Here is a 56,071-nt window from a genome sequence, read left to right on the forward strand (position 1 = left end):
TGTTTCGAAAAAGTCTAATGATTGTCATTAGGCTTTTTTGTAGGTATTTTTTCATTAAGTTAAAAGAAAAAAGAGCTTGCGCTCTTTCCAACTTTATTTATTTCGCAGTTCAACATAACGGTTATACCAAATTTTGATATATTCCTCAGAAAAAGGACCTTTGTTTTGGTTTATCCAATCTACTAGAACCTTAACATTTTCCTTTAAAATAAAGTCGATGTCATCTGAATAGTGCATTTTTTCTTTATGCTGCTCGTATTCTTCAACATCTAACAATTTTTTTTCACCATTGGTAAAGACTTTGACATCGAGATCATAGTCGATATATTTTAAGGCTTCTTGGTCAATGTGAAAAGGACTTGCTAGGTTACAGTAGTAAGACACACCATTGTCACGGATCATGGCGATGATGTTAAACCAATATTTTTTATGGAAATATACGATCGCTGGTTCACGTGTAATCCAACGTCTACCATCACTTTCAGTAACAAGTGTATGATCATTTACTCCAATAATTGCATTTTCGGTTATCTTTAATACCATGGTGTCACGCCATGTACGGTGTAAACTGCCATCATGTTTATAACTTTGAATTGTAATAAAGTCGCCTTCTTTAGGTAGTTTCATAACTTACCAACTTTCTACAATCTAAGTATATCCTCTATATTGTATCATATTTTTTCAAATTTTTTCTTATTTTTCTATTTAATTTTCAATTTGGTTTATGAATCTAAGTATTCTCTAATGGTTGACGTTATATCACTATAATCGTAGCCTTTTCTGGCTAGTGCCTGAGTCAAGCGTTGTTTGAGGTCATAGCCTTCATATTTTTTACTGTATTTACGGTATTGTTTTTCTAACTCTTTTAGAATGAGCTCATTGGTTGTTTCTTCATCTGTTTCGAGCTCGAGATTTTGGAATGCTATCTTTGCTTGGTTGTAAGCAAAGCCTTTTGAAATGAGGGCTTGGATGATTTTCGTTTCAATGGCTTTTAACGGGTATTTTCCTTGGTATTTTTTTAGGAGTTTTATTGCGGTACGGTCGATCACTTCTGAAAAATCATAGTCTGCAAGAATTTCTTGAAGGATAGATTTTGGGATCCCTTTTTGTTGAATTTTTTGTTGTAATAAGATAGGACCCTTATCGCCACTGAGAAGGTTGGCTTCTATCAGGTTTCTTGCATATTGACGATCATCTAACCACTTGTCTTCTTTTAGGTGTTGGACCACTTTATCAATAATGCCACTTTCAATCTCATACTTTGTCAGGTAGTCTCTGACTTCTTTTGTTGTCCGAGCTTTAAAAGAAAGATGGTAAAGGGCCAGGTTTTTACCATAGGAGTATTGAGCAAACTCTTGGATTTCTTTTAGTTCCTCTTCACTGATTTCTTTCTCTTTGGAAAGGAAATATTTGACGATGGTGTCTTCTGTAATATAAAGTTTTTGATCACTGTCTAATTCTAGGAGGTAGAGTCTTTTTTTCTTTTCTAGTTTTGTAATTTTCATGTTTTTATTATACCGAAAAATGTGTTAAGATAGGGATATGAACGTTAAAGTAAAACAAAAAATTCCTTTGAAAATTAAACGAATGGGAATTAATGGAGAAGGGATTGGCTTTTATAAAAAAACACTTGTCTTTGTACCAGGTGCTTTGAAGGGAGAAGATATCTTCTGCCAAATTACAAGTGTCAAGAAAAATTTTGCGGAAGCCAAACTCCTATCTGTGAATAAGGCGTCTAAGTTTCGTGTGACGCCCATGTGTGATATCTATGAGACCTGTGGTGGTTGCCAAATCATGCATTTGAAGTATGACAAGCAGCTGGAGTTTAAGACAGATTTATTGCAACAGGCCTTGAAGAAGTTCTCACCTGAAGGCTTTGAACAGTATGATATTCGGCCGACAATTGGAATGCAGGAGCCGCTTTACTATCGGGCAAAATTGCAATTTCAAACAAGGAAATTCAAAGGCCAGGTGAAGGCAGGACTCTATGCTCAAAATTCACATTATTTGGTGGAATTAAAAGATTGTTTGGTTCAAGATCCGGTTATTCAAGCTATCGCCAACGATCTAGCGGATTTATTGACCTATTATCAGATTCCAATTGCTGATGAGCGTAAAGAACTGGGTGTCAGAACCATGATGGTTCGACGGGCTCGGAAGTCTGGGCAGGTTCAGATCATTGTGGTCACCAGTCGTCAGATTAACGTAAAGAATTTGGTGGAAGACTTGGTCACGAAACACCCTGAGATTGTCACAGTTGCTGTTAATAAAAATACGTCTCGTTCCAGTGAGATCTATGGGGAACAAACGCAGATTATTTGGGGAGAAGAGGCCATTTTGGAAGGTGTTTTGGATTATGAATTCTCCCTATCTCCTCGAGCCTTTTACCAGTTGAATCCGGAACAAACTGAAGTATTGTATAGTGAGGCTGTCAAGGCTCTAGATGTTTCTCCAGAGGATCACCTGATTGATGCCTATTGTGGGGTTGGAACGATTGGGTTTGCTTTTGCGAATAGAGTAAAAAGTGTGCGGGGGATGGATATCATTCCTGAAGCGATTGAAGATGCTAAATACAATGCCAAACGGATGGGATTTGAGAATACCCACTATGAGGCTGGGACAGCAGAAGAGATCATTCCTCGCTGGTACCAGGAAGGCTATCGGGCTAATGCTGTGATCGTGGATCCACCTCGTACGGGCTTGGGGACAAAATTAATCGAGACCTTGTTGCACTATGCACCTGAAAAGATGGTCTATGTCTCTTGTAATGTCTCTACTTTGGCACGGGATCTAGTAGCTTTGACGAAGGTTTATCAGGTTGAATATATTCAATCAGTGGACATGTTTCCCCATACTGCAAGGACGGAAGCAGTTGTGAAGTTAGTGAAGAAGTGAAAGTAGAAGAATGGATATTTGGGAAAAACTTTATCTTGAGGCGAAAGCTCTCTATGCGCCTCAAGAGGTTTCAGATTTTGTCTATGCTCGACATGTGGTTGCTGCTGTTGAGGCTGCAGATGGTCAGATTTTTACGGGCTTTTGTATGGAAGGAACCTGCGGTGTCTTTCATTTATGTGCCGAACGAGCGGCCCTTTTCAACATGTATCAACAATCAGGACAGACCAAGGTCAAGCGCATTATTGCTTTTCGAGACAAGCCTCCTTATGGAGAAGGTTCTGGGATGCCTTGTGGGGCCTGTCGTGAATTTCTCCTTGAGCTAAATGCAGAGAATCGTCATCTAGAATTTATGGTGGATTATGAGAGTCGCAAGACCATTACTTTAGGTGAATTGATGCCTCTTTGGTGGGGCGAAGAACGGGCTCGTCAGAGAGAGAATAAAGGGAAGAAGTAGAGGAAATAAATAAATGGACAATGTTATTGATGTATCGATTCCAGTTGCTCAAGTTATTGATCAACATCCGGAGGTATTGGATTTGTTGGTGGAGTTGGGCTTTAAACCCTTAGCCAATCCGATCATGCGCAATACAGTTGGGCGCAAGGTTTCCTTAAAACAAGGATCAAAATTAGAAGGTACTCCTATGGAGAAGATTGTGAGAACACTAGAGGCTAATGGCTATGAAGTAGTGGGGCTAGACTAATGAGTGATGAACGAATTCACGTCTTAAGAGATATCTTATTAGAGCTTCATCATGGAGCTTCCCCTGAGTCGGTTCAGGAACGGTTTGATGCGACCTTTGCAGGGGTTTCTGCGATTGAGATCTCTCTTATGGAGCATGAACTGATGAACTCCGATGCAGGTGTTACTTTTGAAGATGTGATGGAGCTTTGTGATGTCCATGCCAATCTCTTTAAAAATGCGGTTCAAGGGGTCGAAGTTGCAGATACCGACCATCCAGGTCATCCGGTTCAAATCTTTAAACAGGAGAACTTAGCCCTTCGTGCGGCTATGATGCGGGTACGTCGCTTGCTAGACAATTATGAGACGACTGAGGATCCTGAGATGATTCAGGAGATTCAGAAGGGCTTGTTACGTCAGCTGGGCTTGGTGGGTCAATTTGATCGGCATTACCGTCGTAAGGAAGAGTTGATGTTTCCGATTATGGAAAAATATGGGCATGATTCCCCACCAAAAGTGATGTGGGGAGTGGATGACCAGATTCGGGAACTCTTTGCGCAAATTTTGGATGCGGCCAAGATATTACCGGATTCTAGTATTTCTGAAGTCAAGGAACGCTTTGAAGCCTTTGCGCAAGAGTTTGAGGGCATGATCTTCAAGGAAGAATCGATCCTCTTGATGATTTTGTTGGAGGCCTTTACCCAGGATGACTGGCTCTCCATTGCAGAAGAAAGTGATGCTTATGGTTATGCCATTATTCTCCCAAGTGAGAAATGGGTGCCGAAACGCGTGGACTTCAAGGAGGAAGCGTCGAAAGAGTCAGAAGGTTCAACTGAACCACTTCCTTCTTCAAAAGGCGATGAGCAACGCCAGGTCATTGAGACTCCTGAGGGGCAATTGACCATTACCTTCACGCCTAAGAAAAAAGAAGAGAGCTTCGACCGTCAGCAACCACAAGCTTTTGGCCATGGCTTTCTATCGGTGGAGCAAGCGAATTTAATCTTGAATCATTTGCCGATGGAGATCACCTTTGTCAATAAGGATGATATTTTCCAATATTACAATGATGCTGCGCCTTTTGAGGAAATGATTTTTAAGAGGACGCCATCGCAGGTAGGACGCAATGTTGAGCTGTGTCACCCACCGAAATATTTGGAGAAGGTCAAAGCGATCATGCAAGGGCTTCGTGAAGGGAAAAAAGACAAGTATGAAATGTGGTTCAAATCAGAATCGCGTGGGAAATTTGTCCATGTCACCTATGCAGCCGTGCGTGATGAAGCTGGAGATTTTCAAGGTGTCTTGGAATATGTTCAGGACATTCAACCTTATCGGGAGATCGATACGGATTTTTATAGAGGAATGGAGTAAAGATGAGTTACGAAACAGAGTTTATGAAGGAGTTTGAGGAGTGGATCAAGACTCAAGTCATGATCAATGAAATGGCTCTAGAAGAGAGTAAGAAGGTTTTTGATGAAGACCAGGATGAGCGAGCTAAAATCGCGATGATTCGCTATGAAAGCCGTTTGGACGCTTATCAGTTCTTGCAAGGGAAGTTTGAAAATTTCCATGCTGGAAAAGGATTTCATGATTTACCAGATGGCCTCTTTGGTGAAAGAAAATATTAAAATGGCCTTATTGAAGGCGTTTTACTAGCTAGATTTACCTGAAAATTGAGCAATGACTTGATTTTTTAGGGGATTGTGATACAATAAAAAAGTTGAAATGACATCAACGGATTTTTGAATGGAATAATGGTGATGAAACCTTGTTGCCTTAGGAATTGATCACTGAATTTAGGAGGAAAAATGGCAAAGAAGAACGTAAACCGTGCGAAACAATACAAACATCAAAATAGACATCTTTTGAAAAAAGCTGTCGCAACTGTAACTGCAGCTGTAAAAGAAGCACCTAAAAAGGTTGAGAAAGCTACAAAAGCAGTGGCGAAAGAAGTGAAACAAGCAGCTTCTTCAGTGGAAGAATTTGCTGCAAGTTTGGAAGGTGTGGCACTTGATCGTGCGCAAACATTCTATGATGAAGGTATTCGCTCTGTTGCGGACTTCGCAAACTGGACAGAAAAAGAGTTGTTGGCCCTTAAAGGAATCGGCCCAGCTACAATCAAGAAATTGAAAGAACTAGGCGTTAAATTTAAATAATCGCTTTTGTGATTTCTTGCTATTTCCAAGAAAACTTGCTAAAATGAACCTATTAGAGGTGTTTTGAATCCCACATTTTACAGAAAGTGGCGGTGCTGAGAAGTCCACAAATGTGACAAAACTGGTTGCTAATGGATGAAAATGAAATAAACAAAGTTGCGGGCATTGCCCGAAATTGGGTGGTACCGCGGATTAACACATTCGTCCCTGTCAGATTGATGACAGGGGCGATTTTTCTTTTTGCAACCCTAGCTGAAGGAGCTTGTCATGAAACAATCTTTTAACACTAGTAAACTCTACTATGGCTTTCCGATTTTCATCTTGGGGTATCAGGACAAGAACTTTGGGCACAATATCACGACCTGCAGTTCCTCTTATAGCCTGGGAGATTGGCTGGTCATCGGGGTTGGTAGTGAGGAAAATGCGGCTGACCAGATTAAGCATTATCAACAGTTCACTGTGAACATCCCTGATGAAAACTTTATGCTTGAGATGGAGCAGGCTGGGTTTATCAGCCATCGGGAGAAGTTGGAACACCTAGGGCTAGACTACGAGATTTCTGAACGGACTCAGGCTCCGATTTTAGAAGCTTGTCCAGTCGTTTTGGATTGCCAGGTAGATCGGATTATCGAGGAAGATGGCATCTGCCATATCTTTGCTAAGATTCTTGAGCGACTGGCTGATCCAGAGCTCCTAGATGACAAGGGGCATTTTAAAAATGACCGTTTTGCGCCGACTTACTTTATGGGGGACGGCCATCAGCGCGTTTACCGTTATCTAGATAACCGAGTCGACCCCATGGGAAGCTTTATTAAGAAAGCGAGGAAGAAGAATGACAAGAGCTGAACTGCCAGAACGAATCGAAACGGAGCGTCTGGTCTTACGAGTCCGAACAGTGGCTGATGCAGAGGACATCCATGCTTACGCTAGTCTTCCAGAAGTCTCTTACCCAGCAGGTTTTCCACCCGTCAAGACCTTGGAAGACGAGATCTATTACCTAGAGCATATCCTTCCCGATCGCAATCAAAAAGAAAATCTTCCAGCTGGTTACGGCATTGTGGTCAAAGGAACCGATAAAATCATCGGCTCTGTTGATTTCAACCATCGCCATGAAGACGATGTGCTGGAGATTGGCTATACCTTGCACCCAGACTATTGGGGGCGAAGCTATGTGCCTGAAGCGACGCGTGCTTTGATTGATCTAGCTTTTAAAGAATTGAACCTTCACAAGATAGAATTGTCTTGCTTTGGTTACAACCTTCAAAGTCAACGAGTCGCGGAAAAGCTTGGCTTTACCCTCGAAGCTCGCATAAGAGACCGTAAAGATGCCCAAGGCAATCGTTGTGATGATTTGAGATATGGCTTGCTGAAGAGTGAGTGGGAAACTCAAAATAAACATTAAAAAGAAATAACTAGAAAGGACGCACACATGTCTAAAGAACTTTCACCTAAATACAATCCAGCCGAGGTTGAGGCTGGTCGTTACCAAAAATGGCTTGACGAAGATGTTTTCAAGCCTTCTGGCGATAAAAAGGCGAAGCCTTACTCAATCGTTATTCCACCACCAAACGTAACTGGGAAACTTCACCTTGGTCACGCTTGGGATACAACTCTTCAAGATATCATCATCCGTCAAAAACGCATGCAAGGATTTGATACGCTTTGGCTCCCTGGTATGGACCATGCTGGGATTGCCACTCAAGCTAAAGTAGAAGCGCGTTTGGCTGAGGACGGTATCTCTCGTTATGACCTTGGTCGTGAAAAATTCCTTGAAAAAGTTTGGGAATGGAAAGACGAGTATGCGACGACTATCAAGGAACAATGGGGCAAGATGGGGCTCTCTGTAGACTACTCTCGCGAGCGTTTCACGCTTGACGAAGGCTTGTCAAAAGCTGTTCGTAAGGTCTTTGTAGAGCTTTACAAGAAGGGCTGGATCTACCGTGGTGAATTTATCATCAACTGGGATCCGAAAGCCCGTACAGCCCTTTCTGATATCGAGGTGATTCACAAGGATGTTGAAGGTGCTTTCTACCACATGAACTACATGTTGGAAGACGGCTCACGTGCCCTTGAAGTAGCAACAACTCGTCCTGAAACGATGTTTGGGGATACAGCCGTAGCGGTTAACCCAAATGATGACCGTTATAAAGACTTGATTGGTCAAAATGTTATCTTGCCAATCTTGAACAAGCCAATCCCAATCGTAGGGGACGAACACGCAGACCCTGAATTTGGTACTGGTGTGGTGAAGATCACTCCTGCCCACGACCCGAATGACTTCTTGGTTGGTCAACGTCATAATCTTCCGCAAGTGAACGTCATGAACGATGATGGCACCATGAATGAATTGGCTGGTGAATTCAATGGCATGGACCGCTTTGAAGCTCGTAAGGCTGTTATCAAGAAGTTAGAAGAAATTGGTGCCCTTGTTAAGATTGAGAAGATGACCCACTCAGTTGGTCACTCAGAGCGTACAGGGGTTATGGTTGAGCCACGCTTGTCTACGCAATGGTTCGTCAAGATGGATCAATTGGCTAAGAATGCCATTGCTAACCAAGATACAGACGATAAGGTAGAATTCTACCCACCTCGTTTCAACGATACCTTCCTTCAATGGATGGAAAATGTCCATGATTGGGTGATCTCTCGTCAGCTCTGGTGGGGTCACCAAATCCCTGCTTGGTACAATGCTGACGGTGAAATGTACGTCGGTGAAGAAGCGCCAGAAGGTGACGGATGGACTCAGGACGAAGACGTCTTGGATACGTGGTTCAGTTCTGCCCTTTGGCCATTCTCAACCATGGGCTGGCCGGATGTCGACTCTGAAGACTTCAAACGCTACTTCCCAACTTCAACCTTGGTAACTGGTTACGACATCATCTTCTTCTGGGTGTCTCGTATGATCTTCCAATCATTGGAATTCACAGGCCGTCAACCATTCCAAAACGTTCTGATTCACGGTCTCATCCGTGACGAGCAAGGACGCAAGATGTCTAAGTCACTCGGTAACGGGATTGATCCGATGGATGTCATCGAGAAATACGGTGCCGATGCCCTTCGTTGGTTCCTTTCAAACGGTTCTGCACCAGGGCAAGACGTGCGCTTCTCTTACGAGAAAATGGATGCTTCATGGAACTTCATTAACAAGATTTGGAACATCTCTCGCTACATCCTCATGAACAATGAAGGCTTGACCCTTGAGCAAGCAACTGCCAGTGTCGAAAAAGTTGTTAACAAGGAAGCTGGAAACGTTACTGACCGCTGGATTCTCCACAACCTCAATGAAACCATCGGAAAAGTCACTGAAAACTTTGATAAGTTTGAGTTTGGTGTGGCTGGACACATCCTCTACAACTTCATCTGGGACGAGTTTGCAGACTGGTATGTTGAGTTGACCAAGGAAGTCCTTTATAGCGATAACGAAGAAGAGAAAGTCATCACACGTTCTGTTCTCCTTTACACTTTGGACAAGATCCTTCGTCTCCTTCACCCAATCATGCCATTCGTGACAGAGGAAATCTTTGGACAAATCTCAGAAGGCTCTATCGTTACAGCAGAATACCCTACTGTTAACCCAGCCTTTGAAGACCTTGCTGCCCACACTGGTGTCGAAAGCCTCAAAGACTTGATCCGTGCTGTTCGTAATGCGCGTGCCGAAGTAAACGTTGCTCCAAGCAAGCCTATCACCATTCTTGTTAAGACTAGCGATAGCGACTTGGAAGCCTTCTTTAACAGCAATGTCAACTACATCAAACGCTTCACAAATCCAGAACACTTGGAAATCGCATCAACCATCCCTGCACCTGAACTCGCTATGTCAAGCGTCATCACAGGAGCAGAAATCTACTTGCCACTGGCAGACCTCCTCAATGTCGAAGAAGAACTGGCTCGTCTCGACAAGGAACTGGCTAAATGGCAAAAAGAACTGGATATGGTCGGTAAGAAGCTCTCGAACGAACGCTTCGTAGCCAATGCCAAACCAGAAGTCGTCCAAAAAGAACGCGACAAACAAGCCGACTACCAAGCTAAATACGACGCGACCGTCGCACGTATTGATGAGATGAAGAAGTTGGTGAAATAAACATAGAAACACGGCGGAATGCCGTGTTTTTTTGGTATAATGAAACTATTAAATAACGGTAGAAAAGAGACGATCTATGCCAGATGGCGTAACTTTATTTCAAGACACTCTTATTAAATCATTAAAATATGGATTTGTGGATAATGTCCAGTATCAAGAGGGTGGATATTCACCGCAGATTTTGATCAACGATCATGAAATGAAACGATATGTTTTGACGGATTTGCAAGAGGAGTTGAGCAAGTGCAAGGCATTCTATATATCAGTGGCATTTATTACACAGTCTGGGATTGCCTTAATTAAGTCGCAATTGTCTGATCTGATGGATAAAGGAATCCAAGGAAAAATTCTGATTTCTCCTTATCTTGATTTTAATGATCCAGTTGCGATGCAAGAATTACTTAAGTTAGAGAATGTAGAAGTCCGATTGACCCCAGAGAGTTTGCAGATGCATGCCAAGTTTTATCTCTTTGAGCATGAGGGAAGGCAGGTATTGATTTCGGGTAGTTCAAATCTGACCCACAATGCTCTCAAGATTAATTATGAGTGGAATATTAAATTGACCTCTACCCATAATGGCGAGCTTATTCGAGCTACTAAAGCTGAATTTGACAAGATTTGGGAGAAGTCTGATCTTTTGACAGATGAAAAGATTGCTTCTTATGCGCGAAGACGTCAGAATGTCATTCGAGTGGATCAGATTCGCGAAGAGAAAACGGCTCAATATCAGAGTGAAACGATTAGTCCTAACGAAATGCAAAAGGATGCCTTAAAAGGCTTGCAAGCGATTCGTGATTCTGGGAAAAAGAAGGCTTTGGTCATCAGTGCTACTGGGACAGGAAAGACCTTTCTATCAGCTTTTGATGTTCAACAGTTTAAGCCAGAAAGAATGCTTTTCATTGTTCACCGTGAGCAGATTCTACAGAAATCGTTAACGGATTTTCAAAAGGTCTTGCAGTTTTCTGATGCAGAAGCTCTTATTTATCACTCTGGGGATGATTTGACGGGCAAAAAATATGTGTTTGCTACTATCCAAACCCTTTCACGTGAGCAGAATTTAGGCCTATTTTCAAGAGATTATTTTGACTATATTCTGATAGATGAAGTTCATAAGGCTGGTGCTGATTCTTATAAAAAAGTGATGGCGCATTTTCAACCAGAATTTTTTTTAGGGATGACAGCTACTCCCGAACGAACTGATGGGCAAAATATTTATGAACTATTTGATTATAATATCGCCTATGAAATCCGTCTACAAGATGCTCTGGATAATGATATGCTTTGCCCATTTATTTATTTTGGGGTAAAGGATATCGAAGTCGAAGGACAGTTAATCAATGAGAATACTACGATCGCAAACTTAACATCCGAAGAGCGCGTGAAGCATATTATTAAAAAGATTGATTTTTATGGAGTTAGTGGAGAGAAAGTGAAGGGCTTGATGTTCTGTTCCTCTAAGAAAGAAGCTCATGACTTAGCATCCAAACTAAACCAAAAGGGGAAACGTTGTCGAGCCTTAACAGGTGAAGATAATATGGAGACCCGGAATGAAGTCGTTGCCCAACTAGAAAAAGGAGAACTAGACTACATTCTGACAGTAGATATTTTTAACGAAGGAATTGATATTCCATCGGTCAATCAGGTTGTGATGTTGAGGAATACTCAATCAAGCATTGTTTTCGTACAACAGTTAGGTCGAGGACTACGGAAGCATGAAAGCAAAGAATATGTGACCATTATCGATTTTATCGGAAATTACAAGAATAACTATCTAATTCCTATTGCTTTGTTTGGTGATAAATCGATGAATAAAGATAATTATCGTCGAGAGCTTCGAGAACCAAATATTCTAAAAGGATTGACGACCATCAATTTTGAAGAAGTAGCTAAGGAACAAATCTTTAAGTCCATCACTAATACTAATTTATCAAATAAAGTTTTGTTGAAAGAAGCTTATATGGAGACGAAGAACCGGCTAGGCCGTATTCCAAAATTAAGTGATTTTTGGAAATTAGATACTTTGGATCCATACATCTTTTTTGATAGCTTTAATCATTATGGAGAAGTTATCGATTCTTTTGACAAGGATGATTCATTTGTTAAAATTTCTGAGCTAAATGGATTTCTAACTTTTCTTTGTAAAGAGTTATCAAATGGAAAGAGGAAAGCAGATCTTTATCTTTTAAAATTCTTGCTGGAAAAAGAAAAGATTTCGCGTTCGGATTTTGAAAAATTCCTAAAAGAAGAGAATCTAGGAGCTTCTAATGAGTTGTTGAAGTCTATTGAGAATTTCTTGACCTATAGCTTTTTTGTTAAAAGAGATCAGGAAAAGTATGGTGTATCAGCTTTGGCTATCAAGAATAATATTTATCAACTTTCACCATATTTTGCTCAATTTCTGACAAAGGAGTATAAAGATTTTATATTAGATATCATTCAGACGGGTCTTTATCGTTCTGAAAAGTATCCACAGAATCCGTTGACGATCGGGGAAAAGTATTCTCGTAAAGACGCTGTGAGACTACTCAACTGGGATAAGGATGAGAGCTCTACTGTTTATGGTTATAAGGTTAAACATGGAACTTGTCCGATTTTTGTCACTTATCACAAAGAGGATGATATTACTGAAACAACTCAGTATCAAGATGGTTTTTTATCAAATAAAGTCTTTCACTGGTATTCTAGGAGCAACAGGAGTTTCAAGTCAAAAGAAGTAGCCGAGATTATGCAGTCTAATGATACTGGATTGACACTTCACCTGTTTATAAAAAAAGAGGATGGTGAAGGAAGTGATTTCTATTATCTTGGACCAGTCCGTTATATTGAGGATAGTGCTCTTGAAACTATAATGCCAGATGGCGAAACACCTGTAGTGACCATGAATTTTGAACTGATCAATGAAGTTCCTACAACACTTTATGATTATTTAACAAAAAAATAAGAGGTATACCTCTTATTTTTTTGTTAACAATTCTACAGCTGGACGATCGACAGGTGCCCAGTTAAGCGATTTTAATTCATGTGGTGCTAGCCAAGTAGAATTTTGGTGTTCTAACAACTCTAGGTTTCCTGAGAGTAACTTGGCGTGATAGGTTTTCATAACGACAGTCCCGAAATCATAATCATAGGAGGCCTCGTTCACAAACGAGATAATTTCAATTTCAGAATTTAATTCTTCCTGTATTTCACGAATGAGCGCTTGTTCAGGAGATTCTCCTGCCTCTAATTTTCCGCCTGGAAATTCCCAAAAGCCTCCCAAGCTTTTTCCTTCAGGTCTCTGAGCACAAAAGATTTTTCCATCTTTTTCAATAGCAGCTGCAACAACGTGAATAATTTTTTTTGACATGATTTTCCTCCTCTTTCATTGTATCAGAAATTGGTTGAAAGAAGCAATTAAAGAATTAATCTATATTCAAAAACGGTGAAATTGGTATGGACTTTATCTGGATTGATGTGGACAATCCTCCTGCAGATGCGATTGGTTGGGTTGTGAAATAGAGAGTAATAAACTATTCATAGGACTACAAAAACACCACCTCCTAGTCTTAGGGGTGGTGTTATGCTTTAGACCATTTTCCAGAAATAATCGATGATATAGGTCAGGCCGTAGGTGTAGATGACGAGGGTGATGGGTTTGCAGAGGATGATGATGGTCATGTAGCGTTTGAAGGTCATATTGGTCAGACCTGCCAGCATACAGATGAAGTCAGCGGGACTAACCGGCCAGATCATCATGAAGATAAAGAAGCGATCGAACCGCTTGCCTTCATTGAGCCAGCCAATGTACTTGTCGTAGGTCTTCTGACTGACCATAGATTGGACGAACTTAGGCCCGTACATTCTGGCTAGGTGGAAAATAATGGCACAGCCAATCACGATGCCGATGTAATTGTAGATGGTCCCAATGATGTGGCCATAGATAAAGACACCAGCGACAGATGTCAGGGCGCCAGGAATAATAGGGACCACTGTTTGAAGGATCTGAAGAAAGATAAAGAGAGGTGGTCCAAAGATTCCGGCTTGCAAAATAAAAGCTGACAAGGTTTCTTTGGATTGAAGGATACCAGAAAAGTAGGCCCAGATACAAAAGGCCAAGGTCCCAAGAGCACCAATGATGGACGACCAATTAATGATGCGCTGGAGAAGAGGAGAGACCTCTTTTAAGCTTGTTTGTTTCATAAAAAATTCCGAGTTCTTTTTCTTCTACTATACCATGTTTTTGGAACTTTGTAAGGATTTTGTCTATTTTTTGAGTAGTGAAAGCGACCTGATTGGAGTCTGTCGCTGTTTTAGTCGTGAAGCGGGTGCAAAATGGGCCTTTTTATGCTACAATGAAAGGAGTATAAAAAATGGAGAAAAACGTGTCAATCGAAAATTACAAACCAGATTTTGCGGTGGAAGCAGCCTATGATCTCACCGTTACAGACTTGAAAAAAAAGGGTATTAAGGCAGTCCTTGTGGATTTGGATAATACCTTGATTGCTTGGAATAATCCGGATGGAACTCCTGAGATGCGCCAGTGGTTGCACGACCTTCGTGATGGAGGGATTCGGGTTATCGTGGTGTCTAATAATAGTCCCAAACGGGTTAAGCGCGCTGTTGAGAAATTTGATATTGACTATGAAGCCTGGTCGCTCAAGCCCTTTACCTTTGGGATTGATCGTGCCCTCAGACGTTTTCACTATGAGAAAAATGAAGTGGTCATGGTCGGGGATCAACTGATGACGGATATCCGGGCTGCCCATCGTGCAGGCATTCGTTCGATCTTGGTCAAGCCTTTGGTCGAGCATGACTCGATCAAGACGCAGATCAACCGGGCACGTGAACGCCGTGTTATGAAGCAAATGGCCGAAAAATATGGTCCAATTGTATATAAAAAAGGAATTTAAGAATGGAAGAATTATTCTGTATTGGCTGTGGAGCGCCCATTCAGACAGAAAACAAAGAGGGGCTGGGTTATACTCCCCAATCAGCTCTTGAAAAGGGCTTGGAAACAGGAGAAGTCTATTGCCAACGCTGTTTCCGTCTCCGTCACTACAATGAAATCACAGATGTGCATCTGACAGATGATGATTTCCTAAAACTCCTTCACGAAGTAGGAGATAGTGATGCACTCGTGGTCAATGTAGTCGATATTTTTGACTTTAATGGCTCCGTTATCCCTGGACTACCACGCTTTGTAGCAGGAAATGATGTCCTCTTGGTCGGAAACAAAAAAGATATCTTGCCCAAGTCTGTCAAGGATAGCAAGGTGACCCATTGGTTGATGGAGCGGGCCCACGAAGAAGGCATGCGTCCTGTCGATGTGGTCCTCACCTCTGCTCAAAACAAGAGTGCGATCAAGGACTTGATGGAAAAGATTGAACAGTACCGCAAGGGACGTGATGTCTATGTGGTGGGTGTGACCAACGTTGGGAAATCGACCCTCATTAATGCAATCATCCAAGAAATCACTGGAGACAAGGATATCATCACGACCTCTCGCTTCCCAGGGACGACACTGGACAAGATCGAAATCCCACTGGACGATGGGTCCTACATCTACGATACACCAGGGATTATCCATCGTCACCAGATGGCCCACTACTTGACGGCGAAAAACCTTAAGTATGTCAGCCCTAAAAAGGAAATCAAGCCTAAGACTTATCAGCTCAATCCAGAGCAAACCCTTTTCTTGGGTGGCTTGGGACGTTTTGACTTTATTAAGGGGGAAAAGCAAGGCTTCACCGCCTTCTTTGACAACGACCTCAAGCTTCACCGAACCAAGCTAGATGGCGCGACCGCCTTTTATGACAAGCATGTCGGTGGTCTACTAACACCTCCTAATAGCAAAGAAAAAGAAGAATTCCCACCCTTGGTTTCTCATGAGTTTACCATCAAGGACAAGACAGATCTCGTCATCTCAGGACTCGGCTGGATCCGCGTCAATGGAGAAGCCAAAGTAGCCGTCTGGGCACCAGAAGGCGTCGCCGTCGTTACCCGCAAAGCTATTATTTAAAAATTTGAAAGGAAATAGTTTCTTTATAGACTGGGCGAGTGCAACGAGCCTAGAAAGGATACTTTTCGCTGTGGTGAAAGCCTAAGTAGATATTTTACTACTTAGGCGCGGAAAATTTGAGACTTTAGGCTCAAATTTAAGTCATGGAACTCCGCTAGGAGGTCGCTGACGACCGCCACCACATCAGAAAAGTATCAAAAAAGAAACAATGAAAAAACATGACATTAACATCTAAACAACGGGCTTTCCTCAATAGCCAAGCCCACAGCCTCAAACCGATTATCCAAATCGGGAAAAACGGGCTTAACGATCAAATCAAAACCAGTGTTCGCCAAGCACTAGACGCTCGCGAACTGATCAAGGTCACCCTCCTTCAAAATACGGACGAGAATATCCATGAAGTAGCGGAAATCTTGGAAGAAGAAATCGGTGTGGATACGGTTCAAAAAATTGGACGCATCCTCATCTTGTATAAACAATCAAGCAAAAAAGAAAACCGGAAGATTTCAGTCAAAGTAAAAGAAATCTAAGACATTGAGGAGAGCAAACCTATGGCCATTGAACTATTGACTCCCTTTACCAAGGTAGAGTTAGAGCCAGAGATCAAAGACAAGAATCGCAAACAAGTTGGTATTTTGGGTGGGAATTTCAATCCGGTCCATAATGCCCATTTGGTCGTTGCGGATCAAGTGCGCCAACAATTAGGGTTAGATAAGGTGCTCTTGATGCCTGAGTATGAGCCGCCGCATGTCGATGCTAAGGGGACGATTGCAGAGCACCATCGCCTTAAGATGCTGGAATTAGCCATTGAAGGCATTGAAGGTCTGGAAATCGAGACGATCGAGCTCGAACGAAAAGGGATTTCCTATACCTACGACACCATGATCTTGCTCAATGAACGCGATCCAGACACAGACTATTACTTCATTATTGGTGCAGATATGGTGGATTATTTACCCAAATGGCACCGCATCGATGAATTGGTGGAGATTGTGCAATTTGTCGGGGTCCAGCGACCACGCTATAAGGCAGGGACTTCTTATCCGGTGATCTGGGTGGATGTTCCCCTAATGGATATCTCCTCTAGTATGGTGCGTGATTTTGTAGCTAAAGGTCGGACGCCGAATTTTATGTTGCCAAAACCAGTCTTGGACTACATCAAGAAAGAAGGATTGTATCAATGACCTATGAAAACTACCTAGGCTTTTCTCGTGAGGTCTTGCTCGAAAAAATGCGTCAAATCCTGCCAGAAAAACGGCTAACCCACTGTTTAGGGGTTGAGAAGGCTGCGCGTGACTTGGCTAAACGCTATGGGGCTGATGAAGAGCAGGCTGGTCTAGCAGGTTTGTTACATGACTATGCCAAGAAATTATCGGATCAGGAATTTTTGGACTTGATTGATCGCTATGAGCTAGATCCATCATTAAAAAACTGGGGCAACAATGTCTGGCATGGGATGGTCGGGATTTACAAGATCCAAGAAGATCTCGGATTGACAGATCCAGCCATTCTTCGCAGTATTGAGATTCACACAGTGGGGAGTGGACAGATGTCAACCTTAGACAAGATTGTCTATGTGGCAGATTATATTGAACACAATCGGGATTTCCCAGGGGTAGATCAAGCGCGTGACATCGCTCAAGTCTCCTTGGATCGTGCCGTGGCCTATGAGACGGCTCGCACAGTCGAACACCTGGCTCACCAAGGATTGCCGATTTATCCCCAAACCCTTGAAACCTACAATGCCTTTGTGAAGTATTTGAAAGAGGAGCAGTGAGTGAAAACAGCTTTAATCATTATTGATGTACAAAATATCCTCGTGGAGACAGGTTTTGAGACAGATAAGCTCTTAGAGAAGATTGCTTATTTGCAAGATCGGGCTAGAAAACAGCAGATTGAAATCATCTACATACAGCATATTGAAACCCCAGAGGCTTTAACTTCAGAAGATTGGCAGTTATCGCCCCTGTTGAATAGACAGGAGAATGAAAAGGTGTTTCAGAAGCGATACAATAGCATGTTTAAAGAGACAGGATTAAAAGAATACTTGGATCAACAAGGGATTGAACAACTGGTCCTGTGTGGCATGCAGACAGAATATTGTGTCGATACATCCATCAAAGTGGGATTTGAATACGGCTATAAGCTGGTCGTTCCAGAAGGAGCTGTCACAACCTTTGATGGAGAGGACATCCCAGCAGAAACGCTTAATGAATTTTATGAAAATATTTGGGCAGAACGTTTTGCGGATGTCTTAGACTACAAAACAATTTTTTAAAGAAAGAGGACTAAATGAAAGAAAAAGAATTACTTGAACTTGTTGTTAAAGCTGCCGATGAAAAACGTGCAGAAGATATTGTGGCTTTGGATGTGCAAAGCTTGACCAGTGTGACGGATTACTTTGTTATCGCAAGCTCTATGAACAGCCGTCAGTTGGAAGCGATCGCAGAAAATATTCGCGAGAAAGTCGTTGAAGCTGGGGGCAATGCCAGCCACGTCGAAGGTGACTCAGCAGGAGGTTGGGTACTTCTTGACTTAGGTGGTGTGGTGGTCCATGTCTTCTCAGAAGAAATGCGTACCCACTATAACCTAGAAAAGCTATGGCACGAAGCAAGTGCTGTCGATCTTTCAGCAGCCCTAGCATAAGCAGGTAAACTCAGTTGGTAGCAACTGAGTTTTGTTGGTTAAATTGAAATTCTATGGAAAGAAAGGATATGGCCTCGTGTTAAGTTAGTTTGGTAACGGAACACGAGCTAAAAGCTGTGAGAAAAAGAGTAACTTCCTTTGTATCTGACGATACGGCAGAAAGTTTCCTATTTTCTCTTTGCTTTTAAGGCTCTTTGTATCTTAGAAAGGATTTGAACCCGTCCTGTAATCCTCGGAAAATAGATAGGGCTATGTCAAATTATTAACTAAAAAATTTATTGTTTGACGCAGTAGCTGATTGGACTCTTCATTCGCTTTTTAAGCTCGGAAGAGTACCTAATCAGCCTTGCGGGGGTGAGACAACGAACGAATTTTCTAAGAAAACTCGTTCTGTCTCACTCCCCTAATTTTCTATCGGATTACGGGCGGACTTGGTATTATGAATATGGCGACTTATGAAACGTTTGCGGCGGTCTATGATGCGGTCATGGATGACAGTCTGTATGATTTGTGGACGGATTTTTCCCTCCGCCATCTCCCAAAGACAAAAGATAAGAAAAAATTACTGGAATTGGCTTGTGGGACAGGGATTCAATCTGTTCGCTTTTCTCAAGCTGGTTTTGATGTGACGGGATTAGACTTGAGTGCTGATATGCTGAAAATTGCTGAAAAAAGAGCGGCTTCAGCCAAGCAAAAGATTGATTTTATCGAGGGCAATATGTTGGACCTGTCGCAAGCAGGTACCTATGATTTTGTGACCTGCTACTCTGATTCTATCTGCTATATGCAGGACGAGGTGGAAGTGGGAGATGTCTTCAAAGAAGTCTACAATGCCCTTAATGAAGACGGGGTCTTTATCTTTGATGTGCATTCGACCTACCAGACTGATGAGGTTTTCCCGGGCTATTCTTATCACGAAAATGCGGAAGATTTTGCCATGCTTTGGGATACCTATGAGGATGAAGCCCCTCACTCGATCGTCCATGAGCTGACCTTCTTTGTGAAAGAAGAAGATGGATCCTTTAGTCGGCACGATGAAGTCCATGAGGAGCGTACCTATGAAGTTTTAACCTATGACATTTTGCTGGAGCAGGCTGGCTTTAAATCTTTCAAATTGTACGCAGACTTTGAAGATAAGGAGCCAACAAAGACCAGCAAACGATGGTTTTTTGTAGCACAGAAGTAGGACAGCATGACAGTTACAGGTATTATTGCAGAATTTAATCCTTTTCACAATGGGCACAAGTATTTGCTGGAACAGGCAGAGGGTTTGAAAATTGTTGCTATGTCTGGAAATTTTGTCCAACGTGGTGAACCTGCCATTGTAGATAAGTGGACACGGGCGCAGATGGCTTTGGAAAATGGAGCAGACCTGGTGGTCGAGCTCCCCTTTCTCGTGGCTGTTCAGTCGGCTGATCATTTTGCCAAGGGAGCGGTAGAAATCTTATCCCGTCTAGGAATCGACCAATTGACCTTTGGGACAGAAGAAGTCTTAGATTACCAAGCGATTGCGACAGTCTACTCGGAGAATGAGGCGGAAATGGAAGCTTTCTTGCGAAATCTTCCAGATGATTTATCCTATCCACAAAAGACCCAAAAAATGTGGGAAACCTTTGCTGGAGTGGAGTTCACAGGGGATACTCCCAATCATATTCTGGGGTTGGCCTATGCCAAGGCTTGTGTTGGAAAGGGGCTTGCGCTTAAGGCTATCCAACGGCAAGGTGCAGGCTACCATTCAGAAGAAAAAGAGGTGGCTTATGCTTCTGCCACTAGTCTACGCCTACACAAGGAAGATCAGGACTTTGTCGCTAAATTCATGCCTAATAGCCAACTCTTTCAGTCGGCTCCACAGGTATCTTGGGAGGATTATGACCAACTGCTCCGTTATCAAATCCTAACCCATCCGGATCTGACACAGATTTTTCAAGTCAATGAAGAAATAGCCAATCGGATAAAGGATGCGATTCGAAGTGCTAGTTCTGTGGAAGACCTGGTGGAGAAAGTCGCAACCAAGCGCTATACCAAGGCACGTGTGCGCCGCATCTTGACCTACATCTTGGTAGGGGCGATGGATCAAGCTCTTCCCGATGCCATTCATGTCTTAGGATTTTCCGCAAAGGGACAAGCTCACCTCAAAGGCTTGAAAAAATCAGTAGAAATCGTGACTCGAATCGGTAAGGAGCCTTGGGATGACTTGACCCAGCAAGCCGATCAGGTGTATCAGCTAGGCCATCCCCAATTGCCAGAACAGATCTGGGGTCGAGTGCCAGTGAGAGTGGAAGAATAAAAGGTCTGACGTAAATTTTCTCTGCCCACATTCACGTAAGGCAAGAAGTTTATGATGCACGGAAACAGTGTTTATCCAATGTCTAAAAAATCTTTTTAGACATTGGATTTTTTTGTTTTTACCAAATTTAGAAACTTTTTACGAATAATTAAGTGAAGAGGGAAAAACTTGTACAAGTTCCTGACAAGTTTTTCTTTTTCATGTATAATAAAAGAAAAGAGGTAGAATGAGGTATGGCAATGGAAGCAGTCGTTTATTCAACATTCCGCAATCATTTGAAGGATTATATGAAGAAGGTGAATGATGAGTTTGAGCCTTTGACGGTCGTGAATAAGAATCCAGACGAAGATATTGTGGTCATCTCTAAGAGCGAGTGGGATAGCCTACAAGAAACCCTGAGACTAGCTCAGAACAAGGAATTGTCAGATAAGGTCTTGCGGGGCATGGCAGAAGTCCGAGCTGGTCAGGTTCAACTCCATGAGATTGAGGGGTAACAGATGTTACTCAAGTTTACAGAAGATGCCTGGAAGGATTATTGTTACTGGCAAAGTCAGGACAAAAAGACATTGAAGCGAATCAATACCCTGATTAAGGAGATCCAAAGGGACCCATTTGCTGGGATTGGTAAGCCTGAGCCCTTGAAATATGACTTTCAAGGAGCATGGTCAAGACGGATTGATGCAGAGAATCGCCTGATTTATATGCTAGATGAGTCAGGTGTCGCTTTCCTCTCTTTTAAAGATCATTATTAAGTCTTTAAAAGAGGATCTTTTTGATAGTTAGGATAGCTATTTAAAATTCCCAACTCGAAGAAAATTCCTATAAAATCCCCTTTCTAAAAATAGAAAAATCTAGTCTAACTTCGACGATTTGTGATATAATGTTAAAGATTGAAAATAATTTGAAAAAATTTAAGGAGAATCCTCATGGGACGTAAATGGGCCAATATTGTTGCCAAGAAAACTGCCAAAGATGGTGCCAACTCAAAAGTATATGCCAAATTTGGTGTTGAGATCTATGTAGCCGCTAAAAAGGGTGAACCAGATCCAGAACTAAATACTGCTTTGAGATTCGTTATTGACCGTGCGAAACAAGCGCAAGTGCCAAAACACGTGATTGATAAAGCGATCGATAAGGCAAAAGGAAACACTGACGAAACCTTTACAGAAGGACGTTACGAAGGATTTGGACCAAATGGTTCGATGTTGATCGTTGATACTTTGACTTCAAACGTCAACCGTACAGCTGCTAATGTCCGTGCTGCCTTTGGTAAAAACGGTGGTAACATGGGAGCTTCAGGTTCTGTATCTTATCTCTTTGACAACAAAGGTGTTATCGTCTTTGCTGGTGATGATGCCGATGCTATCTTTGAACTTTTGCTTGAAGCGGATGTTGATGTAGATGATGTCGAAGCAGAAGAAGGAACGATCACAGTCTACACTGCTCCAACTGATCTTCACAAAGCAATCGTTGCTTTGCGTGAATCAGGTGTCGAAGAATTCCAAGTAACAGAATTGGAAATGATTCCTCAATCAGAAGTTGAGTTGTCAGGTGAAGATTTGGAAACATTTGAAAAACTTTACAGCGTTCTTGAAGACGACGAGGACGTACAAAAAATCTACACAAACGTAGATGGATTCTAATCACTCATAAGAACTGTAGTGAATCCCATAAATTAAGAAAAAGGATAGCTTCTTAGATCAAGCTATCCTTTTTCTCTGTCTGATGAGGAACTATCTTTTGTAAGTGATGTCCTGTATAAGCGTAAATACGGGTCAGGGGTGATTGGGAGAGTGTGGAAACCTTAAAATAGAAATAATGGTCTCGATGATCCCGACTTTTGGTGTGGTGAAGACGAAAGTAGTTTCGCTGGCCTGCTGCCATAGAGTGGAGAATATCATCTTCTAAAAAGACGAGCGGCGTAGAAGTAGCGGCCCACTTGTAAAAGTCCATCTCAAATTGGTGGTAATTCTCCGAAAAATAATCAAATTGTAATTCGTGTTTAGTCTGAATAGGTTTCATAGGGTGTTTCCTCAGATTCAATAAAAATGATAGAGTCTACGAGGAGACGGTGGTAGTGGCCATCGCTTTTGAGAAGAAGCTCAGAAGCAGATAAGGTGTGAATCGAACCTGTGTAGGTTGCAAATTGATTCCCCTCTAGAATTGTGATCGAGATCGTCGTTTGTTGTTGAAAGGCCTGCTCCAGAAGCTGAATCTTTTCAGCAAGTGGAAGAACCGTGAGCTGACTGCGGTCAATTTCTTTTGTATGCAGGGCGGTTGTGTGCTCGGATAAAAAGAAGCCAGCCCATTTGGCCATGCCACGATCTTGAAATTCGCGGGCGGATTGATAAGGGAGATAAGAACGGTCGATCATGTTAATCCATCTAAGCCTCCTGCGGAATGTCCGCCTGTTAATTTACTGCGTGCAATGGCGCGTGAGTTTTCTAGTAGTGAGGAGCCTTTCTGAAGAGAGGTGAAGCCAAATTGGTCCCGAATGCGGTCGATCGTCTGTTGAAGTTTCTCCTCTTTTTCTAGGGCTACTGGGTCATCGAAGAGAGAAAAGAGTTGAAGAGACTCCTCGACAAGTTCTCCATAAAAAACACCAATCTGCCGAATGGCTCCTCCTTCGTACTTGGAGCGAAAGAGCCGCAGAACCGTATCGGATAAAACCTTAGTGGATTGGGTGGGCTCAATCTTTTGCTGGCAGTGAATGGACGGAAGTCCCTCGATTTTGGAGTAGGAGGCATGAATAGAGACCAGCTGGGTCTTCTTTTTTTTCCGTCGCAAGCGAATAGCCACCTGTTCAGCCATCTCCCGAAACACCAGTTCAATATCGGCCTGTATATGGTAGTCATAGGGCAAGATTTGAGAGTTACCAATGCCTCGTGACTTCGGATGATAAGGCTTGTGGACATTGCTTTCATCAATGCCATGAGCATGGAACCACAGTTGAAGGCCCATGACTCCGAATTCTTTCTTTAAGAGATCTGGGTGAGCCTGGGCCAGTTCAGCAATCGACGTGATCCCGATCTTTTGCAATCGTTTTTCAGTACGACGTCCAATGCCCCAAAAATCAGTGAGCTGGGGCAGTTTCCAGATCTTACTTTCTACATCTTCATAAGACCAATTGGAGCGCATATTTCGGCAATGCTTGGCTTCATTGTCCAAGGCTAGCTTGGCAAGAAGGGGATTGGCATTGCTGAGGCCGATGGTAGAGTAGATGCCAGTTTCCTGCCAGATCCTTTTTTGGATCCTGGCAGAAAGGAGATCCAGTTTTTCCTTTCGAGAGAGGGAGGAATCGGGAATAAAATAATTTAAGGAAGAGGTCAGATCGATAAAGCCTTCGTCAATCGAGTAAGGGAAAATATCATCTGGTGCCGCAAATTCCTGAAAGACCTTTTGAATCTCCATATTGACCTGAATGTAGGCATTCATCCGTGGAGGGACAATCAGGGTCCTCTTGGCCCAGGATTCAATGGATGCAATAAAGGCTGGATCTGTTGGCAATCCTTGTTTTTTAGCGACGTAGCTATTAAATTTTCTGGTCTTGAGGTCAAAAGGTAGGTCGTAGCTACGGCTGACATTTTTCTTGCCAAAGACTTGTTTGAAAACGGGAGAGCTCGCCAAAATCAGACCAGCAGAATTGTCGCTCCGACTCATGACGCAAAGAGAAGTCGTCAAGGGATTGAGCCCTAGACGGACACATTCACAACTGGCATAAAAACTTTTCATATCCACAAAAGCAATATCAGAATGAGGCTCACGTGAATAATCAAATAGCATATTTAAACCTCGAGTGGAAGAAAATGCCCGACCACAATGCCGACGATTTTGGGTTCGTCCTCATAGGGAGCGAATAAATCATCGTAGTCAGGGTTGATGGATTCTAAGCGCAAACCTTCCGCTTCCCGATAGACTTTCTTGATATAGGTCTTTCCATTCCAGATGAGGGCGTAGACAGCCCCATCATAGTCAAAGCCAGTCTGCTTCATGAGGGCAACAGAGCCGTTGGGATAGAGAGGTTCCATCGAATCACCTGATACCCAAGAAGCGAAATCGTGCTGGATCTCTTGGTCAAAATAGACAGTTTCATAGTCCGTTTCGTTGTCATAAAAGGTTTGTCCCAAACCGGCTGCCAACTCAATCGAAAGAACCTTATAAGCAGTCAAGGAAACAACTTTTTGCTGCTGTTCCAATAACTGGCTGGCCAACTGGTCGACTTTCTTTTGATGAGGTGGGGTTAATAAAGGGTAGGTGTAGAGTGCGGAGTCTTTGTTAATAAAGTAGTCCTCTTTAACGGAGAGGCGCTTGGCCAACCTCCTGAGATTTTTTTCGTGCGGTTCCGCTAAGCCATTCTCCCAACTGGAGTAAGTCTTGCGAGAAATCTTGAGATCCTCGTAGACATCAGCTTGGGTCAAGCCTTTTTCTAGGCGTCTTTCTTTTAGTTTTTTTGCATCAAACATGTCGCTTCTCCTATGTAACGTTTTAAAAGTTACATACAGTTTATCAAAAATGAATCCTTTTTGCAAGAGAAAAATTCAGTTGAAAACGAATGAAAAGACTTGATTTTGATTGAAAAAAGAGTATAATCATTTCTAAAATGTCTATAAATGAGGAACTATATGAAAAAAAGTTTTATACACCAACAAAAAGAAATTTCGTTTGTTAAAACGACTTTCACACAATATTTAAAAGATAAATTGGACATCATTGAAGTCCAAGGACCAATTTTGAGCAAGGTCGGAGACGGGATGCAGGATAACCTTTCTGGGATTGAACATCCGGTATCTGTAAAGGTCCTTCAAATTCCTGATGAGACTTATGAAGTCGTGCATTCACTCGCAAAATGGAAACGCCATACCTTGGCACGTTTTGGTTTTGGCGAAGGAGAAGGTCTCTTTGTCCATATGAAGGCTCTTCGTCCAGATGAAGATTCGCTAGACGCTATCCACTCTGTTTATGTAGACCAATGGGACTGGGAAAAAGTCATCCCAAATGGTCAACGCAATATCGCCTACCTCAAAGAAACGGTTGAAAAAATCTACAAGGCGATTCGTTTAACAGAACTAGCAGTAGAAGCGCGCTATGACATTGAGTCAGTTCTTCCAAAACAAATTACCTTCGTTCACACAGAAGAGTTGGTGGAACGCTATCCAGATTTAACTCCAAAAGAGCGTGAAAATGCCATTGCCAAAGAATTCGGAGCCGTTTTCTTGATCGGGATTGGTGGAGAGCTTGCAGATGGCAAACCACACGATGGTCGTGCACCTGACTACGATGACTGGACAACAGAGTCTGAAAATGGCTACAAGGGCTTGAATGGTGATATCCTAGTCTGGAATGACGTTCTAGGTTCAGCCTTTGAGTTGTCTTCAATGGGAATCCGTGTCGATGAAGATACGCTTCGCCGCCAAGTTGCGATCACAGGGGACGAGGATCGTCTCCAATTAGAGTGGCACAAAGCTTTGTTAAATGGTCTTTTCCCACTTACAATTGGTGGAGGGATCGGACAATCTCGTTTGGCTATGTTCTTGCTTCGTAAGAAACATATCGGTGAAGTCCAAACTAGTGTCTGGCCTCAATCTGTCCGCGATGAATATGAAAATATCCTATAAGGAAGAAAGAGAGTGGGACAGAAATCGGTAATTCGTTAGAATTCGATTTCGTCGTCCCACCTCCGCACAGTTGAGTAGGGCTGTAAAAGCTGATGAAATCAGCGTAGTAGAGCCCACTCAACCACTGCGTCTTGCTCGACAATGCAAAAATAATTGAGAGGCTAGGACTTTTGTCCCAGCCTCTTTTAATTGTCGCTTGACCATATCAAATCGCAATTTTCTGATTTTTTTTGGTATAATGGTCCCTATGAAAATAGTATCTGGAACCTATGGGGGACGTCCCCTCAAAACACTTGAAGGAAAAACAACCAGGCCGACTTCTGATAAGGTCAGAGGGGCCATGTTCAATATGATTGGTCCTTACTTTGATGGTGGAAGAGTGCTGGATCTCTATGCTGGAAGTGGTGGGCTCTCTATCGAAGCAGTTTCTCGAGGCATGTCAGAGGCCGTTCTAGTGGAAAGAGATCGTAGAGCGCAGGAGATTGTAGCAGCCAATATTGCCATGACCAAGGAAAAGGAACGGTTTCAACTGCTAAAAATGGAGGCCAAGCAAGCCTTGGGCCTCCTAACGGGCACCTTTGACTTAGTTTTCTTGGACCCTCCGTATGCCAAGGAAGAGATTGTTCGCGATATCGAAACCTTGTGCGAGCGCCATCTCTTGTCAGAGGACGTCATGATTGTGTGCGAAACCGATAAACACGTAGAACTTCCTGAGGAAATCGGACAAGTGGGAATCTGGAAAGAAAAAATCTATGGAATTAGTAAGGTAACAGTATATGTCAGATAGAAGTGGATTGTTTACAGGATCGTTTGATCCGATTACCATTGGGCATGTGCAATTGATCGAGCGAGCTAGTCGCTTGTTTGACCGTGTCTATGTAGGAATTTTTTATAATTCGGAAAAAGTCGGACTCTTTTCCATTGAGCAGCGCGTGCGCATGGTGAAAGGGGCCTTGGCTCATTTGGAAAATGTTGAAATTGTGACGTCAACTCAAGAGTTGGCTGTGACAGTGGCGCGCAATCTTGGGGTCATCACCTTGATCCGGGGCTTGCGCAATGCACAGGATCTGGTATACGAAGCCAATATGGATTACTTTAATCATCAGTTGGCGCCTGAATTGGAGACGGTTTATCTCTATGCCCAGCCTCCTTACCAGGCCATTAGTTCAACACGTATTCGAGAGTTGCTGGCTTTTCAGCAGGATATCTCACCTTATGTACCAAAGAGTGTAATGGAGGAAATCAAAGATGACACAAGCGAATAAACCAAGCTTGCCTACAAAAAAGAAAAAAGGACGATTGAAAGAATACCGATGGCCGATTGCAGGCGTTCTTTTCTTGCTCCTCTTGCTAGCTGCTTTTGTGATTCGCCTTCCCTATTATATTGAGATGCCGGGCACGGCAGAAGATATTCGATCGGTCATGACAGTGGATGGAAAAATGGATACCAAGTCAGGGTCTTATGACTTTGTAACCGTGGCAGTGAAAGAAGCGACTCCGGCTGATTTGATCTATGCTTGGGCGACACCTTTTACAGATATCTACTCTGCCAAGGATATGACAGGTGGTAGTTCGAGCCAAGAATTTACGCGGATTAACCAATTCTATATGGAAACCTCGCAAAATATGGCTATCTACCAAGGGTTAAAGACAGCTGGAAAAGAAACCCAGATGGACTTTCTTGGTGTTTATGTCATGCAAGTAGCAGATGACTCGACCTTTAAGGGAATCTTGAACATTGCGGATACCGTCACCGGTGTGAACGGCAAGACCTTTAAGAGTTCCAAAGAATTGATTGACTATGTTGGTTCTCAAAAAATTGGCGATCCCGTTTCAGTGACCTATATTGAGGATGGACAAACCAAGACAGCAGATGGAAAGATCATCAAATTGTCCAACGGGAAAAACGGAATTGGGATTAGCCTGATCGACCGGACTGAAGCCAAAGGCGATGTTCCTGTCCAATTTGCGACCCAAGGGATTGGTGGACCAAGTGCCGGTATGATGTTTAGCTTAGCCATCTACACCCAAGTGGCTGATCCAGATCTTCGTCAGGGACGCCATATTGCAGGGACAGGAACCATTAACCAAGATGGAACGGTTGGCGATATCGGTGGGATTGACAAGAAAGTCGTCGCAGCCGATAAAGAAGGAGCAGAAATTTTCTTTGCCCCTAATAACCCTGTTTCCAAAGAAGAAAAGAAAGCCAATCCCAAGGCCAAATCAAACTATGAAACAGCTAAAGAAGCCGCGAAACAAATTCATTCGAAGATGAAAATTGTCCCCGTCAAAACCCTTCAAGACGCCATTGATTATTTGAAGAAGAAGTAGAGTAGTCTGATGGACAAGTGAAATAATGAATCTCATATGAAACCATACTAACATCCATTGGATTATCAAAAGAAAAGGAGTAGGCTGTGAAAAAGATATTTGGTGATGCGAAGTAAAAGAAAAATAGGAGAAACTCATAGTGCGAAACAAAAATAAGGCTAGGTTGATCATATTCCTAATTATGCTTGTTGTTGGTAGTATAATTTTTATGAGACTCAAAAAAGCACCTGAGAAGATGTATAGAGATGATATACCATCTAAAATTAGAAAAATACAATTATTTGATAACGATAAATTTGTTTTTGTTGCCGTAAATAATTATTTGGATGGTGTTGTTTTATATGGAGAAAATTATGTTACAACTGTTTCTTCGCATACACTTTATACAGGCAATTTTGAGAAGATTCCTCCGATTGGAAATGAAGAATATTATCAAATTATTAGTTATGATATACAAAGTGATAAAGAAAAAATTATTAAATTTGACTTATATAAATTACTTGGGAAAAATAATTTGTACCGTGCACCAAATAATGCTCCTCAAACCTATTTACAAAACGGAGACGATTATCTTACACTTAATTTGGAAAAATTAAGTGATCACGAATTGACGGGTGATAATATTAGACCTATCCTATTTTTAGCTAATGGGGGAGGATATAATGATATTTCTGAAAAAGAGATGCAGAAGATCAACCAAAAGCAACAACAATATTTTAAAAACAAATATGATTGGTATAGGGGTGGGATCTCTGAACAGATCGACGCGAATCTAGCAAAGTATAATCTTTCAAGAAACGAAAATTCACTTTATCCAATGAATTATAAACCGTCTCAAATAAATGTCTCTGGTTCTAACTTTTCTAAATTATATCCAGAATTAGAAAAAAATATAAAATATCTAAATGCATTATATTTCCGTCCGAAACAATACAATGAACGCGAATGGTTTGATAAAATCATTCATTGGTTTGCGCCAGCAGGTCAAGAAGTCATGGAATTGTATGCCACAGACGAAACAAGCGGAGAGAAAACACAAATTCATTCTTATGACGAGTTTGTAGCCTGGATAAAGGCCCATCCAAAGAATTAATCATCTTCTAATCAAATTCAAGTTTTTGCTTATCAATCTCTCTATTTTTAGAGGGATTTTTTCTTTATACTGGTATCAGAAAGAAAGGGAGGTAGTGAAATGATTCAAACCAGTTTGTTTTCCATTTCAGTATTCTTAGCGGGAGTTCTATCCTTTTTCTCCCCATGTATTTTGCCACTGATGCCAGTCTATGTAGGGATTCTATTGGATTCTGAACGTGTGAAAACTGTTCGAATTTTTGGAAGAGATATTTCTTGGTATGGCTTGGTGAAGACTCTTTGTTTTATCGCAGGTCTATCAACTGTTTTCCTAATTCTAGGATACGGTGCAGGGGCTCTTGGTCAGGTGCTTTATGCTCCCTGGTTCCGTTACCTACTAGGAGGGATTGTCATCTTATTGGGAATCCATCAGATGGGCCTCATCAATCTTCAGCAACTCCAAAAACAAAAGAGTATCCAACTGAAGAAGGATGAAAAACGCAATGAATTCTTCAATGCTTTTCTGATAGGGGTCACCTTCAGTTTTGGTTGGACCCCTTGTGTCGGACCAGTTTTGAGTTCTGTTCTAGCCATTGCCGCTTCTGGAGGAGATGGTGCATTGCAAGGCGCTCTCCTGATGCTGGTATATACATTAGGCTTGGCGCTCCCCTTCTTAGTCTTGGCTCTGGCTTCTAGCTGGGTTCTACAACATTTTGCTAAACTCAAGCCCCATATGGGAACCTTGAAAAAAATTGGTGGTGCCCTCATCATCTTGATGGGCATCTTGCTGATGCTAGGAAATCTTAATAGCCTCGCATCCCTGTTTCACTAATCTTGAATGATTAAAGGAGAAAAATCATGAAAAAAATTCTTGCACTTTCTATTGCTACACTTAGCATCGTCACTTTAGCAGCTTGTTCTGGACAGAAATCAGATTCAGACATGAAAAAAACGGACGATAGTAGTATGATGAAGAAGGACGATATGAAGAAGGATGACATGAAGGATTCATCCATGTCCGATGATAAAATGAAAAAAGAAGACATGAAAGATTCATCTATGATGTCTGACAGCAGTTCTGAAATGAAGGACGATATGAAAAAGGATGAGATGAAATCCAGCGATTCAGAAATGAAAGACGAAAAGAGTGGATCATCTGATATGAAATCAGACAACTAATGAAAGAAGGGAGAGGTCATCTGAGGATGACTTTCTCCTTATTTAAAGAGGTAATAATGATGAAGAAATTAGCTTTAGTAGCTGCAGGATTCTTGTGTACTGGACTTTTGGGGGCTTGCTCGAGTCAAGGAATGGCTACTTCCAATAAGGACATGAGCCAACAAACAGCCAAAGCTGGGGCTAGGCAACCATCTGGCAAGAAAGTGAAGGAGTTTAACCTGCAAGGAGTAGACGGTAAGACCTACCGCTTATCCGATTACAAGGGAAAGAAAGTTTACCTCAAATTTTGGGCTTCCTGGTGCTCAATCTGTCTTTCAACATTAGGCGACACAAATGATTTAGCAAAGGCAGAGGAGGGTAAGGATTATGTGGTCTTATCCGTTGTAGCTCCAACCTTTAATGGTGAAAAATCGGAAGCAGATTTCAAAAACTGGTACCAGTCTTTGGATTACAAGGATTTCCCGGTCTTGCTAGATAGTAAAGGGGAACTGCTAAAAGAGTATGGGATTCGTTCATATCCATCGGCGCTCTTTATCAATAGTGATGGGACTTTAGCAAAGAGTCATATTGGCTATATGAATAAAGAGGATATCCTCAAGACCCTAGAGAACATGCAGTAAGGAGATAGACAATGGAAACAAAATGGAAAGTGTTTGCTATCCTTCTCATTGGCTTATTATCTATTGGTTTCTTTTTCTTTAGTAAGGGATCAAACGGAAGGGATCAATCAGAAACAAGCACTGAGATGATTAAAAAAGCATCGATGAGTCAGACTCCAGTAGCCAAAAAGGAAACAAAGGAAAAGGTTGATCCAAAGGATCAGCGTGAAATTTATTTGGCTGGTGGTTGCTTCTGGGGCGTAGAGGAATATTTCTCCCGTGTTCCAGGTGTGATCGATGCTGTATCAGGCTACGCTAATGGAAAGGGAGAAACGACCAAGTATGAATTGGTCCCTCAAACAGGCCATGCTGAAACAGTTCATATCACTTACAATGTCAAGCAGGTATCTCTGAAAGAATTGCTCCTGCATTATTTCCGGATTATCGACCCAACGTCGAAGAATCGACAAGGAAATGATCAAGGAACACAATACCGAACAGGTGTCTATTATGTCTCTCAAGAGGACCTTCCAACCATTAATCAAGTCTTTGAAGAAGAAGCAAAAAAATACGACAAACCGTTAGCAGTGGAAAAAGAGCCACTGACCAATTTCATCAAGGCTGAGGACTACCACCAGGATTATCTAAAGAAACATCCAAATGGGTACTGCCATATCGATGTCAATCAGGCATCTTATCCTGTTATAGATGCTAGTCGCTATTCTAAGCCAAGCGATGAGGAGATCAAAAAGAAGTTATCTCCTGAAGAGTATGCGGTGACACAAAAAAATGATACCGAACGGGCCTTCTCCAATCGTTACTGGGATCAGTTTGATGCCGGTATTTATGTAGATGTCGTGACCGGTGAGCCACTCTTCTCCTCTAAGGATAAATTTGATTCGGGTTGTGGTTGGCCAAGTTTCAGTCGGCCTATTAGTCCTGATGTGGCCATCTATAAGGAGGATAAGAGTTTCAATATGACTCGGACAGAGGTTCGGAGTCGAGTAGGAAATTCCCATCTAGGCCACGTCTTTACTGATGGACCTAAGGAAAAAGGTGGCCTTCGTTACTGCATCAATAGCTTGTCAATCAAATTCATCCCTAAAGCAGAGATGGTGGAAAAGGGCTACGGTTATTTATTGGACTATGTCTGAGACATTTGGAACTACAATTTGCTATAATAAGCGTAGCAAAAACAAGTAGGTGAAAGACATGTATTCGATCATGATTGTGGAAGATGAAGAGCTTATCCGGCAGGGCCTGACTTCCTTAGTAGACTATGAACAGTTTGGAATGGCCGTCATCAACCAGGCAGAAAATGGCCGTGAGGCCTGGGAGAAGTTTCAAGATCAACCAGCTGATATCCTTCTAACCGATATCAATATGCCACAAATGAATGGCTTGGATCTGGCCCATCTCGTTAAAGAGCAATCTCCGTCTTGTCATATCATTTTTTTGACAGGTTATGATGACTTTGAGTTTGCGAGGAAAGCCATCAAGTTAGGTGCAGACGATTATTTGCTGAAGCCTTTTTCAAAAGATGATATTGAAGAGATGTTAGCCAAGGTGAAAGGAAAGCTCGATCAAGAGCGAAAGAAGGCGCAAGTCGAAGATTTGGTCAGTCATGGTTATTCGACAGACTTGGAAGAAGCCATTCATGCTCGTTTAGCAGACTCTCAGTTAACTCTAAAGGATCTGGCCTATCAACTTGGTTTCAGTGCCTCTTATCTAAGCGTATTGATCAAGAAAAAATTGGGACTCCCCTTCCAAGACTACCTCATCCAGGAGCGAATGAAGAAGGCTCAACTCTTGCTTCTTACGACAGATCTAAAGATTTATGAGATCGCCGATCAGGTTGGTTTTGAAGATATGAACTATTTTTCTCAACGCTTTAAGCAGGTTGTTGGGGTGACGCCAAGGCAGTACAAAAAAGGAGAGCATGAATGAAACGATATCCCTTGCTGATTCAGCTGGTCCTCTACTTTTTTCTCTTCATTCTCTTACTTTTTGGTCTCATTGGTAGTCTTTACTATCAAACGAGTTCAGGGACGATTCGCCAGCTAACGGAGCGGACGACAAGAAATAGTATCGACCAAAGTAGTCAGTTTATTACGTCTTATCTAAAAAAATTAAAGCAGACCACAACGGTGCTTAGCAAGGAACAGGCTGTTCAACAATTTGCCCAAGATAAGAGTGCGGATCAAAAAACGGTTCAGCACTTGATGCGAACGATGATTGAAACGGATCCGGACTTGGTCTCTGCGGTCTTGGTGACCAAGGATGGACGTCTGGTAGCGACAGATTCCAAAATCAGCATGCAGACTTCATCAGACATGATGAATGAAAGCTGGTATCAAGAGGCGATTAAGGAAAGAGCCATGCCAGTTTTGACGCCAGCTCGAAAGGAATCCTTGACCTCGGAAAAAGAAAAATGGGTGGTTTCTATTACCCAAGAAGTAGTCGATCAGTCTGGCCAAAATCTCGGAGTAGTACGCTTGGATATTGGCTACGATAGCCTTCAAGCTTACTTGGATCACCTGCAACTAGGGAAACAAGGCTTTAGTTTTATCATTAATCAAAAGCATGAGTTTGTCTATCATCCTAAAAAAGCGGTCTATTCCTCCAGCCAAGAAATGCAGGCCATGCAGCCCTATATTGCTGTGACAGATGGCTATACAAAAGGAGGGAAGAATTTTATCTATCAGGTTCCGATTCCAGATAGCGATTGGACCTTGATTGGAGTGGCTTCACTTGAAGGACTTCAGATGCTTCAGTCGCAGCTTCTTTACTCTTTCATTGGCCTAGGATTACTAGCTTTGATCATGTGTTTAATAGGGATTGGCTTTGTTCTGCGTTTGTGGATCAAACCCTTACGAGACCTTCAAACCATCATTTTGAGGATTGGAGCAGGAGATGCTCACGTGAGGGCTGTAGCCAAAGGATCTCCAGAATTGGTGGACCTCGCTCAAGCTTTTAATGCTATGTTGGACCAAATCGATAACCTCATGCAACAGGTTAAGGAAGAGGAGCAGAATGCACGGCGGTACGAGCTGCGGGCACTTTCTGCTCAGATTAATCCGCATTTCCTCTACAATACCTTGGATACGATTGTCTGGATGGCGGAGTTTAATGATAGTCGGCGCGTGGTCAACATCACTAAGTCTCTGGCTCAATATTTTCGACTGGCTCTTAACCAAGGCCAGGAACAAATCCTGCTGAGAGATGAAATTGACCATGTCCGCCAGTATCTTTTCATTCAAAAACAACGTTATGGTGAAAAGCTCAACTATGAAATTCTAGAAGATGAACGGTTGGGCGACTATCAGCTCCCCAAATTAGTGCTTCAACCCTTAGTGGAAAATGCGATTTACCACGGTATTAAAGAGATCGATCGGCCAGGTCTCATTCGAGTGACAACTGAAGTCAGTGGAGACTATGCCTGCGTATCGATTTTTGACAATGGACGAGGGTTTGATTTATCAGAATCAACAGCCCAAACCCTTCTTCGTTTAGGAGGTGTTGGCTTGAAAAATGTGGACCAACGATTGCATCTTCAATTTGGCGAAGCCTATCATATGGAGATTGATTCTAAGGCCAATAGCTATACGAAAATCACTCTTTATTTGCCCCTTTCATCCGGCAATGAATATTCATAGAGGCTGGGACAAAAGTCCTAGCCTCTCAATTATTTTTGGATTGTCGATCAAGAAGCAGTGGTTGAGTGGGCTCTACTGCGCTGACTTCATCAGCTATTTTTGGATTGTCGATCAAGAAGCAGTGGTTGAGTGGGCTCTACTGCGCTGACTTCATCAGCTTTTACAGCCCTACTCAACTGTGAGGAGGTGGGACGACGAAATCGAATTCTAACGAATTACCGATTTCTGTCCTACTCTCTTTTTGCTCTCAAATGAATTTCAACTCTTTTCTAGTCAAATCTGACGCAAGACATCAAATTTATGATAAAATAAAGTGTTACAGTAAATAGATTTTGATGAAGGAACACTATGCGAAAAGAGATTGACCCTGAATTATATAATTACAATAAATTTCCTGGACCTGTGTTTCGTCAGGTAGGAGACCAGATCCTTTCAGAAAACCTCTCCTTTGAGCTCTTGAAAAATGAGAAGGAAGCATTTGATGCGACCGTTTTTGGTCAGCGATTTTCTGAGATTTTAACCAAGTTTGATTACATTGTTGGTGATTGGAGCAATGAGCAGTTGCGCTTGCGTGGCTTTTATAAGGAAGAGCGCGATGTTGCAACGATGGATAAACTAAGTCGCTTAGACGATTATTTGTTAGAATATTGTAGCTATGGTTGTGCTTATTTTGTCCTTGAAAATAAGGAACCTCATCGTGCTTCCTTTGATAAGAAATCACCGGTCAAAAAAGCTCAATCAGAAGAAAGAGAACCTAAAAAGCGTTCGCGCAATCGCAAACAAAAAGATCGTTTCCAAAAACGAGAACGCGACAAGGGACAGTCAACGAACAACTCGAAAAAAACAAGACCGTCTGCTGAAACGAAAAAAACAACGAAGACGAACAACAAACGTCATTTTGTGATTCGACAAAAAGAGGAGTAAGAAAGAATGAAACCATCCATTTATAGTTTAACACGCCAGGATATGATTGATTGGGCGGAAGAAAACGGCGAAAAGAAGTTCCGTGCAGCACAAATCTGGGAATGGCTCTATCGCAAACGCGTCCAGTCCTTCGAAGAAATGACCAACCTTTCTAAGGACTTGATTGCGAAGTTAAATGATCAATTCGTCGTCAACCCACTCAAGCAACGAATCGTGCAAGAGTCAGCAGATGGAACGGTTAAGTATCTTTTTGAATTGCCAGACGGCATGTTGATTGAAACCGTCTTGATGCGTCAGCACTATGGTTTATCTGTCTGTGTAACGACTCAAGTAGGATGCAATATCGGTTGTACCTTCTGTGCTTCTGGTTTGATCAAAAAACAACGCGATTTGAACAATGGGGAAATCGTGTCTCAAATCATGTTGGTTCAAAAATACTTTGACGAGCGTGGCCAAGATGAACGGGTCAGTCATATCGTTGTCATGGGGATCGGAGAACCATTTGACAACTATAACAATGTCTTGAAATTTATCCGGACGGTCAACGATGACAAGGGATTAGCGATTGGTGCTCGTCATATTACCGTGTCAACTTCTGGTTTGGCTCATAAAATTCGTGACTTTGCAAATGAAGGTGTGCAGGTCAATTTGGCAGTGTCTCTTCATGCACCAAACAATGACTTGCGCTCTAGCATCATGAAGATCAACCGGGCCTTTCCAATTGAAAAATTGTTTGCGGCGATTGAATACTATATTGAGACTACGAACCGTCGGGTGACCTTTGAGTACATCATGCTCAATGAAGTCAATGACGGGGTCGAGCAAGCTTTAGAGTTGGCAGAATTGCTCAAGAATATCAAGAAATTGTCTTATGTTAACTTGATTCCTTACAATCCTGTCAGTGAGCATGACCAATATAGCAGGAGTCCAAAAGAACGGGTCATGGCCTTCTATGATACCTTGAAAAAACAAGGTGTTAACTGTGTAGTGCGTCAAGAGCACGGTACAGATATTGATGCTGCCTGTGGTCAATTGCGTTCAAATACCATGAAACGGGACCGGGAGAAAGCGATTGTTGAACATGCGCAACCTTAAACAAGGGCTGATCGATCATACAGAACTAACCAAAAGAGGAAGAAGGCTGTTACGGAGTGGCAGCTTCTTCTATTTTATCCTCTTGTGTCTGATGTGTTTTTTGCCCCAACAGCCAGAGCCAGGTATGGAAACACCGGGTATTCAACATTTCGGTCGCATCGTCGTCCTGCTGGTTCCTCTTAATTCGGTGATGAATCTTGGTCAGATCACCAGTGCCCTCCAACTCATTAAGGTCATTCTCCAAAACATAGCCAATATCTTTTTGTTAAGCCCGCTGGTCTTTCAACTCCTCTGGCTATGGCCCTGGTTGAGGAGTCGAAAACGGGTCTTGTGCTTCGGCTTTGCGATGAGCTTGTGGATTGAATGTAGCCAAGTTCTGTTAGATCTCTTATTCAATGCCAATCGTGTCTTTGAGCTAGATGATTTGTGGACCAATACCTTAGGCGCTTATCTGGCTTATTTAGGCTTTCAGTATTGCAGAGCACGATTGCTAGCAAAAAATGGGGAAATGTAAAACCCGAACATTTTAGTGTCTTTTTGAAATTTTTGTTGACAAAGTCAGAAGCGGGAGCTATAATAACTTTAAGACATCAGAAAAGTAGAGATTTTTCTCACTTCCAGGGAGCTTGTGGTGATTGCGAACAAGCAGTGGTGAATCTTGAAATGGGCTGATGCGTTTATGATGATGAATTTGAAACAATAAAAATTCGGTGAGCACACCTTATCGTGCACCCTGTTGTTAGACAGGTCAGAGATGTAGGAGAAAAAATAGCCTCCTACAATTGAGGTGGCACCGCGGTATCGAATCGTCCTCACACAGATTTTTCTGTGTGAGGTTTTTTGTATCTCAAAGGAACCCCAGTGAGACTGCAGCTCAAAGGGTCCGCGAGAGAAAAAGATCATAAACAGGATTAAAGATATAGAAAAGAGGACACAATCATGACAGAAACAAAAGGCTATTTCGGACAATTTGGTGGATCTTTCGTACCAGAACCCATTCAAAACTTGCTCAATCAATTAGAGGAAACCTTTGAACAATATAAAAATGATCCAGAATTTATCGCAGAATACAAACATTATTTGAAAGATTACTCTGGCCGGGAAACACCGCTCTACTTTGCGGAAAGTTTGACAGAACATTTAGGTGGGGCAAAAATTTATTTGAAGCGCGAAGACTTGAATCACCTAGGTTCGCATAAATTGAATAACGTTTTGGGGCAAATCCTCTTGGCTAAACGCATGGGCAAAACGCGCGTGATTGCTGAAACAGGAGCTGGTCAACACGGTGTAGCTACAGCAGCTGCGGCAGCTAAGTTTGGCATGGCCTGTGATGTCTACATGGGGGCAGAAGATGTGGAACGCCAACGTCTCAATGTCTTCCGCATGGAAATGATGGGGGCAACCGTTCATGCGGTTGAAACCGGGACTAAGACCTTGAAAGACGCCGTTGATGCTGCGTTTGGAGCATGGATGGCAGATCTGGACGCCTTTTACGTTTTGGGTTCTGCTGTTGGCCCTCACCCTTACCCAACCATTGTGCATGAATTCCAAAAGGTGATCAGTGAAGAATCTAAACGTCAAATCTTGGAAAAAGAAGGCCGTTTGCCAGACTATGTGATTGCCTGTGTCGGTGGTGGCTCTAATGCCATTGGTGCCTTTTCTGAGTATGTCGCAGAAGAGGAAGTCGGCTTGATTGGGGTAGAAGCAGCTGGTCATGGCTTGGACACCGATCAACACGCAGCGACCATGACCAAAGGGACTATCGGTGTGGTTGATGGGATGAAGACCTATGCAGTCTTTGGCGAAGATGGAAAAGTAGCGCCAGTGTACTCGATCTCTGCTGGTTTGGACTACCCAGGGGTTGGTCCAGAGCATGCTTTCTTTAAAGATTCTGGTCGTGTCGAATATGTGGCTGCAACGGATGACGAAGCAGTAGAAGCTCTTCTTCTCCTCAGTAAGACAGAAGGAATCCTCCCAGCCATTGAAAGCTCACACGCGATTGCAGAAGCGGTCAAACGTGCTCCACAATTGGATAAAGACAAGATCATCATCATCAATGTTTCCGGACGTGGGGATAAGGATGTGGCTGCCATCGCCGATTATCTAGAAGCGAAGGCTGCAAAATAAAAAGAATTTATCTGCAAAATATCGTATAAAGCAGTAAAGCATGATAACTGAGAAAGAGACAGGGAACAAAGGGAATCCGGTCTCTTTCTTTTTTGAGAGCAAATACGAGAATGCCTAAGATGGATGCGATCTGAATGAGAATGAGGATCTTGGTAGAAGAAAAGCTTAGCGAGAAGGTGGCGAGTAAGAGGAAATCTCCTGCTCCCATTCCGATAAAGAAAAAGTGAGCTCCGATCGCAAGGAGTAAAAAGACCAGCATGAGGAGATTACTACCGGATAAAAAGAGGACCAGGGCATGGAGACAGCACCAGATGACCAAGGGGTATTCCATAAAGCGAAGGTCATAGATGGCTAAAACGGCAGCTCCCAGTAGTGTTAGAAGTTGAGGCAGAGAAAGGAAACCATTGGCGCAGGCTAAAAAGAGCAGGCCACTCCAGACCTCAAAAAGGCAGTACCAAAATGGGTAGGTCTGATGACAATAGCGGCAGCGAAAGCGATGGAGTAATTGCGAGATAATGGGGATGAGATCCCAAACGCCAAGGACGTGCTGGCAGTGATCGCAATGACTGCGAGGAGCGAGAATAGATTGGTTTGGGAAACGGTCGACAACTAGTCCCAAAAAAGAGGCGATGCAAGTACCGATGGTAAAAAAATAAAAGTTGATCATACTTATTTATTCGTAAAGCAATCGGAAAATTTCATCATTTGCTTGAAAATCTTGTAAAGCCTTTCTAAATTTGATACAATAATGAACATGAAAAACCTGTATGATGTTCAACAATTTTTAAAACGTTTTGGAATCATCATTTATGTGGGGAAGCGCCTCTATGACATCGAATTGATGAAAATTGAGCTTCAACGTCTTTATGATGCAGGCCTGATGGAGCGGCTCGATTATTTAGAAGCCGATACCGTTTTAAGAAGAGAACACAAGCAAGAATTAGAATTTTTGAAAAAGAGTGAGGTAGAGTGATGGGAAATATCATTGTTTGGTTGGCTATTTTAGGAGCATTTGGATGGATGGCGTTTAATTATTTCCGCATCCGTAAAGCTGCTAAATTTGTGGATAATGCCACTTTTGAAGAGCTCATTCGTCAAGGGCAGTTGATTGACTTGCGAGAGCCAGCTGAGTTTCATGCCAAGCATATTTTAGGAGCACGCAACATTCCTTCTACCCAGTTGAAGTTGAGTCTTGCAGCCTTGCGTAAAGATAAACCAATTTTGCTCTATGAAAATAGCCGTAGTTCGCGTGTAACCAATGCGGCTCTCTATCTTAAGAAACAGGGCTATACAGACATTTATGTCTTGTCTTATGGTCTCGATTCTTGGAATGGGAAAGTGAAAAAAGACGCTTAATAAAAAGAGCTCTAACTGCACAAAGTGTGTGGTTAGAGCTTTTTTATCTCGTTTTTTCAAGGTAGTCTTTGACCCGTGTGAGCTCCACCTCATTCAAAGGTCGGCTTTCTCCAGGGGCTAACTGAGGATCCAAGGTGAAGGGACCAAAAGACAAGCGTTTTAAGGTCATTACTTTGACCCCAATGGCCAAAAACATCTTTTTCACTTGGTGGTATTTTCCTTCTGAGATTCGGACCTGGGCCTTGCTGTAGCTGGGGGTACTTTCTAGAATGGTCAAGGAAGCAGGCTTGCAGATAGGGCCGTCCGTGAATGAAATCCCATTCTGAAATTGTTCGATGTGGGCTGCATAGAGCGGACCATTGACTTCTACCTCATAGACTTTCTCCACATGGTATTGAGGATGGAGCAGTTGAAAGCCTAAGGGACCATTATCTGTGAGGAGGAGCAGACCACTCGTATCGCGATCGAGGCGACCAAGAGGGTAGAGGTCTGGGTACTCTTGCTGGGGGTCCACTAGATCGATCACCGTTGGATGGTGGGCGTCTCTTTTGGCGGTCACGGCCCCGATTGGTTTATGGAGCATGTAGTAGTGGTGACGCGGTTCTTGAATGATCTGATCCCCTATTTGGATTTGTTGGAGTCCAGGGTCGATGTTTTGGGATAGCTTTTGAGCTGGTAGGTGATCGACCAAGATTTGCCTTCGGGCCAAAAGTTGTTTGATGTCTTTACGAGCGTACTGATGGTCTGCCATCAATTGATCTAATCTCATGGGAGCCTCTTTTTCTGAAATTCTTATCATCAGTGTATCATGAAAAGAAAAGGAAATCGAGTCAGAGAAAAGAAATGAATATGAAAACATTTACAACTAGCTGAACTGTGTTTTTTAGATAGGACTGTGGTATAATTGTTCAGTTAGAAATATTATTTAAAATTTTATAGAGGAAATCATGACAAAATTAAGAGAAGATATTCGTAACGTTGCGATCATTGCCCACGTTGACCATGGTAAAACAACCTTGGTAGACGAATTGTTGAAACAATCGCACACCTTGGATGAACGTAAAGAATTGCAAGAACGTGCAATGGACTCAAACGATCTTGAAAAAGAACGTGGGATCACGATCCTTGCTAAAAATACAGCCGTTGCTTATAACGGAACTCGAATCAATATCATGGACACACCAGGACACGCGGACTTCGGTGGAGAAGTGGAACGGATCATGAAAATGGTCGATGGGGTTGTATTGGTCGTTGATGCCTACGAAGGAACCATGCCTCAGACTCGTTTCGTATTGAAAAAAGCCTTGGAACAAGATCTTGTTCCGATCGTTGTAGTCAACAAAATCGATAAACCATCTGCTCGTCCAGAAGAAGTTGTAGATGAAGTTCTTGAACTCTTCATCGAATTGGGTGCGGATGATGACCAATTGGAATTCCCAGTTGTTTATGCTTCAGCGATCAACGGAACATCTTCACTTTCAGACGATCCAGCTGATCAAGAGCACACAATGGCGCCGATCTTTGATACCATCATTGATCACATCCCAGCTCCAGTTGATAACTCAGATGAACCTCTTCAATTCCAAGTATCCCTGCTTGATTATAACGACTTCGTTGGACGTATCGGTATCGGACGTGTCTTCCGTGGTACTGTAAAAGTTGGGGACCAAGTAACCCTTTCTAAATTGGATGGAACGACTAAGAACTTCCGTGTTACCAAACTCTTTGGTTTCTTTGGTTTGGAACGTCGTGAAATTCAAGAAGCCAAAGCTGGAGACTTGATCGCTATTTCTGGTATGGAAGATATCTTCGTTGGAGAAACCATCACACCGACAGACGCAGTTGAAGCTCTTCCAATCCTTCACATCGATGAACCGACGCTTCAAATGACCTTCTTGGTCAACAACTCACCATTTGCTGGTCGCGAAGGAAAATGGGTGACCTCTCGTAAAGTTGAAGAACGCTTGCAAGCGGAATTGCAAACAGACGTCTCTCTTCGTGTTGACCCAACTGATTCACCTGATAAATGGACAGTTTCAGGACGTGGGGAATTGCACTTGTCTATCTTGATTGAAACCATGCGTCGTGAAGGATACGAATTGCAAGTATCTCGTCCAGAAGTTATTATCAAGGAAATTGATGGTGTCAAATGTGAACCATTTGAGCGCGTGCAAATCGACACACCAGAAGAATACCAAGGATCTGTTATCCAAAGCCTTTCTGAACGTAAAGGTGAAATGTTGGATATGATCTCAACTGGTAACGGTCAAACTCGTTTGGTCTTCCTTGTTCCAGCGCGTGGTTTGATTGGATACTCAACAGAGTTCTTGTCAATGACACGTGGTTACGGAATCATGAACCACACCTTTGATCAATACTTGCCAGTGATTCCAGGAGAAATCGGTGGACGTCACCGTGGTGCGCTTGTTTCAATCGATAACGGAAAAGCAACCACTTACTCTATCATGTCTATCGAAGAACGTGGTACGATCTTTGTCAATCCAGGTACAGAAGTTTACGAAGGAATGATCATCGGGGAAAACTCTCGTGAGAACGACTTGACCGTAAACATTACGAAAGCAAAACAAATGACCAACGTTCGTTCAGCTACTAAGGACCAAACAGCGGTTATCAAGACTCCTCGTATCTTGACCTTGGAAGAATCTCTTGAGTTCTTGAACGACGATGAGTACATGGAAGTAACACCGGAATCTATCCGCTTGCGGAAACAAATCTTGAACAAAGCAGAACGCGAAAAAGCAAATAAAAAGAAAAAATCAGCAGCTGCTGAATAATACGGAAAGAAAGGAGAAACAAAATGGTCTATTTTATCTTAGGGATTTTGATTCTCCTTTTTTACCTTTTTATGACCCCAAAAAGTATTCGTGGTACCTTGAACAGTGTCACAATGGTGGTCTTGATCGTCTCCATTATCGTACTGACTTGTCTCGCCATTTTTCAGATATTCCAACTACCGTCTGAGTTTTTTGTCGGTGCCTTTCTCGCCTTTGTTGGCTACCTGGCTTTGGTGGATATTTCCAAAATGACGACCAAACAGAAAAAATAAATGCTGACGTGATTTTTAAAGCCCTTTGGGCTTTTTAATTTTGTTAAAAAAAGGTAAAATAGAGAGTGATAAAAATGGAGCGAAGAAATCATGAAATTTGTGAAACAATTTGAAAATAAAAAGGTTCTTGTATTAGGTTTGGCAAAGTCAGGCGAGTCAGCTGCTCGTTTGTTGGATCGCTTAGGAGCGATTGTGACCGTCAATGATGGCAAACCTTTTGAAGAAAATCCAGCAGCACAAAGTTTACTGGAAGAAGGGATTAAAGTTGTGACAGGAGGTCACCCTCTGGAATTGTTGGATGAAGACTTTGCAGTCATGGTCAAAAATCCAGGAATCCCTTATTCTAACCCAATGGTTGAAAAAGCGCTTGAAAAGGGTATTCCAGTCCTCACTGAAGTGGAATTGGCCTATCTGATTTCGGATGCGCCAATTATTGGGATTACAGGATCAAACGGAAAAACGACGACAACAACCATGATCGGAGAAGTCTTGACGGCTGCCGGCCAAGGTGGTCTATTGTCTGGGAATATCGGTTTTCCAGCTAGTCAAGTTGCACAAACAGCAACAGAAAAGGATGTTCTGGTCATGGAATTGTCTTCTTTCCAATTGATGGGAATTGAAGCCTTCCATCCAGAGATTGCAGTGATTACCAACCTCATGCCAACCCATATCGACTATCATGGTTCTTTTGAAAATTATGTAGCTGCCAAATGGAATCTTCAAAAGAATATGACAGAAAAAGATGTCATTGTCTTAAACTTCAATCAAGATTTGGCCAAGGAACTCGCTACAAAAACCAAGGCAAGAGTCCTTCCATTTTCAACGGTCGAAAAGGTGGATGGGGCTTATTTGGAAGATGGACTTCTCAAGTTTAAGGGAGAAGTTGTTATGCGAGCAGATGAACTGGGTGTTCCAGGTAGCCACAATGTAGAGAATGCCTTGGCAACGATTGCAGTTGCAAAAGTCCGTGGTGTGGAGAATGAGGTCATTAAAGAAACCTTGTCGGCCTTTGGGGGTGTGAAACACCGCCTTCAATATGTGGTTGAGATTCAAGGTGTCAAATTCTATAATGATAGTAAATCGACTAATATTCTAGCAACACAAAAAGCTCTTTCTGGTTTTGATAACAGCAAGGTGATCTTGATTGCAGGGGGTCTCGATCGTGGCAATGAATTTGATGAATTGGTGCCTCACATTACTGGCTTAAAGGAAATGGTGATTCTAGGGGAATCAGCTCCTCGAGTGAAACGCGCAGCCGATAAAGCAGGCGTCCCTTATGTCGATGCGGCAGATGTAGCGGATGCGACAAAGAAAGCCTTCGATTTGGCTAGCACCGGAGATGTTGTGCTACTAAGTCCTGCCAATGCCAGCTGGGATATGTATCCGAATTTTGAAGTGCGTGGGGATGAATTCCTTGCTACAGTAAAAGGGTTGAAATAAAATGAAAAAAATAATGTTTACTGGTGGGGGAACCGTGGGACATGTGACCCTTAATCTCCTCTTGATTCCAAAATTTATCGAAGATGGATGGGAAGTCCATTATATTGGGGACAAAAAAGGAATCGAATACCAAGAGATCAAAAAGTCTGGCTTAGAGGTACGATTCCATTCGATTGCAACAGGGAAATTGCGTCGCTATTTCTCTTTCCAAAATATGATGGATGTGTTCAAGGTGGCTTGGGGAACGCTCCAATCCATAGCGATTCTGCTCCGTGTGCGTCCACAAGTTCTCTTCTCAAAAGGGGGATTTGTCTCGGTGCCACCAGTGATCGCGGCTCGTCTCACTCGTGTTCCTGTCTATATCCATGAGTCCGATCTCTCGATGGGATTGGCCAATAAAATTGCTTATAAATTTGCTACCAAGATGTACACGACTTTTGAGCAAGCACATGGTTTGACAAAGAGTGAGCATATCGGTGCGGTAACCAAGGTCACAGATCATATTCCGACAACTTCTGAAGAATTAGAAGAAAAAACAAAAGGTTTCCGAAAAGACTTGCCGACCCTTCTCTTTGTCGGAGGATCAGCCGGTGCGCGTGTCTTTAATGAATTTGTAACAGAGCATCAAGCAGAGCTCTTGCAGCACTACAATATCATCAATTTGACGGGCGATTCAACATTGAATCAGGCTGAGGGTGGCTTGTATCGAGTGGATTATGTAACCGATCAGTATTTGCCCATGCTCCAGAAGGCTGATTTAGTGGTAACTAGGGGTGGAGCCAATACCTTATTTGAAATCTTGGCTATGAACAAACTCCATTTGATTGTACCACTTGGAAAAGAAGCCAGTCGTGGCGATCAGATTGAAAATGCCCAATATTTTGTGGATAAAGGTTATGCAGAGCAATTGCAGGAAGATCAATTGACCCTCGAAACCTTTAATGAAACCATTCAAGAAATGTTGAAGCAAAGCCAAGTCTACCACCAAGCAATGGAAAAATCGACAGAACTCCTTTCACTAGACGATTTTTATAGCCTGCTTCAAAAAGATATCAGTAAGGGAAAAAATGACGGACGACAATAAAAAAACGCCAACGGATGACAAAATTACAGAATTGTCAGCCTGGCAAAAAAGAAACAAAGAATATTTAGAAAAAAAAGCGCTTGAAAAAGCGGAAGAAGCTGAAACAGAGGAAACTGAAAGCGAAGAAACAAAAGAAGACGAAGACCTTTCAGAAAAAGAAACAGCTTCCGTCTCAGAGGAAGAATCTGACGAACGAAAAGAGTCTGAAGAGGAAGATGAATCTGAGACCGAAGAGGATCCAGAAGTAGATGGAGAAAGTTTAGAAGGAGAAGAGGATGATCCGGCTGTAGAGGAGCTAGATCCTTCAGAGAAGCAAGAGAAAAAGCCTTCATTTTTTAAAGGCTTAAAGATGAAAAAGCCAAAGAAGGAACCGACGGTGGCAAAACGCCATATCTATCGTGCCCTTCCGGTAATCGGAATCAGCTCGATTGTCGCCCTTCTCTCAATCTATTTTTTAAGTCCCTTGTCCACACAGAAAGTGATTGAATTTTCAGGGAACAAAGCGGTTGATCAGCAACTCTTGTATGAAAAAAGTCGCATCAAAGAAGAAGATTATACTCTGACGACCTTCCTTCATAAATCGGTCTATGAACAAAATATGAAAACGGCTAGTCCGTGGATCAAAGAAGTGCACATGCATTATCAATTCCCAGTGACCTTTAAAGTCAATGTCGTGGAACACAAAGTAGTTGCTTATTATGTGACCGGAGAAGACCACTATCCAGTATTGGAAAATGGAGAAGTCGTTGAGACAGTAACTCCAGCTTCGGAATTGCCGTCCTCCTATATTAGTTTAAAATTCTCAGATCGAGAATTGGTTAGACAATTTGTCCAAGAAATGAAGTCTATATCTTCTTCCATTACGGATAAAATTGTTTCGGTAGATCTGACACCAAGTAAGGTCACCAAGGATCTGGTGACCATCACCATGAAAAACGATAATAAAATCTTGGTGCCTGTTTCCCAAATTACCCGCAAGCTTCCTTATTATAAAGCCATTAGTAAGCAATTAGACGATGATTCGACTATCGATATGGAGGCTGGAGTTTTCAGCTATAGTGAACAATCCATCGCAGATGCCAAAGAGCAAGCTGAGAAAGAAAAGGCTGAAAGTACAGAAAATCAGAATGAACATTCTGAGGAAGCAAGCCAAGAACAGAATCAAGAACAGAATCCAGAAGGGGAGAATTCTTCTGGGAATGAGTAAAGCCCATAAATTATCTCAAATAATTGAAGAAAAAATGTCCATTTTAGGCTTCTTTGTGATATAATGAAGTTTGGATAGTTCCAACTAAAAGGGCTATAAATAGATGTAAAGTGAAAACAAATAAAGAGAGAGGACTGGTGTAATGGCTAGAGACGGCTTTTTTACAGGTTTAGATATCGGTACTAGTTCAATAAAAGTATTGGTGGCAGAACATGTCAATGGAGAAATGAATGTAATTGGAGTCAGCAATGCAAAAAGTGCTGGCGTCAAAGATGGAATTATAGTAGATATCGAAGCTGCTTCAAATGCAATTAAAAATGCAATCAGCCAAGCTGAAGAAAAAGCAGGGATTTCAATCAATCTAGTCAATGTTGGGTTGCCTGCAAACTTACTACAAATCGAAGCAACTCAAGGAATGATTCCAGTCACAAGTGATTCGAAAGAAATCACAGATGCAGATGTTGAAAATGTTGTCAAATCTGCACTCACAAAAAGTATGACACCGGATCGTGAAGTAATCACCTTCATTCCTGAGGAATTCACAGTTGATGGTTTCCAAGGGATCCGCGATCCACGCGGAATGATGGGGATCCGACTTGAAATGCGTGGCCTTCTTTATACAGGACCTCGTACAATCTTGCACAATTTGCGTAAAACCGTTGAACGTGCAGGCTTACAAGTTGAAAACATCATCATTTCACCGCTTGCGATGATCAAAACAGTCTTGAATGAAGGCGAACGTGAATTCGGAGCAACGGTGATCGATATGGGTGGTGGCCAAACAACGGTGGCATCTGTTCGTAGCCAAGAACTTCAATTTACAAATATCTACCAAGAAGGTGGCGATTATGTTACCAAAGATATTTCTAAAGTATTGAAAACTTCTCAAAAATTGGCAGAAGGCTTGAAGTTCAACTATGGTGAGGCCTATGTGCCATCTGCTGGAAACGAAGTCTTCCATGTAGAAGTCATCGGTGAAGTAGAGCCAGTTGAAGTGACTGAGAAGTACTTAGCTGAAATCATTTCAGCACGTATTAAACACATCTTTGAGCAAATCAAACAAGACCTTGAGAGAAGACATTTGTTGGATCTTCCTGGTGGTATTGTGATTATCGGTGGAGGTGCGATCCTTCCTGGTGTTGAAGAATTGGCTCAAGAAGTCTTTGGTGTAAATGTGAAATTGTTTGTTCCAAATCAAATTGGAATTCGCAATCCAGCTTTTGCCCATGTAATTAGCTTGTCTGAATATGCAGGCAATTTGACAGATGTGGATATTATTGCTCAAGCTGCGGTTCATGGAGACGAAGTCTTGCGTCAACAACCGATTCAATTTGATCGTCCAGTTCAACCACAAGTACAACCACAACCTGCTGCTCCAGCACAACCGGTAGTACCTGCATACAATGCTGAGAAGATTGAATCTCCAGTGGATGCTCAAGAAATTCCAGCAGCAAGCAATGATAGCAAACAAGAACCAAAAACTACATTCACAGACCGAATGAAAAATTTGATCGGTAATATGTTTGATTAAGGAGTGTAAGTATTTATGACATTTTCATTTGACACAGCAGCGGCACAAGGTGCAGTAATTAAAGTAATCGGTGTCGGTGGCGGTGGCGGTAACGCCATCAATCGTATGATTGACGAAGGCGTTGCCGGTGTAGAATTCATCGCAGCTAATACAGATGTTCAAGCACTTTCAAGTGCAAAAGCTGAAACAGTTATCCAATTGGGTCCAAAATTGACTCGTGGATTGGGTGCTGGAGGTCAACCTGAAGTTGGTCGTAAGGCAGCTGAAGAAAGCGAAGAAGTGTTAACAGAGGCTTTGCAAGGTGCAGACATGGTCTTCATCACTGCAGGGATGGGTGGAGGATCTGGTACAGGTGCTGCACCAGTCATCGCTCGTATTGCCAAGGCTGTAGGTGCTTTGACAGTAGCCGTTGTCACTCGCCCATTCGGGTTTGAAGGTTCAAAACGTGGCAACTTCGCTATTGAAGGGATCAACGAACTTCGCGAACATGTAGATACATTGTTGATTATTTCTAATAACAACTTGCTTGAAATTGTAGACAAGAAGACACCGCTTCTTGAAGCTTTGAGTGAAGCAGATAACGTTCTTCGTCAAGGTGTTCAAGGGATCACTGACTTGATCACAAGTCCTGGATTGATCAACCTTGACTTTGCAGACGTGAAGACTGTTATGGAAAACAAAGGAAATGCCCTCATGGGTATTGGTGTTGGTAGCGGTGAAGAACGCGTTATCGAAGCGGCTCGTAAAGCTATTTACTCTCCACTTCTTGAAACTACAATTGATGGTGCAGAAGACGTGATCGTCAACGTAACAGGTGGTTTGGATATGACATTGATCGAAGCAGAAGAAGCTTCAGAAATTGTGAACCAAGCTGCAGGTCACGGAGTGAACATCTGGTTGGGTACATCTATTGATGAATCTCTTAAAGATGAAATCCGCGTGACGGTTGTTGCAACTGGTGTCCGTCAAGACAAGGTAGAACGCGTTAGTGGCATTGCTTCCTCACAACGTCCTTATAAAACAGGACCACGTGAACAACGCCCACAAGCTGCACCATTTGACCGTGAATTTGATTTGAAACAAGATGTTGAATTGCCAACAACTCCAAGTCGTCCAGCGGTAGAACCAAACCGTGGCTCAGCCTTTGGTGATTGGGATATTCGTCGTGAGAATATCGTTCGCCAAACTGAACCAACATCAACACATCAAGTTGATCGTTACGTAGATTCATCTTCAGATGATGATGAATTGGAAACACCACCATTCTTCCGGAATCGTTAATCATGAATCTGGGAGAGAATGCTGATCTTGTTCGGCAACAAGTAGAAACAGCAAGAAACAAAGCTAACCGTCGAGATCAAGTTAATGTGATAGCTGTCACCAAGTATGTGGATGTTGCCACAACAGAAGCACTGGTGAAAACAGGTATCCAACATATCGGTGAAAATCGTGTCGATAAATTCCTAGAAAAGTATCAAGCTCTAAAAGAGTATGACCTCACTTGGCACTTGATTGGGAGCCTCCAACGGCGGAAAGTAAAAGACGTGATCAATCTCGTCGATTACTTTCATGCCTTGGATTCGGTGAAGCTGGCTCAAGAAATTCAAAAGCGAGCAGAACACCCAATCAAGTGTTTCCTCCAAGTGAACATTTCTGGTGAAGAAAGTAAGCATGGTTTTGCACCCGATGAACTGGATGATGTTTTAGCGGAAATCGCACAGCTGGACAAAATTGAAATTGTTGGTTTAATGACGATGGCTCCTTTTGAGGCTAGTCAAGAAGAGTTGCAGGATATTTTTTCAAAAACTCACCAACTTCAGAAACAACTAGAAAAGAAACAATTAAAAAATATGCCTTTTTCAGAACTAAGTATGGGTATGAGTCGTGACTTTGAAGTAGCCATTGCGAACGGAGCGACTTATGTAAGAATTGGGACATCATTTTTTAAATAGGAAAGAACTATGTCATTAAAAGATAAATTTAACAACTTTATTGACTACTTCACAGAAGACGGTGAAGAAGTAGAAGTTCGCGAGGCAAAAGCAGCTGGGGCGGAAACACAACCAGTTCCACAGCCACAGCCGACTCCTCAAGTGACTTCTCCACGTCCACAGATTAGTCAAAGAGAACCAGTAAAACCAAAACCGACTCCTGTCGCCCCTGTTACGACTCCAGTGTCTACAGCGGCTGTGAAGGAACCTGTTTCAACAACGAAAAGTTCATCTGAAAATATTACGCGCTTGCATGAACGTCAACGTGAATTGGCTGCTAAGCGTGCGAATACAGATGAAAAGATTACCATCGATGTACGCTATCCCCGCAAATACGAGGAAGCGACTGAAATTGTTGATCTATTACTATCTAATGAGAGTATCTTGATTGACTTCCAATATATGACAGAAGTACAAGCACGTCGTTGTTTAGATTATTTGGATGGAGCTCGTTATGTTTTAGCGGGAAATCTTCGTCGTGTGGCAAGTACCATGTACTTGTTGACTCCGATTAATGTAGTTGTTAACGTTGAAGATATTCGCCTTCCAAATGATGTGGAAGTAACAGAATTTGACTACGATATGAAACGTAATCGTTAAAATGATTATTTTTCAATATCTATCAAATATCATTCAAATCTATTCCATCATTCTAGTCATCTATGCCTTGCTTGCTTGGTTCCCTGGGGCGCCTCAGAGTACTCTCGGACAAATGGTTCACCGCCTAGTTGAACCATTTTTGAGCCTTTTTAGAAAGTTACCCTTGCAGGTGGGAGGTTTAGATTTCACAGTTTGGATAGCACTTTTGGTTTTGAACCTGATGAATCAGTTATTAGCCCGCTTGTTCCTACTTTTGATTGGATAGAATATGATGGGACAGAAAGAGATTTACCAACATTTCAATCGCGAAGATCACGAATTTATTGATCGTTGTATTGAATTGTCTGAAAGAGTGGTGGAACGCTATTCTGTTGAGGTGACGGGCTTTTTAAACCCTCATCAGGTCACTATTTTACGAAATGTCGCGGCAAGCTACCAATTACAGGTCTTTGTTTCTAGTGATGAGCAGAAAATGGAGTATGCCAAGGTTATTGTTGCTCCGGATTATTACCAATTAGATCCAAGTGACTTTGATCTGGCCTTATTGGAAATGGTCTATGCTTCAAAATTTCATCACTTGACCCATTCCCAGGTACTGGGGACCATTGTTCACCAATTAGGTGTGGAGCGCAAGTCCTTTGGAGATATTCTAACGAGTGATGGAAAGATCCAAGTATTTGTTGAACAGCGTTTTGTTCACTATTTTATGGATCACATCCAGAAAATTTCTCGGGTACCTGTTAAGCTGAGGGAAGTTCCTCTCTCTGAACAAATGATCGTAGAGGAAGAAAGCCAGCAGCGAGATATTCTCGTGTCGAGTTATCGGTTAGATAAGGTGATTGCTGGGACCTTCAAGCTTTCGCGCTCACAAGCTAGTCAGTTGATTAGTTCTGGTTTAGTGAAAGTTAACTATGCGACTAATTCCAATGTTAGCTATGCTGTAGGTTTGAATGATTTAGTCAGTGTTCGACGCTTTGGGCGTCTTAAAATTGTTTCTGAAAATGGTATTTCAAAGAGTGGAAAATATAAAGTAACTGTTGAAGTACTCTTAAGTAAAAAATGAGGAGGAGTTATGGCTCTTACTGCTTTAGAAATTAAAGATAAAACTTTTGGCGTTAAATTTAGAGGATATGATGCGAACGAAGTAGAAGAATTTCTAGATATCGTTGTTCGCGATTATGAAGATCTTGTTCGTTTAAATCATGATCAAGAAGCAAAAATTCAAGCTCTTGAAGAACGATTAAACTATTTTGATGAAATGAAAGATTCATTGAGTCAATCTGTTTTGATTGCACAAGATACTGCTGAACGTGTCAAACAAGCAGCTAACGAACGTTCTGAAAATATTGTTCGTCAAGCTGAACAAGATGCACAACATTTAGTAGATGAAGCAAAACAAAAAGCAAATGAAATCCTTCGTCATGCAACGGATAATGCCAAGAAGGTTGCCGTTGAAACAGAGGAATTGAAGAACAAGACACGCGTCTTCCATCAACGTTTGAAATCAACCATCGAAAGCCAATTGAGCATTATCGATACACCTGAATGGGATGAAATTCTTCGTCCAACAGCTATGTACATTCAAACAAGTGATGAAGCTTTCCGTGAAATTGTGGAGAAAGCTTTGGGTGAATCTGTTCACCATCATCATGCAGAAGATGATAACATTGATTTGACTCGTCAATTCTCTCCAGCTGAAATCGAAGAATTGCAAAAACGCATCGAAGCTGCTAATTTAGAATTGGGTGCAACACAAGCGTTTGAAGGTTTGAATGAAAAAGTTCAATCCGCTTTAGAAGAAGCAGAGCACGCTCGTCATGAAAATGAGGAAGTCGTTGAGGTTGAAGAAACTGTTCAACCAGAAGATGATGCAAATCGTGAATCTGTCAATATTTTATAATTTTGTAAAAACAGGTCCATTAATGATAGGTCTAGCGAGCAGATGATGGTGGAAGATCTGCACTCCCTCTTAATGGATGATCCTTTTACAGTATTCGTTCTGAACCCTTGAGTAAGAACGGACGTTTCCCTCGTTACGGGATGAGAGGAGAAGGTCGCTTGCGACTTCTCGAACAAAGGTGGTACCACGAGCAATCGTCCTTTTTAGGATGCTCGTGTTTTTTTTATAACTTTTAAATCAATAAGGAGACACAATGAAACTCAAAGAAACATTGAATCTTGGAAAAACAGCTTTTCCAATGCGGGCTGGGCTTCCAACGAAAGAACCAGTTTGGCAAAAAGAATGGGAAGATGCAAAATTGTATCAACGCCGTCAAGAGTTGAATGAAGGAAAACCGCATTTTACGCTTCATGATGGACCTCCCTATGCTAACGGAAATATTCACGTAGGGCATGCCATGAACAAGATCTCAAAAGATATCATTGTTCGTTCCAAGTCTATGTCAGGCTTTTACGCCCCTTATATCCCAGGTTGGGATACCCATGGTTTGCCAATTGAGCAAGTCTTGGCTAAACAAGGTGTGAAACGTAAAGAAATGGACTTGGTTGAGTACTTGAAACTTTGTCGAGAATATGCTCTTTCTCAAGTAGATAAACAACGCGAAGACTTCAAACGCTTGGGTGTTTCAGGTGATTGGGATCATCCTTATGTCACCTTGACGCCTGACTATGAAGCAGCGCAAATCCGCGTCTTTGGTGAGATGGCTAATAAGGGCTATATCTACCGTGGAGCTAAGCCAGTTTATTGGTCTTGGTCTTCTGAATCAGCCCTCGCTGAAGCGGAGATTGAATACCATGATTTGGTATCAACGTCTCTTTACTATGCGAACAAGGTTAAAGATGGTAAGGGTGTCCTAGATACAGATACCTACATCGTCGTTTGGACAACAACTCCATTTACGGTTACAGCTTCTCGTGGATTGACGGTGGGTGCAGAGTTTGATTATGTCGTAGTGAAACCTGCTGGATCTGACCGCAAGTATGTCGTAGCATCTGAGCTCGTGCCAAGCCTTTCTGAAAAATTCGGTTGGGAAAATGCTGAAGTCCTTGCGACTTACCAAGGAAAAGAATTGAACCATATCGTTACAGAACACCCATGGGATCCTGAAGTGGATGAATTGGTGATCCTTGGTGAGCATGTAACCCTTGATTCAGGTACTGGTATCGTCCATACCGCTCCTGGTTTTGGTGAGGATGACTACAATGTAGGGATTGCCAATGGCCTCGAAGTTGCTGTTACTGTTAACGAACGCGGAATCATGATGGAAAATGCTGGTACTGATTTTGCAGGTCAGTTCTATGACAAGGTTGTTCCAACAGTTATCGAAAAACTTGGCGATTTGCTCCTTGCTCAAGAAGAAATCTCTCACTCCTACCCATTTGACTGGCGGACGAAAAAACCAATCATCTGGCGTGCCGTGCCACAGTGGTTCGCTTCTGTATCAAAATTCCGTCAAGATATCTTGGACGAAATTGAAAAAGTGAAATTCCACTCAGAATGGGGGAAAGTCCGTCTTTACAACATGATTCGTGACCGTGGTGACTGGGTCATCTCTCGTCAACGTGCCTGGGGTGTGCCTCTTCCAATCTTCTATGCAGAAGACGGGACACCAATCATGACAGCTGAAACCATCGAACATGTGGCTCAACTCTTTGAAGAGCATGGTTCGATCATCTGGTGGCAGTGTGAAGCGAAAGACCTCTTGCCAGAAGGGTTTACGCATCCTGGTTCACCGAATGGCGAATTTACAAAAGAAACAGATATCATGGACGTCTGGTTTGACTCAGGTTCATCATGGAATGGGGTTGTGGTGAACCGTCCAGAACTCAAATACCCAGCTGATCTTTACCTAGAAGGTTCAGACCAATACCGTGGTTGGTTCAACTCATCTCTTATCACATCTGTGGCGAACCATGGTGTCGCACCATACAAACAAATCTTGTCTCAAGGTTTTGCTTTGGATGGTAAAGGTGAGAAGATGTCTAAATCTCTTGGAAATACCATTGCTCCAAGTGATGTTGAAAAGCAATTTGGTGCAGAAATCTTGCGTCTCTGGGTAACCAGTGTAGACTCAAGCAATGACGTGCGTATCTCAATGGATATCTTGAGCCAAGTGTCTGAAACTTACCGTAAGATTCGGAATACTCTTCGTTTCTTGATTGCCAATACTTCTGACTTTAACCCAGCTGAGGATGCAGTAGCTTACGAAGAACTTCGTTCTGTTGACAAGTACATGACCATTCGCTTTAACCAGCTTGTCAAGATCATCCGTGACGCTTATGAAAACTTTGAGTTCTTGACGATCTACAAAGCGCTAGTCAACTTTATCAACGTTGACCTGTCTGCCTTCTACCTAGATTTTGCCAAGGATGTTGTTTACATCGAAGGAGCTAAATCCCTTGAACGCCGTCAAATGCAAACAGTTTTCTATGATATCCTTGTGAAAATCACGAAACTCTTGACGCCAATTCTTCCTCACACTGCTGAAGAAATCTGGTC

The 56,071-nt window shown here is 42.3% G+C and carries 62 protein-coding genes and 1 other annotated feature (1 of these 63 cut by a window edge); of the genes, 52 read left to right on the plus strand and 10 right to left on the minus strand.

Annotated elements, in window-relative coordinates; genetic code table 11:
- Positions 1–93: 93 nt before the first annotated feature.
- Positions 94–627, minus strand: coding sequence for a DUF402 domain-containing protein (locus NMM13_RS03700; protein ID WP_003005798.1), 534 nt, complete (start codon positions 625–627; stop codon positions 94–96).
- 95 nt (positions 628–722) lie between these two features.
- The gene (gene recX, locus NMM13_RS03705) at positions 723–1,505 is read right to left on the minus strand and encodes a recombination regulator RecX (protein WP_254728042.1); all 783 of its coding nucleotides are present in this window, start codon (positions 1,503–1,505) and stop codon (positions 723–725) included.
- A gap of 37 nt (positions 1,506–1,542) precedes the next feature.
- Between recX and rlmD the strand changes: the two genes are divergently transcribed.
- The 10 genes from rlmD (at position 1,543) to NMM13_RS03755 (ending at position 12,749) form a co-directional block, all read left to right on the plus strand.
- On the plus strand, positions 1,543–2,895 hold the full coding sequence (gene rlmD, locus NMM13_RS03710) for a 23S rRNA (uracil(1939)-C(5))-methyltransferase RlmD (RefSeq protein WP_254728040.1): 1,353 nt from the start codon (positions 1,543–1,545) through the stop codon (positions 2,893–2,895).
- 10 nt (positions 2,896–2,905) lie between these two features.
- On the plus strand, positions 2,906–3,349 hold the full coding sequence (locus NMM13_RS03715) for a cytidine deaminase (protein ID WP_070673735.1): 444 nt from the start codon (positions 2,906–2,908) through the stop codon (positions 3,347–3,349).
- Between the two features lie 13 nt (positions 3,350–3,362).
- Complete coding sequence (locus tag NMM13_RS03720; protein WP_003005810.1) at positions 3,363–3,596, plus strand: DUF1858 domain-containing protein; 234 nt, start codon at positions 3,363–3,365, stop codon at positions 3,594–3,596.
- Positions 3,596–4,942: a DUF438 domain-containing protein gene (locus NMM13_RS03725; RefSeq protein ID WP_070673737.1), complete on the plus strand. Its 1,347-nt coding sequence runs from the start codon at positions 3,596–3,598 to the stop codon at positions 4,940–4,942. Before NMM13_RS03720 ends, NMM13_RS03725 begins: the two co-directional genes overlap by 1 nt.
- Before the next feature lie 2 nt (positions 4,943–4,944).
- A complete protein-coding gene (locus NMM13_RS03730; protein WP_013903179.1) occupies positions 4,945–5,199 on the plus strand; it encodes a DUF1912 family protein in 255 nt (84 codons plus the stop codon).
- 180 nt (positions 5,200–5,379) lie between these two features.
- Entirely contained in the window at positions 5,380–5,727 is a 348-nt protein-coding gene (locus NMM13_RS03735; protein ID WP_003011968.1) for a helix-hairpin-helix domain-containing protein, read from the plus strand.
- A gap of 267 nt (positions 5,728–5,994) precedes the next feature.
- Entirely contained in the window at positions 5,995–6,573 is a 579-nt protein-coding gene (locus NMM13_RS03740) for a flavin reductase family protein (RefSeq protein WP_070673738.1), read from the plus strand.
- On the plus strand, positions 6,560–7,129 hold the full coding sequence (locus NMM13_RS03745) for a GNAT family N-acetyltransferase (protein ID WP_070673739.1): 570 nt from the start codon (positions 6,560–6,562) through the stop codon (positions 7,127–7,129). The genes NMM13_RS03740 and NMM13_RS03745 overlap by 14 nt, the downstream gene beginning before the upstream one ends.
- Before the next feature lie 27 nt (positions 7,130–7,156).
- Positions 7,157–9,808 carry a valine--tRNA ligase gene (locus NMM13_RS03750; protein ID WP_254728038.1) on the plus strand — a complete coding sequence of 884 codons (2,652 nt, stop codon included), beginning with the start codon at positions 7,157–7,159 and terminating at the stop codon, positions 9,806–9,808.
- A gap of 76 nt (positions 9,809–9,884) precedes the next feature.
- A complete protein-coding gene (locus tag NMM13_RS03755) occupies positions 9,885–12,749 on the plus strand; it encodes a DUF3427 domain-containing protein (RefSeq protein WP_254728036.1) in 2,865 nt (954 codons plus the stop codon).
- 12 nt (positions 12,750–12,761) lie between these two features.
- Here the strand turns inward: NMM13_RS03755 and NMM13_RS03760 are convergent, their stop codons facing one another.
- Both NMM13_RS03760 and NMM13_RS03765 read right to left on the minus strand, forming a co-directional pair.
- The gene (locus tag NMM13_RS03760) at positions 12,762–13,154 is read right to left on the minus strand and encodes a (deoxy)nucleoside triphosphate pyrophosphohydrolase (RefSeq protein ID WP_129268580.1); all 393 of its coding nucleotides are present in this window, start codon (positions 13,152–13,154) and stop codon (positions 12,762–12,764) included.
- Positions 13,155–13,372: 218 nt separating this feature from the next.
- Positions 13,373–13,987: a TVP38/TMEM64 family protein gene (locus NMM13_RS03765; RefSeq protein ID WP_003011758.1), complete on the minus strand. Its 615-nt coding sequence runs from the start codon at positions 13,985–13,987 to the stop codon at positions 13,373–13,375.
- Positions 13,988–14,169: 182 nt separating this feature from the next.
- Between NMM13_RS03765 and NMM13_RS03770 the strand changes: the two genes are divergently transcribed.
- The 12 genes from NMM13_RS03770 (at position 14,170) to NMM13_RS03825 (ending at position 22,382) form a co-directional block, all read left to right on the plus strand.
- Positions 14,170–14,697 carry a YqeG family HAD IIIA-type phosphatase gene (locus tag NMM13_RS03770; protein WP_368077074.1) on the plus strand — a complete coding sequence of 176 codons (528 nt, stop codon included), beginning with the start codon at positions 14,170–14,172 and terminating at the stop codon, positions 14,695–14,697.
- Positions 14,698–14,699: 2 nt separating this feature from the next.
- Entirely contained in the window at positions 14,700–15,806 is a 1,107-nt protein-coding gene (yqeH, locus tag NMM13_RS03775) for a ribosome biogenesis GTPase YqeH (protein WP_254728033.1), read from the plus strand.
- Positions 15,807–16,024: 218 nt separating this feature from the next.
- On the plus strand, positions 16,025–16,336 hold the full coding sequence (yhbY, locus tag NMM13_RS03780) for a ribosome assembly RNA-binding protein YhbY (protein ID WP_006595720.1): 312 nt from the start codon (positions 16,025–16,027) through the stop codon (positions 16,334–16,336).
- A 21-nt stretch (positions 16,337–16,357) separates the two neighbouring features.
- Entirely contained in the window at positions 16,358–16,990 is a 633-nt protein-coding gene (locus NMM13_RS03785; protein ID WP_254728032.1) for a nicotinate-nucleotide adenylyltransferase, read from the plus strand.
- Complete coding sequence (gene yqeK / locus NMM13_RS03790; protein WP_254728030.1) at positions 16,987–17,583, plus strand: bis(5'-nucleosyl)-tetraphosphatase (symmetrical) YqeK; 597 nt, start codon at positions 16,987–16,989, stop codon at positions 17,581–17,583. The genes NMM13_RS03785 and yqeK overlap by 4 nt, the downstream gene beginning before the upstream one ends.
- On the plus strand, positions 17,584–18,084 hold the full coding sequence (locus NMM13_RS03795; RefSeq protein WP_254728028.1) for a cysteine hydrolase family protein: 501 nt from the start codon (positions 17,584–17,586) through the stop codon (positions 18,082–18,084).
- Positions 18,085–18,098: 14 nt separating this feature from the next.
- The gene (rsfS, locus tag NMM13_RS03800) at positions 18,099–18,452 is read left to right on the plus strand and encodes a ribosome silencing factor (protein WP_049483439.1); all 354 of its coding nucleotides are present in this window, start codon (positions 18,099–18,101) and stop codon (positions 18,450–18,452) included.
- Between the two features lie 445 nt (positions 18,453–18,897).
- Positions 18,898–19,638 carry a class I SAM-dependent methyltransferase gene (locus NMM13_RS03805; protein ID WP_302849499.1) on the plus strand — a complete coding sequence of 247 codons (741 nt, stop codon included), beginning with the start codon at positions 18,898–18,900 and terminating at the stop codon, positions 19,636–19,638.
- Between the two features lie 6 nt (positions 19,639–19,644).
- Positions 19,645–20,739, plus strand: coding sequence for a nucleotidyltransferase (locus NMM13_RS03810; protein ID WP_254728024.1), 1,095 nt, complete (start codon positions 19,645–19,647; stop codon positions 20,737–20,739).
- Between the two features lie 239 nt (positions 20,740–20,978).
- Positions 20,979–21,233 (plus strand): type II toxin-antitoxin system Phd/YefM family antitoxin, encoded by a 255-nt coding sequence (locus NMM13_RS03815; protein WP_003014291.1) that lies wholly within the window; start codon positions 20,979–20,981, stop codon positions 21,231–21,233.
- 3 nt (positions 21,234–21,236) lie between these two features.
- Positions 21,237–21,491, plus strand: coding sequence for a Txe/YoeB family addiction module toxin (locus NMM13_RS03820; RefSeq protein ID WP_013903192.1), 255 nt, complete (start codon positions 21,237–21,239; stop codon positions 21,489–21,491).
- A gap of 174 nt (positions 21,492–21,665) precedes the next feature.
- Positions 21,666–22,382 carry a YebC/PmpR family DNA-binding transcriptional regulator gene (locus NMM13_RS03825; RefSeq protein WP_003005873.1) on the plus strand — a complete coding sequence of 239 codons (717 nt, stop codon included), beginning with the start codon at positions 21,666–21,668 and terminating at the stop codon, positions 22,380–22,382.
- 52 nt (positions 22,383–22,434) lie between these two features.
- On the opposite strand, the gene NMM13_RS03830 is transcribed toward NMM13_RS03825, so the two are convergent.
- Genes NMM13_RS03830 through NMM13_RS03845 form a run of 4 tightly spaced genes read right to left on the minus strand, consistent with a single transcriptional unit; the run spans position 22,435 to position 25,202 of the window.
- The gene (locus NMM13_RS03830; protein ID WP_049503582.1) at positions 22,435–22,761 is read right to left on the minus strand and encodes a DUF5960 family protein; all 327 of its coding nucleotides are present in this window, start codon (positions 22,759–22,761) and stop codon (positions 22,435–22,437) included.
- The gene (locus NMM13_RS03835) at positions 22,742–23,113 is read right to left on the minus strand and encodes a hypothetical protein (RefSeq protein WP_254728022.1); all 372 of its coding nucleotides are present in this window, start codon (positions 23,111–23,113) and stop codon (positions 22,742–22,744) included. Before NMM13_RS03835 ends, NMM13_RS03830 begins: the two co-directional genes overlap by 20 nt.
- The gene (locus NMM13_RS03840) at positions 23,110–24,522 is read right to left on the minus strand and encodes a Y-family DNA polymerase (RefSeq protein ID WP_254728020.1); all 1,413 of its coding nucleotides are present in this window, start codon (positions 24,520–24,522) and stop codon (positions 23,110–23,112) included. Before NMM13_RS03840 ends, NMM13_RS03835 begins: the two co-directional genes overlap by 4 nt.
- Positions 24,523–24,524: 2 nt before the next feature.
- Positions 24,525–25,202, minus strand: a complete 678-nt coding sequence (locus tag NMM13_RS03845; protein WP_254728019.1) for an XRE family transcriptional regulator — start codon at positions 25,200–25,202, stop codon at positions 24,525–24,527.
- 159 nt (positions 25,203–25,361) lie between these two features.
- On the opposite strand from NMM13_RS03845, the gene asnA reads away from it, so the two are divergent.
- From asnA to trpB, 15 genes are all read left to right on the plus strand, one after another.
- Positions 25,362–26,354 carry an aspartate--ammonia ligase gene (gene asnA, locus NMM13_RS03850; RefSeq protein WP_003005888.1) on the plus strand — a complete coding sequence of 331 codons (993 nt, stop codon included), beginning with the start codon at positions 25,362–25,364 and terminating at the stop codon, positions 26,352–26,354.
- Between the two features lie 247 nt (positions 26,355–26,601).
- Positions 26,602–27,141, plus strand: a complete 540-nt coding sequence (gene rsmD, locus NMM13_RS03855; RefSeq protein ID WP_254728017.1) for a 16S rRNA (guanine(966)-N(2))-methyltransferase RsmD — start codon at positions 26,602–26,604, stop codon at positions 27,139–27,141.
- Positions 27,131–27,619: a pantetheine-phosphate adenylyltransferase gene (gene coaD, locus NMM13_RS03860; RefSeq protein ID WP_024054875.1), complete on the plus strand. Its 489-nt coding sequence runs from the start codon at positions 27,131–27,133 to the stop codon at positions 27,617–27,619. Before rsmD ends, coaD begins: the two co-directional genes overlap by 11 nt.
- The gene (locus NMM13_RS03865) at positions 27,603–28,685 is read left to right on the plus strand and encodes a SepM family pheromone-processing serine protease (RefSeq protein WP_045763983.1); all 1,083 of its coding nucleotides are present in this window, start codon (positions 27,603–27,605) and stop codon (positions 28,683–28,685) included. Before coaD ends, NMM13_RS03865 begins: the two co-directional genes overlap by 17 nt.
- A 139-nt stretch (positions 28,686–28,824) precedes the next feature.
- A complete protein-coding gene (locus tag NMM13_RS03870; RefSeq protein WP_254728015.1) occupies positions 28,825–29,778 on the plus strand; it encodes a hypothetical protein in 954 nt (317 codons plus the stop codon).
- 99 nt (positions 29,779–29,877) lie between these two features.
- Positions 29,878–30,588, plus strand: coding sequence for a thiol-disulfide oxidoreductase-associated membrane protein CcdA2 (gene ccdA2, locus NMM13_RS03875; RefSeq protein WP_254728013.1), 711 nt, complete (start codon positions 29,878–29,880; stop codon positions 30,586–30,588).
- A gap of 26 nt (positions 30,589–30,614) precedes the next feature.
- Positions 30,615–30,935: a hypothetical protein gene (locus NMM13_RS03880; RefSeq protein ID WP_021152749.1), complete on the plus strand. Its 321-nt coding sequence runs from the start codon at positions 30,615–30,617 to the stop codon at positions 30,933–30,935.
- 59 nt (positions 30,936–30,994) lie between these two features.
- Positions 30,995–31,555: a redoxin domain-containing protein gene (locus NMM13_RS03885; RefSeq protein WP_155125909.1), complete on the plus strand. Its 561-nt coding sequence runs from the start codon at positions 30,995–30,997 to the stop codon at positions 31,553–31,555.
- Between the two features lie 11 nt (positions 31,556–31,566).
- Positions 31,567–32,688, plus strand: a complete 1,122-nt coding sequence (gene msrB, locus NMM13_RS03890) for a peptide-methionine (R)-S-oxide reductase MsrB (RefSeq protein WP_254728011.1) — start codon at positions 31,567–31,569, stop codon at positions 32,686–32,688.
- Between the two features lie 58 nt (positions 32,689–32,746).
- On the plus strand, positions 32,747–33,481 hold the full coding sequence (locus tag NMM13_RS03895; protein WP_254728009.1) for a response regulator: 735 nt from the start codon (positions 32,747–32,749) through the stop codon (positions 33,479–33,481).
- Positions 33,478–35,190: a sensor histidine kinase gene (locus NMM13_RS03900; RefSeq protein WP_254728007.1), complete on the plus strand. Its 1,713-nt coding sequence runs from the start codon at positions 33,478–33,480 to the stop codon at positions 35,188–35,190. Before NMM13_RS03895 ends, NMM13_RS03900 begins: the two co-directional genes overlap by 4 nt.
- A 348-nt stretch (positions 35,191–35,538) precedes the next feature.
- A complete protein-coding gene (locus tag NMM13_RS03905; RefSeq protein WP_003005915.1) occupies positions 35,539–36,114 on the plus strand; it encodes a YutD-like domain-containing protein in 576 nt (191 codons plus the stop codon).
- A 6-nt stretch (positions 36,115–36,120) separates the two neighbouring features.
- Positions 36,121–37,209: a 23S rRNA (adenine(2503)-C(2))-methyltransferase RlmN gene (gene rlmN / locus NMM13_RS03910; protein WP_003005918.1), complete on the plus strand. Its 1,089-nt coding sequence runs from the start codon at positions 36,121–36,123 to the stop codon at positions 37,207–37,209.
- A complete protein-coding gene (locus NMM13_RS03915) occupies positions 37,196–37,723 on the plus strand; it encodes a VanZ family protein (RefSeq protein WP_150905488.1) in 528 nt (175 codons plus the stop codon). Before rlmN ends, NMM13_RS03915 begins: the two co-directional genes overlap by 14 nt.
- Before the next feature lie 59 nt (positions 37,724–37,782).
- Positions 37,783–38,026, plus strand: a binding site (T-box leader).
- Between the two features lie 122 nt (positions 38,027–38,148).
- Entirely contained in the window at positions 38,149–39,336 is a 1,188-nt protein-coding gene (trpB, locus tag NMM13_RS03920; RefSeq protein WP_003017923.1) for a tryptophan synthase subunit beta, read from the plus strand.
- 7 nt (positions 39,337–39,343) lie between these two features.
- On the opposite strand, the gene NMM13_RS03925 is transcribed toward trpB, so the two are convergent.
- Positions 39,344–40,003, minus strand: coding sequence for an A24 family peptidase (locus NMM13_RS03925; protein ID WP_049523094.1), 660 nt, complete (start codon positions 40,001–40,003; stop codon positions 39,344–39,346).
- A gap of 87 nt (positions 40,004–40,090) precedes the next feature.
- Between NMM13_RS03925 and NMM13_RS03930 the strand changes: the two genes are divergently transcribed.
- Both NMM13_RS03930 and NMM13_RS03935 read left to right on the plus strand, forming a co-directional pair.
- The gene (locus tag NMM13_RS03930) at positions 40,091–40,309 is read left to right on the plus strand and encodes a YqgQ family protein (protein WP_003017930.1); all 219 of its coding nucleotides are present in this window, start codon (positions 40,091–40,093) and stop codon (positions 40,307–40,309) included.
- Positions 40,309–40,692, plus strand: a complete 384-nt coding sequence (locus tag NMM13_RS03935) for a rhodanese-like domain-containing protein (protein ID WP_070594381.1) — start codon at positions 40,309–40,311, stop codon at positions 40,690–40,692. The genes NMM13_RS03930 and NMM13_RS03935 overlap by 1 nt, the downstream gene beginning before the upstream one ends.
- 43 nt (positions 40,693–40,735) lie before the next feature.
- On the opposite strand, the gene NMM13_RS03940 is transcribed toward NMM13_RS03935, so the two are convergent.
- Positions 40,736–41,461, minus strand: coding sequence for a 16S rRNA pseudouridine(516) synthase (locus tag NMM13_RS03940; RefSeq protein ID WP_049523096.1), 726 nt, complete (start codon positions 41,459–41,461; stop codon positions 40,736–40,738).
- A gap of 178 nt (positions 41,462–41,639) precedes the next feature.
- On the opposite strand from NMM13_RS03940, the gene typA reads away from it, so the two are divergent.
- The 13 genes from typA to ileS all read left to right on the plus strand — a co-directional run.
- Positions 41,640–43,487: a translational GTPase TypA gene (gene typA / locus NMM13_RS03945; RefSeq protein WP_003017941.1), complete on the plus strand. Its 1,848-nt coding sequence runs from the start codon at positions 41,640–41,642 to the stop codon at positions 43,485–43,487.
- 23 nt (positions 43,488–43,510) lie between these two features.
- A complete protein-coding gene (locus NMM13_RS03950) occupies positions 43,511–43,759 on the plus strand; it encodes a DUF3165 family protein (RefSeq protein WP_004219693.1) in 249 nt (82 codons plus the stop codon).
- A gap of 90 nt (positions 43,760–43,849) precedes the next feature.
- Complete coding sequence (murD, locus tag NMM13_RS03955; RefSeq protein ID WP_254728005.1) at positions 43,850–45,199, plus strand: UDP-N-acetylmuramoyl-L-alanine--D-glutamate ligase; 1,350 nt, start codon at positions 43,850–43,852, stop codon at positions 45,197–45,199.
- Position 45,200: 1 nt separating this feature from the next.
- Positions 45,201–46,283: a UDP-N-acetylglucosamine--N-acetylmuramyl-(pentapeptide) pyrophosphoryl-undecaprenol N-acetylglucosamine transferase gene (locus tag NMM13_RS03960; RefSeq protein ID WP_254728003.1), complete on the plus strand. Its 1,083-nt coding sequence runs from the start codon at positions 45,201–45,203 to the stop codon at positions 46,281–46,283.
- Complete coding sequence (locus NMM13_RS03965) at positions 46,267–47,490, plus strand: cell division protein FtsQ/DivIB (protein WP_254728001.1); 1,224 nt, start codon at positions 46,267–46,269, stop codon at positions 47,488–47,490. The genes NMM13_RS03960 and NMM13_RS03965 overlap by 17 nt, the downstream gene beginning before the upstream one ends.
- A gap of 142 nt (positions 47,491–47,632) precedes the next feature.
- A complete protein-coding gene (gene ftsA / locus NMM13_RS03970; RefSeq protein ID WP_003005953.1) occupies positions 47,633–49,021 on the plus strand; it encodes a cell division protein FtsA in 1,389 nt (462 codons plus the stop codon).
- A 15-nt stretch (positions 49,022–49,036) separates the two neighbouring features.
- Positions 49,037–50,302, plus strand: a complete 1,266-nt coding sequence (gene ftsZ / locus NMM13_RS03975; protein ID WP_003005955.1) for a cell division protein FtsZ — start codon at positions 49,037–49,039, stop codon at positions 50,300–50,302.
- A 2-nt stretch (positions 50,303–50,304) separates the two neighbouring features.
- On the plus strand, positions 50,305–50,973 hold the full coding sequence (locus NMM13_RS03980; protein ID WP_049472963.1) for a YggS family pyridoxal phosphate-dependent enzyme: 669 nt from the start codon (positions 50,305–50,307) through the stop codon (positions 50,971–50,973).
- A gap of 9 nt (positions 50,974–50,982) precedes the next feature.
- A complete protein-coding gene (locus NMM13_RS03985; protein ID WP_195189621.1) occupies positions 50,983–51,612 on the plus strand; it encodes a cell division protein SepF in 630 nt (209 codons plus the stop codon).
- A gap of 1 nt (position 51,613) precedes the next feature.
- Positions 51,614–51,877, plus strand: a complete 264-nt coding sequence (locus tag NMM13_RS03990; RefSeq protein ID WP_049491323.1) for a YggT family protein — start codon at positions 51,614–51,616, stop codon at positions 51,875–51,877.
- A 3-nt stretch (positions 51,878–51,880) separates the two neighbouring features.
- Positions 51,881–52,675 (plus strand): RNA-binding protein, encoded by a 795-nt coding sequence (locus NMM13_RS03995; RefSeq protein ID WP_049472960.1) that lies wholly within the window; start codon positions 51,881–51,883, stop codon positions 52,673–52,675.
- Between the two features lie 9 nt (positions 52,676–52,684).
- Positions 52,685–53,512, plus strand: coding sequence for a DivIVA domain-containing protein (locus tag NMM13_RS04000; RefSeq protein ID WP_021152770.1), 828 nt, complete (start codon positions 52,685–52,687; stop codon positions 53,510–53,512).
- 253 nt (positions 53,513–53,765) lie between these two features.
- A protein-coding gene (gene ileS / locus NMM13_RS04005; protein WP_254727999.1) for an isoleucine--tRNA ligase crosses the window boundary here: on the plus strand, positions 53,766–56,071 show its 5' portion. Its footprint extends 487 nt past the window's final position; only the first 2,306 of its 2,793 coding nucleotides appear in the window; it begins with the start codon at positions 53,766–53,768; its stop codon lies off the right edge, out of view.

It is taken from the genome of Streptococcus sp. CF8_St5-11, assembly GCF_024295625.1.
In the GTDB taxonomy this organism is placed as follows: Bacteria; Bacillota; Bacilli; order Lactobacillales; family Streptococcaceae; genus Streptococcus.

What these genes read in the sequence shown, in the direction of transcription:
- ccdA2 (WP_254728013.1), top strand. Translation starts at nt 29,878, where the DNA reads ATGATTCAAACCAGTTTGTTTTCCATTTCAGTATTCTTAGCGGGAGTT.
- NMM13_RS03765 (WP_003011758.1), bottom strand. Translation starts at nt 13,987, where the DNA reads ATGAAACAAACAAGCTTAAAAGAGGTCTCTCCTCTTCTCCAGCGCATC.
- NMM13_RS03845 (WP_254728019.1), bottom strand. Translation starts at nt 25,202, where the DNA reads ATGTTTGATGCAAAAAAACTAAAAGAAAGACGCCTAGAAAAAGGCTTG.
- NMM13_RS03735 (WP_003011968.1), top strand. Translation starts at nt 5,380, where the DNA reads ATGGCAAAGAAGAACGTAAACCGTGCGAAACAATACAAACATCAAAAT.
- NMM13_RS03995 (WP_049472960.1), top strand. Translation starts at nt 51,881, where the DNA reads ATGATGGGACAGAAAGAGATTTACCAACATTTCAATCGCGAAGATCAC.
- NMM13_RS03885 (WP_155125909.1), top strand. Translation starts at nt 30,995, where the DNA reads ATGAAGAAATTAGCTTTAGTAGCTGCAGGATTCTTGTGTACTGGACTT.
- NMM13_RS03825 (WP_003005873.1), top strand. Translation starts at nt 21,666, where the DNA reads ATGGGACGTAAATGGGCCAATATTGTTGCCAAGAAAACTGCCAAAGAT.
- NMM13_RS03700 (WP_003005798.1), bottom strand. Translation starts at nt 627, where the DNA reads ATGAAACTACCTAAAGAAGGCGACTTTATTACAATTCAAAGTTATAAA.
- asnA (WP_003005888.1), top strand. Translation starts at nt 25,362, where the DNA reads ATGAAAAAAAGTTTTATACACCAACAAAAAGAAATTTCGTTTGTTAAA.
- coaD (WP_024054875.1), top strand. Translation starts at nt 27,131, where the DNA reads ATGTCAGATAGAAGTGGATTGTTTACAGGATCGTTTGATCCGATTACC.
- NMM13_RS03820 (WP_013903192.1), top strand. Translation starts at nt 21,237, where the DNA reads ATGTTACTCAAGTTTACAGAAGATGCCTGGAAGGATTATTGTTACTGG.
- ftsZ (WP_003005955.1), top strand. Translation starts at nt 49,037, where the DNA reads ATGACATTTTCATTTGACACAGCAGCGGCACAAGGTGCAGTAATTAAA.
- NMM13_RS03905 (WP_003005915.1), top strand. Translation starts at nt 35,539, where the DNA reads ATGCGAAAAGAGATTGACCCTGAATTATATAATTACAATAAATTTCCT.
- NMM13_RS03985 (WP_195189621.1), top strand. Translation starts at nt 50,983, where the DNA reads ATGTCATTAAAAGATAAATTTAACAACTTTATTGACTACTTCACAGAA.
- NMM13_RS03720 (WP_003005810.1), top strand. Translation starts at nt 3,363, where the DNA reads ATGGACAATGTTATTGATGTATCGATTCCAGTTGCTCAAGTTATTGAT.
- yhbY (WP_006595720.1), top strand. Translation starts at nt 16,025, where the DNA reads ATGACATTAACATCTAAACAACGGGCTTTCCTCAATAGCCAAGCCCAC.
- NMM13_RS03715 (WP_070673735.1), top strand. Translation starts at nt 2,906, where the DNA reads ATGGATATTTGGGAAAAACTTTATCTTGAGGCGAAAGCTCTCTATGCG.
- NMM13_RS03730 (WP_013903179.1), top strand. Translation starts at nt 4,945, where the DNA reads ATGAGTTACGAAACAGAGTTTATGAAGGAGTTTGAGGAGTGGATCAAG.
- NMM13_RS03745 (WP_070673739.1), top strand. Translation starts at nt 6,560, where the DNA reads ATGACAAGAGCTGAACTGCCAGAACGAATCGAAACGGAGCGTCTGGTC.
- NMM13_RS03965 (WP_254728001.1), top strand. Translation starts at nt 46,267, where the DNA reads ATGACGGACGACAATAAAAAAACGCCAACGGATGACAAAATTACAGAA.
- NMM13_RS03810 (WP_254728024.1), top strand. Translation starts at nt 19,645, where the DNA reads ATGACAGTTACAGGTATTATTGCAGAATTTAATCCTTTTCACAATGGG.
- NMM13_RS03940 (WP_049523096.1), bottom strand. Translation starts at nt 41,461, where the DNA reads ATGAGATTAGATCAATTGATGGCAGACCATCAGTACGCTCGTAAAGAC.
- NMM13_RS03760 (WP_129268580.1), bottom strand. Translation starts at nt 13,154, where the DNA reads ATGTCAAAAAAAATTATTCACGTTGTTGCAGCTGCTATTGAAAAAGAT.
- NMM13_RS03785 (WP_254728032.1), top strand. Translation starts at nt 16,358, where the DNA reads ATGGCCATTGAACTATTGACTCCCTTTACCAAGGTAGAGTTAGAGCCA.
- NMM13_RS03960 (WP_254728003.1), top strand. Translation starts at nt 45,201, where the DNA reads ATGAAAAAAATAATGTTTACTGGTGGGGGAACCGTGGGACATGTGACC.
- NMM13_RS03930 (WP_003017930.1), top strand. Translation starts at nt 40,091, where the DNA reads ATGAAAAACCTGTATGATGTTCAACAATTTTTAAAACGTTTTGGAATC.
- trpB (WP_003017923.1), top strand. Translation starts at nt 38,149, where the DNA reads ATGACAGAAACAAAAGGCTATTTCGGACAATTTGGTGGATCTTTCGTA.
- NMM13_RS03725 (WP_070673737.1), top strand. Translation starts at nt 3,596, where the DNA reads ATGAGTGATGAACGAATTCACGTCTTAAGAGATATCTTATTAGAGCTT.
- NMM13_RS03990 (WP_049491323.1), top strand. Translation starts at nt 51,614, where the DNA reads ATGATTATTTTTCAATATCTATCAAATATCATTCAAATCTATTCCATC.
- yqeK (WP_254728030.1), top strand. Translation starts at nt 16,987, where the DNA reads ATGACCTATGAAAACTACCTAGGCTTTTCTCGTGAGGTCTTGCTCGAA.
- ftsA (WP_003005953.1), top strand. Translation starts at nt 47,633, where the DNA reads ATGGCTAGAGACGGCTTTTTTACAGGTTTAGATATCGGTACTAGTTCA.
- NMM13_RS03835 (WP_254728022.1), bottom strand. Translation starts at nt 23,113, where the DNA reads ATGATCGACCGTTCTTATCTCCCTTATCAATCCGCCCGCGAATTTCAA.
- rlmN (WP_003005918.1), top strand. Translation starts at nt 36,121, where the DNA reads ATGAAACCATCCATTTATAGTTTAACACGCCAGGATATGATTGATTGG.
- typA (WP_003017941.1), top strand. Translation starts at nt 41,640, where the DNA reads ATGACAAAATTAAGAGAAGATATTCGTAACGTTGCGATCATTGCCCAC.
- NMM13_RS03830 (WP_049503582.1), bottom strand. Translation starts at nt 22,761, where the DNA reads ATGAAACCTATTCAGACTAAACACGAATTACAATTTGATTATTTTTCG.
- yqeH (WP_254728033.1), top strand. Translation starts at nt 14,700, where the DNA reads ATGGAAGAATTATTCTGTATTGGCTGTGGAGCGCCCATTCAGACAGAA.
- NMM13_RS03865 (WP_045763983.1), top strand. Translation starts at nt 27,603, where the DNA reads ATGACACAAGCGAATAAACCAAGCTTGCCTACAAAAAAGAAAAAAGGA.
- NMM13_RS03740 (WP_070673738.1), top strand. Translation starts at nt 5,995, where the DNA reads ATGAAACAATCTTTTAACACTAGTAAACTCTACTATGGCTTTCCGATT.
- NMM13_RS03925 (WP_049523094.1), bottom strand. Translation starts at nt 40,003, where the DNA reads ATGATCAACTTTTATTTTTTTACCATCGGTACTTGCATCGCCTCTTTT.
- NMM13_RS03750 (WP_254728038.1), top strand. Translation starts at nt 7,157, where the DNA reads ATGTCTAAAGAACTTTCACCTAAATACAATCCAGCCGAGGTTGAGGCT.
- NMM13_RS03935 (WP_070594381.1), top strand. Translation starts at nt 40,309, where the DNA reads ATGGGAAATATCATTGTTTGGTTGGCTATTTTAGGAGCATTTGGATGG.
- NMM13_RS03840 (WP_254728020.1), bottom strand. Translation starts at nt 24,522, where the DNA reads ATGCTATTTGATTATTCACGTGAGCCTCATTCTGATATTGCTTTTGTG.
- msrB (WP_254728011.1), top strand. Translation starts at nt 31,567, where the DNA reads ATGGAAACAAAATGGAAAGTGTTTGCTATCCTTCTCATTGGCTTATTA.
- NMM13_RS03900 (WP_254728007.1), top strand. Translation starts at nt 33,478, where the DNA reads ATGAAACGATATCCCTTGCTGATTCAGCTGGTCCTCTACTTTTTTCTC.
- rsmD (WP_254728017.1), top strand. Translation starts at nt 26,602, where the DNA reads ATGAAAATAGTATCTGGAACCTATGGGGGACGTCCCCTCAAAACACTT.
- NMM13_RS03805 (WP_302849499.1), top strand. Translation starts at nt 18,898, where the DNA reads ATGGCGACTTATGAAACGTTTGCGGCGGTCTATGATGCGGTCATGGAT.
- NMM13_RS03950 (WP_004219693.1), top strand. Translation starts at nt 43,511, where the DNA reads ATGGTCTATTTTATCTTAGGGATTTTGATTCTCCTTTTTTACCTTTTT.
- NMM13_RS04000 (WP_021152770.1), top strand. Translation starts at nt 52,685, where the DNA reads ATGGCTCTTACTGCTTTAGAAATTAAAGATAAAACTTTTGGCGTTAAA.
- NMM13_RS03880 (WP_021152749.1), top strand. Translation starts at nt 30,615, where the DNA reads ATGAAAAAAATTCTTGCACTTTCTATTGCTACACTTAGCATCGTCACT.
- NMM13_RS03755 (WP_254728036.1), top strand. Translation starts at nt 9,885, where the DNA reads ATGCCAGATGGCGTAACTTTATTTCAAGACACTCTTATTAAATCATTA.
- rlmD (WP_254728040.1), top strand. Translation starts at nt 1,543, where the DNA reads ATGAACGTTAAAGTAAAACAAAAAATTCCTTTGAAAATTAAACGAATG.
- NMM13_RS03980 (WP_049472963.1), top strand. Translation starts at nt 50,305, where the DNA reads ATGAATCTGGGAGAGAATGCTGATCTTGTTCGGCAACAAGTAGAAACA.
- rsfS (WP_049483439.1), top strand. Translation starts at nt 18,099, where the DNA reads ATGAAAGAAAAAGAATTACTTGAACTTGTTGTTAAAGCTGCCGATGAA.
- murD (WP_254728005.1), top strand. Translation starts at nt 43,850, where the DNA reads ATGAAATTTGTGAAACAATTTGAAAATAAAAAGGTTCTTGTATTAGGT.
- NMM13_RS03915 (WP_150905488.1), top strand. Translation starts at nt 37,196, where the DNA reads ATGCGCAACCTTAAACAAGGGCTGATCGATCATACAGAACTAACCAAA.
- NMM13_RS03815 (WP_003014291.1), top strand. Translation starts at nt 20,979, where the DNA reads ATGGAAGCAGTCGTTTATTCAACATTCCGCAATCATTTGAAGGATTAT.
- recX (WP_254728042.1), bottom strand. Translation starts at nt 1,505, where the DNA reads ATGAAAATTACAAAACTAGAAAAGAAAAAAAGACTCTACCTCCTAGAA.
- NMM13_RS03895 (WP_254728009.1), top strand. Translation starts at nt 32,747, where the DNA reads ATGTATTCGATCATGATTGTGGAAGATGAAGAGCTTATCCGGCAGGGC.